At 74.6% G+C, this 44,808-nt stretch carries 40 protein-coding genes, 1 tRNA gene and 1 pseudogene; 25 read left to right on the forward strand and 17 right to left on the reverse strand.

Annotation, left to right across the window (positions count from 1 at the left end):
- Positions 1–1,437 (reverse strand): MFS transporter (locus ACJOT3_RS06365; protein WP_406969786.1); only part of this gene is annotated, 1,437 nt, incomplete at its 3' end.
- 141 nt (positions 1,438–1,578) lie between these two features.
- Positions 1,579–2,778, reverse strand: a complete 1,200-nt coding sequence (locus ACJOT3_RS06370) for a M20 metallopeptidase family protein (protein WP_406969788.1) — start codon at positions 2,776–2,778, stop codon at positions 1,579–1,581.
- 104 nt (positions 2,779–2,882) lie between these two features.
- Here ACJOT3_RS06370 and ACJOT3_RS06375 point away from each other — a divergent pair, with 104 nt between their 5' ends.
- Positions 2,883–3,908, forward strand: a complete 1,026-nt coding sequence (locus tag ACJOT3_RS06375; protein WP_406969790.1) for an Lrp/AsnC family transcriptional regulator — start codon at positions 2,883–2,885, stop codon at positions 3,906–3,908.
- A 171-nt stretch (positions 3,909–4,079) separates the two neighbouring features.
- On the opposite strand, the gene ACJOT3_RS06380 is transcribed toward ACJOT3_RS06375, so the two are convergent.
- The 4 genes from ACJOT3_RS06380 to ACJOT3_RS06395 form a co-directional block, all read right to left on the reverse strand.
- Positions 4,080–5,255, reverse strand: a complete 1,176-nt coding sequence (locus ACJOT3_RS06380; protein ID WP_406969862.1) for an ABC transporter permease — start codon at positions 5,253–5,255, stop codon at positions 4,080–4,082.
- Positions 5,256–5,476: 221 nt separating this feature from the next.
- Entirely contained in the window at positions 5,477–6,229 is a 753-nt protein-coding gene (locus tag ACJOT3_RS06385) for an ABC transporter ATP-binding protein (protein ID WP_406969792.1), read from the reverse strand.
- Positions 6,226–7,368 carry a peptidoglycan-binding protein gene (locus ACJOT3_RS06390; RefSeq protein ID WP_406969794.1) on the reverse strand — a complete coding sequence of 381 codons (1,143 nt, stop codon included), beginning with the start codon at positions 7,366–7,368 and terminating at the stop codon, positions 6,226–6,228. The genes ACJOT3_RS06385 and ACJOT3_RS06390 overlap by 4 nt, the downstream gene beginning before the upstream one ends.
- Positions 7,365–7,871, reverse strand: a complete 507-nt coding sequence (locus tag ACJOT3_RS06395) for a hypothetical protein (protein ID WP_406969796.1) — start codon at positions 7,869–7,871, stop codon at positions 7,365–7,367. Before ACJOT3_RS06395 ends, ACJOT3_RS06390 begins: the two co-directional genes overlap by 4 nt.
- Positions 7,872–8,061: 190 nt before the next feature.
- Between ACJOT3_RS06395 and ACJOT3_RS06400 the strand changes: the two genes are divergently transcribed.
- Together ACJOT3_RS06400 and ACJOT3_RS06405 are read left to right on the forward strand one after the other, a co-directional pair.
- Positions 8,062–8,742, forward strand: a complete 681-nt coding sequence (locus tag ACJOT3_RS06400; protein WP_406969798.1) for a response regulator transcription factor — start codon at positions 8,062–8,064, stop codon at positions 8,740–8,742.
- Positions 8,739–9,992 (forward strand): sensor histidine kinase, encoded by a 1,254-nt coding sequence (locus tag ACJOT3_RS06405; protein WP_406969800.1) that lies wholly within the window; start codon positions 8,739–8,741, stop codon positions 9,990–9,992. Before ACJOT3_RS06400 ends, ACJOT3_RS06405 begins: the two co-directional genes overlap by 4 nt.
- A gap of 159 nt (positions 9,993–10,151) precedes the next feature.
- Here ACJOT3_RS06405 and ACJOT3_RS06410 read toward each other — a convergent pair whose 3' ends face one another.
- From ACJOT3_RS06410 to ACJOT3_RS06425, 4 genes are all read right to left on the reverse strand, one after another.
- Positions 10,152–11,129, reverse strand: a complete 978-nt coding sequence (locus tag ACJOT3_RS06410) for an ABC transporter ATP-binding protein (RefSeq protein WP_406969802.1) — start codon at positions 11,127–11,129, stop codon at positions 10,152–10,154.
- Between the two features lie 2 nt (positions 11,130–11,131).
- A complete protein-coding gene (locus ACJOT3_RS06415; RefSeq protein WP_406969804.1) occupies positions 11,132–12,001 on the reverse strand; it encodes an ABC transporter permease in 870 nt (289 codons plus the stop codon).
- A complete protein-coding gene (locus ACJOT3_RS06420; protein WP_406969806.1) occupies positions 11,994–12,794 on the reverse strand; it encodes an ABC transporter permease in 801 nt (266 codons plus the stop codon). Before ACJOT3_RS06420 ends, ACJOT3_RS06415 begins: the two co-directional genes overlap by 8 nt.
- A 425-nt stretch (positions 12,795–13,219) precedes the next feature.
- Positions 13,220–13,525, reverse strand: coding sequence for a hypothetical protein (locus tag ACJOT3_RS06425; RefSeq protein ID WP_406969808.1), 306 nt, complete (start codon positions 13,523–13,525; stop codon positions 13,220–13,222).
- A gap of 519 nt (positions 13,526–14,044) precedes the next feature.
- On the opposite strand from ACJOT3_RS06425, the gene ACJOT3_RS06430 reads away from it, so the two are divergent.
- The 10 genes and pseudogenes from ACJOT3_RS06430 to ACJOT3_RS06475 all read left to right on the forward strand — a co-directional run bounded on the left by ACJOT3_RS06430 (position 14,045) and on the right by ACJOT3_RS06475 (position 26,219).
- Positions 14,045–14,893 carry an ACT domain-containing protein gene (locus ACJOT3_RS06430; protein WP_406969810.1) on the forward strand — a complete coding sequence of 283 codons (849 nt, stop codon included), beginning with the start codon at positions 14,045–14,047 and terminating at the stop codon, positions 14,891–14,893.
- Positions 14,894–14,976: 83 nt separating this feature from the next.
- Positions 14,977–16,275, forward strand: coding sequence for a hypothetical protein (locus ACJOT3_RS06435; protein ID WP_406969812.1), 1,299 nt, complete (start codon positions 14,977–14,979; stop codon positions 16,273–16,275).
- A 96-nt stretch (positions 16,276–16,371) separates the two neighbouring features.
- On the forward strand, positions 16,372–17,079 hold the full coding sequence (locus ACJOT3_RS06440; protein ID WP_406969814.1) for a L,D-transpeptidase family protein: 708 nt from the start codon (positions 16,372–16,374) through the stop codon (positions 17,077–17,079).
- 1,199 nt (positions 17,080–18,278) lie between these two features.
- Positions 18,279–18,689 (forward strand): annotated as a pseudogene (locus ACJOT3_RS06445) (hypothetical protein); the annotation flags it as partial.
- Between the two features lie 510 nt (positions 18,690–19,199).
- Positions 19,200–19,619 carry a hypothetical protein gene (locus ACJOT3_RS06450; protein ID WP_406969816.1) on the forward strand — a complete coding sequence of 140 codons (420 nt, stop codon included), beginning with the start codon at positions 19,200–19,202 and terminating at the stop codon, positions 19,617–19,619.
- Between the two features lie 57 nt (positions 19,620–19,676).
- Positions 19,677–22,442, forward strand: a complete 2,766-nt coding sequence (locus ACJOT3_RS06455; protein ID WP_406969818.1) for a DEAD/DEAH box helicase family protein — start codon at positions 19,677–19,679, stop codon at positions 22,440–22,442.
- A 180-nt stretch (positions 22,443–22,622) separates the two neighbouring features.
- On the forward strand, positions 22,623–24,281 hold the full coding sequence (locus tag ACJOT3_RS06460) for a choice-of-anchor I family protein (RefSeq protein WP_406969820.1): 1,659 nt from the start codon (positions 22,623–22,625) through the stop codon (positions 24,279–24,281).
- A 338-nt stretch (positions 24,282–24,619) separates the two neighbouring features.
- A complete protein-coding gene (locus tag ACJOT3_RS06465; RefSeq protein ID WP_406969822.1) occupies positions 24,620–25,030 on the forward strand; it encodes a VOC family protein in 411 nt (136 codons plus the stop codon).
- A gap of 65 nt (positions 25,031–25,095) precedes the next feature.
- Entirely contained in the window at positions 25,096–25,593 is a 498-nt protein-coding gene (locus ACJOT3_RS06470) for a helix-turn-helix transcriptional regulator (RefSeq protein WP_406969824.1), read from the forward strand.
- A 95-nt stretch (positions 25,594–25,688) separates the two neighbouring features.
- Entirely contained in the window at positions 25,689–26,219 is a 531-nt protein-coding gene (locus ACJOT3_RS06475; RefSeq protein WP_406969826.1) for a pyridoxamine 5'-phosphate oxidase family protein, read from the forward strand.
- On the opposite strand, the gene ACJOT3_RS06480 is transcribed toward ACJOT3_RS06475, so the two are convergent.
- Positions 26,206–27,444 (reverse strand): metal-dependent hydrolase family protein, encoded by a 1,239-nt coding sequence (locus tag ACJOT3_RS06480; RefSeq protein ID WP_406969828.1) that lies wholly within the window; start codon positions 27,442–27,444, stop codon positions 26,206–26,208. The two genes, ACJOT3_RS06475 and ACJOT3_RS06480, sit on opposite strands and share 14 nt — an antisense overlap.
- Before the next feature lie 227 nt (positions 27,445–27,671).
- Here ACJOT3_RS06480 and ACJOT3_RS06485 point away from each other — a divergent pair, with 227 nt between their 5' ends.
- The 4 genes from ACJOT3_RS06485 to ACJOT3_RS06500 all read left to right on the forward strand — a co-directional run bounded on the left by ACJOT3_RS06485 (position 27,672) and on the right by ACJOT3_RS06500 (position 30,340).
- Complete coding sequence (locus tag ACJOT3_RS06485) at positions 27,672–28,298, forward strand: VOC family protein (protein ID WP_406969830.1); 627 nt, start codon at positions 27,672–27,674, stop codon at positions 28,296–28,298.
- An 88-nt stretch (positions 28,299–28,386) separates the two neighbouring features.
- Positions 28,387–29,331: a DUF3592 domain-containing protein gene (locus tag ACJOT3_RS06490; protein ID WP_406969832.1), complete on the forward strand. Its 945-nt coding sequence runs from the start codon at positions 28,387–28,389 to the stop codon at positions 29,329–29,331.
- 137 nt (positions 29,332–29,468) lie between these two features.
- A tRNA-Arg gene (locus tag ACJOT3_RS06495) sits at positions 29,469–29,544 on the forward strand.
- Positions 29,545–29,680: 136 nt separating this feature from the next.
- Positions 29,681–30,340, forward strand: a complete 660-nt coding sequence (locus ACJOT3_RS06500) for a DUF6518 family protein (RefSeq protein WP_406969834.1) — start codon at positions 29,681–29,683, stop codon at positions 30,338–30,340.
- 25 nt (positions 30,341–30,365) lie between these two features.
- Here ACJOT3_RS06500 and ACJOT3_RS06505 read toward each other — a convergent pair whose 3' ends face one another.
- Positions 30,366–31,616 carry an aspartate aminotransferase family protein gene (locus tag ACJOT3_RS06505; RefSeq protein ID WP_406969836.1) on the reverse strand — a complete coding sequence of 417 codons (1,251 nt, stop codon included), beginning with the start codon at positions 31,614–31,616 and terminating at the stop codon, positions 30,366–30,368.
- A 195-nt stretch (positions 31,617–31,811) separates the two neighbouring features.
- Between ACJOT3_RS06505 and ACJOT3_RS06510 the strand changes: the two genes are divergently transcribed.
- The 3 genes from ACJOT3_RS06510 to ACJOT3_RS06520 are packed head-to-tail and all read left to right on the forward strand — an operon-like array spanning position 31,812 to position 33,883.
- Positions 31,812–33,275 carry an NAD-dependent succinate-semialdehyde dehydrogenase gene (locus ACJOT3_RS06510; protein ID WP_406969838.1) on the forward strand — a complete coding sequence of 488 codons (1,464 nt, stop codon included), beginning with the start codon at positions 31,812–31,814 and terminating at the stop codon, positions 33,273–33,275.
- A gap of 55 nt (positions 33,276–33,330) precedes the next feature.
- Positions 33,331–33,678 carry a hypothetical protein gene (locus tag ACJOT3_RS06515; protein WP_406969840.1) on the forward strand — a complete coding sequence of 116 codons (348 nt, stop codon included), beginning with the start codon at positions 33,331–33,333 and terminating at the stop codon, positions 33,676–33,678.
- Complete coding sequence (locus tag ACJOT3_RS06520) at positions 33,671–33,883, forward strand: hypothetical protein (protein WP_406969842.1); 213 nt, start codon at positions 33,671–33,673, stop codon at positions 33,881–33,883. The genes ACJOT3_RS06515 and ACJOT3_RS06520 overlap by 8 nt, the downstream gene beginning before the upstream one ends.
- On the opposite strand, the gene ACJOT3_RS06525 is transcribed toward ACJOT3_RS06520, so the two are convergent.
- Genes ACJOT3_RS06525 through ACJOT3_RS06540 form a run of 4 tightly spaced genes read right to left on the reverse strand, consistent with a single transcriptional unit; the run spans position 33,880 to position 36,711 of the window.
- The gene (locus ACJOT3_RS06525; RefSeq protein WP_406969844.1) at positions 33,880–34,560 is read right to left on the reverse strand and encodes a GntR family transcriptional regulator; all 681 of its coding nucleotides are present in this window, start codon (positions 34,558–34,560) and stop codon (positions 33,880–33,882) included. The two genes, ACJOT3_RS06520 and ACJOT3_RS06525, sit on opposite strands and share 4 nt — an antisense overlap.
- Before the next feature lie 58 nt (positions 34,561–34,618).
- Positions 34,619–35,371 (reverse strand): maleate cis-trans isomerase family protein, encoded by a 753-nt coding sequence (locus ACJOT3_RS06530; protein ID WP_406969846.1) that lies wholly within the window; start codon positions 35,369–35,371, stop codon positions 34,619–34,621.
- A gap of 34 nt (positions 35,372–35,405) precedes the next feature.
- Positions 35,406–36,176 (reverse strand): maleate cis-trans isomerase family protein, encoded by a 771-nt coding sequence (locus ACJOT3_RS06535; protein ID WP_406969848.1) that lies wholly within the window; start codon positions 36,174–36,176, stop codon positions 35,406–35,408.
- A gap of 52 nt (positions 36,177–36,228) precedes the next feature.
- Positions 36,229–36,711: a DUF3830 family protein gene (locus tag ACJOT3_RS06540; protein ID WP_406969850.1), complete on the reverse strand. Its 483-nt coding sequence runs from the start codon at positions 36,709–36,711 to the stop codon at positions 36,229–36,231.
- A gap of 314 nt (positions 36,712–37,025) precedes the next feature.
- On the opposite strand from ACJOT3_RS06540, the gene ACJOT3_RS06545 reads away from it, so the two are divergent.
- The 3 genes from ACJOT3_RS06545 (at position 37,026) to ACJOT3_RS06555 (ending at position 40,527) form a co-directional block, all read left to right on the forward strand.
- On the forward strand, positions 37,026–38,075 hold the full coding sequence (locus ACJOT3_RS06545; RefSeq protein ID WP_406969852.1) for a D-2-hydroxyacid dehydrogenase: 1,050 nt from the start codon (positions 37,026–37,028) through the stop codon (positions 38,073–38,075).
- Positions 38,072–39,550: an amidase gene (locus ACJOT3_RS06550; protein ID WP_406969854.1), complete on the forward strand. Its 1,479-nt coding sequence runs from the start codon at positions 38,072–38,074 to the stop codon at positions 39,548–39,550. The genes ACJOT3_RS06545 and ACJOT3_RS06550 overlap by 4 nt, the downstream gene beginning before the upstream one ends.
- A 305-nt stretch (positions 39,551–39,855) precedes the next feature.
- Positions 39,856–40,527 carry a response regulator gene (locus tag ACJOT3_RS06555; protein WP_406969855.1) on the forward strand — a complete coding sequence of 224 codons (672 nt, stop codon included), beginning with the start codon at positions 39,856–39,858 and terminating at the stop codon, positions 40,525–40,527.
- A 54-nt stretch (positions 40,528–40,581) separates the two neighbouring features.
- Here the strand turns inward: ACJOT3_RS06555 and ACJOT3_RS06560 are convergent, their stop codons facing one another.
- Entirely contained in the window at positions 40,582–42,327 is a 1,746-nt protein-coding gene (locus tag ACJOT3_RS06560; RefSeq protein WP_406969856.1) for a GAF domain-containing sensor histidine kinase, read from the reverse strand.
- 325 nt (positions 42,328–42,652) lie between these two features.
- Here ACJOT3_RS06560 and ACJOT3_RS06565 point away from each other — a divergent pair, with 325 nt between their 5' ends.
- Together ACJOT3_RS06565 and ACJOT3_RS06570 are read left to right on the forward strand one after the other, a co-directional pair.
- Positions 42,653–43,486, forward strand: coding sequence for a hypothetical protein (locus ACJOT3_RS06565; protein WP_406969858.1), 834 nt, complete (start codon positions 42,653–42,655; stop codon positions 43,484–43,486).
- Positions 43,487–43,753: 267 nt separating this feature from the next.
- Positions 43,754–44,808: hypothetical protein (locus ACJOT3_RS06570; protein ID WP_406969860.1), on the forward strand; the 1,055-nt coding region annotated here is incomplete at its 3' end.

Here is a 44,808-nt window from a genome sequence, read left to right on the forward strand (position 1 = left end):
GGCCGGACGCCGGGTCCGCCGCCCGGTCCGCCCGGCCAGGACGGCGGTGACCACCGCCAGCGCCGCGCTGATCCCCCACACCGCCCGGTAGGCGTCCAGGGCGGGCAGGTCGGTGCCCTGGATCAGCAGCATCCCCAGCAGCGACGCGGTCAGCGCCCCGCCGACGCTGCCGCCCAGCGTCTTGAGGTTGTTGTAGAACGCGGTCGCGCTGCCCGCCCGGTCCTCGGCGCTGTCCTCCACGATCACCGTGGGCAGGGCGCCCAGCGCCAGGCCGAACCCGAGCCCGGCCACCGCGAAGCAGGAGACGAACGCGGGCAGCGACGCCCACGCCGCGGCCAGCCCCACCGTTCCCGCCGCCATGAGCACGAACGACAGGCCCACCGTCCGCCGGTACCCCAGCCGGGTCGCGATCGGCGCGATACCGCTCGCCCCCACGAACGCCAGCACCGTCGGCACCGCGATGACCAGGCCGATGCTCATCACGTCCAGCCCGAACCCGTAGCCGGTCCCGGCGGGGTCGCTGGACAGGAAGGTCACGGCGATGCTCTGCCCGCCCAGCATGATCACGCCCAGCGTGAACCCGCCCAGGTACTGGGGCGCGATCCGCGGGTGCGCCACGGCCCGCACGTCCACCAGCGGGTTCTCGCTGCGCAGCTCCACCCGCACCCACAGCACCAGCAGTACCACCGAGAGCACCGCGCCGCCGAGCACCACCGGCGAGGTCCACCCCAGCTCGTTGCCCTGGGACACCCCGCCGAGCAGGCTGACCAGGGCCAGGCCCAGCAGGACGCCGCCCGCCCAGTCCATCCCGCCCGCGGCCCGGTTCCGCGACTCCGGGACCTTGAAGTACGACAGCACCAGGCAGCCCACCGCCAGCGCGGCCAGGATTCCCAGGGTGACGCGCACGTCGCCCAGCGCCGTCTGGAGCACGCCCACCAGCAGGACCCCCAGCAGCGAGCCCAGGGTCAGCGAGCCGACCAGCATGCCGATCGCCCGGCGCCCCTGTTCGGGGGAGAGCCGGTCGCGGACCAGCCCGATCTCCAGCGGCAGCAGGGCGGCCAGCGGGCCCAGCAGGGCCCGGCCCACCAGCAGCACGCCCAGGGTGGGCGCGAGCGCGACGACCACGCTGCCCACCGCGATGCAGGCCAGCGACACCCGGAGCATGCGCCGGTACCCGTACAGGTCGCCCAGGCGGCCGAACACGGGGACGCTCACCGCGGCCGACAGGTACTGCACGGCGTGGATCCAGTGCAGGTCGGCGCCGGAGATGCCGAGCTCCTCGCGCAGCGGCGGCAGCAGCGGGGTGATGGAGCCCTGGAGCAGGCCGCTGGTGAGCTCGAAGAACACCAGCAGGCCGACCACGGCCACCACACCGGTGGTGGCCGTCGTGGCCGCTCCGGGGTTCTCCGGTTCGGTCGACGAGGGGGGAACGCTCATGTCAGCCCTTCCGTACGGGTCGAGGGGATGAAGGGGGTGCCGCCGCTGCCGGGCGCCGTCGCGCCGGGCGTGACCGCGAGCCGGTCACCATGGCGCCGGGCACCGCCGTGGACCGCGGGCGCCGTCGCGCCGGGCGCCGGGTCAGGCGGCACCGCGCGCCAGGCGGCGCACCGCCAGCTCGGCCAGCAGCGCGGCCTGGACGGGCAGCACCGCGTCGTCGTAGCGGGCCTGCGGGGAGTGGTTGGCGGGCGCGGTGTCGGGCTCCGCGTCCGCGGGGGTGGCGCCGAGCATGAGCATCGCCCCGGGCACCCGCTGCAACACCAGCGAGAAGTCCTCCGACCCGGCGGCGGGGACCGGCGACACGAACCCGGCGGTCTCCCCGAACAGCTCGAACACGGTGTCCATGGCGAACGCCGCCTCGGCGGCGTCGTTGACCGTCACCGGGTACAGCACCCGGTACTCCACGTCGACCTCCAGCCCGTGGGCGGCGGCGATCCCGCGCACCAGGGCGGGCAGGGCCTCCTTGAGGCGCTCCTGGTTGGCGGGGGAGTAGCTGCGCACGGTCGCCTCGAACTCGGCCTCGTGCGCCAGCACGTTCTGCTGGGTCCCGGCGGCCAGGCGGCCCACGGTGACGACGACCGGGTCGAAGATGTCGTAGGTGCGGGTCACGTGGCTCTGGAGCGCCAGCACCATCTCGCAGGCGGCGGGCACCGGGTCCTTGCCCTTGTGCGGGGAGGAGCCGTGGCCGCCCTCGCCGCGCACGGTCACCCTGAGCACGTCGGAGGCGCTCATGACCACGTCCGGCTTGGTCACCCAGAACCCGGCGGGCAGCAGGTTGGCGGCCACGTGCACGGCGTAGGCGGCGTCCAGGGGCTTTCCCGCGGCGTCGAGCACACCCTCCTCGATCATCATCCGGGCGCCGTCGTGGCCCTCCTCCCCGGGCTGGAACATGAACACCACGTCGCCGGGCAGCTCGTCGCGCACCTCGCACAGCAGCTGGGCCGCCCCCACCAGTCCGGCGACGTGCAGGTCGTGGCCGCAGCCGTGCATCACCCCGGGGAACCGGGAGGCGTACTCCAGCCCGGTGTCCTCCTGGACCGGCAGCGCGTCCATATCCCCGCGCAGCAGGACCGCGCCGCCGGGCAGGCCGCCGCGCAGCACGGCGGTGACCGAGCCCAGCTCCCGGCCCACGGTGACCTCCAGGGGCAGGCCCTCCAGGGCGGCCAGGACCTTGGCCCGGGTCAGCGGCAGCGCCAGCCCGATCTCCGGTTCGCGGTGCAGGGCGCGGCGCAGCTCCACCAGGTCCTCGCGGTACTTCTCCGCCCGTTCCACCATCCGCATGCCGGGATCCCCCTGTCGTTCACGTTCGCCAACCGGGCCAGGATGGGGCGGAACGCCTGCGATCGCGCGGATATCATCGGAAAAACGCAGGTCAGGAGAGAACCATGCCGGAAAAACGCATCCTGGACGACGTGGACCAGCAGCTGGTCCACGCCCTCCAGATCGCCCCGCGCGCCTCCTGGACCGTGCTGGGCCGGGTCCTGGGGATCGACGCGGCGACGGCCGCCCGGCGCTGGCAGCGGCTGCACGACTCCGGGGCGGCGTGGATCACCTGCTATCCGGGGCCGAGCCTGGCGGGTGCGGGCGGCTGCCTGGCGTTCATCGAGGTGGACTGCGCGAGCGGCCACCTGCTGCCGGTGGCCCGCGCGTTCACCGAGCTGCCGCACGTGTCCACCGTCGAGCACGTCACCGGCGACCGGGACCTGCTGCTCACGGTGATGACCGAGGACGTGGGGGCGCTGTCGCGCTGGGTGGTGGGCTCCCTGGACACCATGGAGGGGGTGCGCTCCAGCCGCACCCACCTGGCGGGCTCGGTGTTCACCGAGGGCAGCCGGTGGCGGCTGCGCGCGCTCACCCCCGCCCAGGTGGAGCGGCTGTCCACCGAGGCGCTGCCGGTGGAGGCCGCCGACCTGCCCGACGAGCTGGACCGCCGGATCATGGTGGAGCTGTCCATGGACGGGCGCATGTCGTACACCGCCCTGGCCGAACGCTGTGACAGCAGCCCCGACACGGTCCGCCGCCGGGTGCGCCACCTGTTCGCCGCCCGCATGGTGCAGGCCCGCTGCGAGGTGGCCCGGCCGCTGTCGGACTGGCCGTCCGTCATCCTGCTGTGGGCGGGCGTCCCGGCCGACGCCATCGCCGACGCCGCCCAGCGCATCACCGCCATGCGCGAGGTGCGGCTGTGCGCGGGCGTGACCGGGCGGCACAACCTGCTGATCGCCGCGTGGAGCCGGTCGGTGGAGGACTCCCAGCGGTTCGAGGCCGACCTGCTGTGGGTGGTGCCCGACCTGGTCGTGGGCGACCGGGCGGTCGGCCTGTGGCAGGCGAAACTCCTGGGCCAGCGCCTGGACCAGCGCGGATACCGCACCGGCGGGGTCCCGGTGGACCCCTGGGCCGTCCCCGGGACCTGAACCCCGGGGACGGCCCCGGCGGTCACCGCGGGCCCACGCCGTGCGGTGGGCCGGACCTCCGGGCCGCCCCGGGGACCGGTGCGGCGGAGCCGGACCCCGGGACACTCTTTCCGGGGATTCCGGACGGCGGGCCGGGCCACGGCCCGCCGTCCACCGCGCTCAGTCCGCGGGTCAGTCCGCGCTCAACGCCTCCACCGGGTGCTGGGCCGCGGCCCGCAGAGCGGGCAGCAGCCCGGCCACCGCGCCGATCGACACCGTCGCGGCCACCGCGCCCGCCCCCGCCCACCAGGGCAGGGCGAACGGCCACCCGCGCAGCAGCGCGAACACCAGGGTCACCAGCGCGCCCAGCGCCGCACCGAACACCCCGCCCAGCAGCGACAGCGCCATCGCCTCCACCAGGAACTGGACCCGGATCGCCCCGCGGGTCGCCCCCAGGGCCCGGCGCAGGCCGATCTCGCCGCGCCGCTCCAGCACCGAGATGACCATGGTGTTGGCCACCCCGACCCCGCCGACCAGCAGGGCGACCCCGCCCAGGCCCAGCAGCAGGCCCTGGAGGGTCTGGTCGGCGGCCTGCCCGGCGGCCAGGGCGTCGGAGGGCCGCGACACCTCGACCTCGTTCGGGTTCTCCGGGTTGGCGTTGCGGCCGATGAGGTCCCGGGCCTGGGCGGTCCGCTCCGGGTCCGTGCGCACGTAGATCGTCGACGGGTCGCCGGTGGCCCCCAACAGCTCCTCGGCGGCCTGTTGACCGACCAGCGCCGCGTTGTCGAGCTCGGGCGCCAGCTCGACCGGGGCCAGCACGCCCACCACGGAGAAGTACTCGCCGCCGATGAGCACCAGCGTGTCCGGGGTGATCCGGGTGACGCCCAGGCGTTCGGCCGCCCCCGCGCCCAGCACCACGGCCGGGTGGTCCGTGGTCGCCCCGTTGAACCACTCGCCCAGCGCCATCCGCGCGCGCAGGGTGTCCAGCAGGTCCACGTCCACGCCGTGCACGCCGATCCCGCCGGACTCCCCGTCGGGGACGAGGTCGCTCCGGTAGACCTTGGCCCCGTTCACCTGTTCCACCTGCGAGGTGCGGTCCACCTCGGGCATGCGGTCGATCCGGCCGCGCGCCTCCTCCGGCAGGGTCGCGTCCCCGCCGAAGAAGGTGCTGCCGGGCGCCACCGTGATCAGGTCGGTGCCCAGCCGGGCCAGGGTCGCCTCCAGGTCGGCCCGGCCGGAGGCCGAGATGCCCACCACCGCGACCATCGCGGCGATGCCGATGGCGATCCCCAGGGCGGACAGCACCACCCGGGCGGGACGGGCGCGCAGCCCGCTCGCCCCGGTGCGCAGGTGGTCGAGCGGCGACAGCCGGGCGGGCCGGGGCCGGTTCCGCCGGGCCGCGCGGGCCTCCCGCCGTTCGCTCCGAGTGGCTCGGGCCGCGCGGCGTTCGCGCCGGGTCGGTCGGCCTCCGCGGCTCCCGTTCCGGGCCGTCCGGCCCCCACGGTGTTCACGCCGGGTCGCCCGGCCCTCCGGCGGGGACACCGGTTCCTCCTCGCGGCGGCGGGCCGTCGGCACCTCTCCCCGGCGGCTCACGAGACCCCCTCGGCGAGCGGGGCGGCGGAGTCCGCGACGACCCGGCCGTCCCGCACCTCCAGCCGCCGCGGCGCCCGCGCCGCCAGCTCCCGGTCGTGCGTGATCACGACGACGGTGACCCCGTCCTCGTGCAGCCCGCGCAGCAGCCCCATCACCTCCGTGCCCGAGGCCGTGTCCAGCGCCCCCGTCGGCTCGTCGGCCAGCAGCAGGTCGGGCGAGCCGACCACCGCGCGGGCGATCGCCACCCGCTGGCGCTGCCCGCCGGACAGCTCGTGCGGCCGGTGGCCGATCCGGTCGGCCAGCCCCACCCGCTCCAGCGCCGCCCGCGCCCGGGCCCGGCGAACCCGCAGCGGGACGCCCGTGTAGAGCAGGCCGTCGGCGACGTTGTCCAGCGCCCGCACGTTGGGCGCCAGGTGGAACCGCTGGAACACGAACCCCAGGGTGCGGGCGCGCAGCGCCGACAGCGCGCCGTCGTCCAGCGCCCCCACGTCGTGGCCGAACACGCGCACCGTCCCCTCGGTGGGCGCGTCCAGGGTGCCGATCATGTTGAGCACCGTCGACTTGCCCGACCCGGACGGGCCGACGATCGCGACCATCTCCCCGCGCTCCACCCGCAGGTCCACCCCGTCCAGGGCGCGCACCCCGCCGGGGTAGGAGCGGGTCACCCCGGTGAACTCGACGGCGGGGACGCCCCGCGCGCCCCAACCGCCCTCGCGGGCGCTCTTCTGGGTGCTCTCCTGGGCGCTCATCCCGGGACCACCACTTCCGTGCCCTCGTCGATGCCCTCGCCGGTGACCTCCACCAGGCCGTCCGAGAACCACCCGGTCTCCACCGGGACGTCGGTGACGGTGCCGCCGGCGTCCACCACCGACACCCCGTACCCGCCGCCGGCCAGGGCGATCAGCGCCCCCACCGGCACGGCCAGCACGTCCTCCCGGCTCTGGCCCCGCACCTCCACGGTGACGGGGGCCTGGTCGAGGAACCCCTCGGCGTCGTCGGGCAGGCGCACCAGCACCTCCACGGTGGCCTTGTCCTCCCCGCCGGGCGTCCCCTCCTGCCCGTCGTCGCCGGTCTCGGCGACGGTGCCCACCGAGGCGACCTCGCCGGTCACGGTGCCGCCACCGGGCATCTCCACGTCCACCTCGTCGCCCTCGGCCACCAGGTCGCGGTCGTCCACCTCCAGGTCGATCCGCACCACCCGCTCGGTGGCGGCGGTGTCGAGCAGGGCGGTGCCGGGGGCGACGTTCGACCCCACCGCGACCTCGTGCGAGACCACCCGCACCGGGCCGGACGTGTACCAGATCCGGGCCGGGTCGACCGTGCCGGTGACCTCCAGGCCCCGGGTGTCCCGCTGCCAGGTCCTGACGGCCTCGGCGGTCAGCGCCGTGTACTCGTCGTCGACGGTGAAGCCGCCGTACCCGAGCTCGGACAGCGCCTGCTCGAACCGGCGCACGTCCTCGCCCCTCACCCCCGGCTCCAGGGTCCGGTGGGCGGGGACGTCGCCGCGCAGCAGGATCGTGGGGCGGCCGTCGATCTCCCAGGCCCGGTCGCCCGCCGACAGCTCGGTGCCCACGTCGGGCAGCCGGGTCAGCACCCCGTCGGAGCGGGCGAAGAAGGACCCGGCCGCGGGGTGCCCGAGGGTCCCGTCCAGGGTCTCGCGGCGCTCCAGCGTGGTGAGCCGCACGTGTGCGGTGGCCTCCGGCCGCGGGGCCGCGTCACCCTCGGAGGACGGCGGCGGCCCCCACAGCATGAAGGCGGCCAGCGCGCCCAGCGCGGTGAGGGCGGCCAGGGCGGCGAGCAGCCAGCCCAGGCCGCGCCGCCGGCGGCGCGGGGGTTCGGTGACCCCGGGTTCCACCCCGGGCTCCTCGGGGAGTGTCGCGGTGCTCACGAGTCACCGTCCTCGCCGCCCCGGCCGCCCGCGCCGCCCCGGACCTCTTCCTGGGCCTGCTCCGAGCAGCGCATCATCGCCTCCATGCCCTCGTCGTCGCCGGGCTCGATCGGGATGGCGATGCCCTGGCCGCGTTCGGGGTCGGGCATGTCGAAGCCCTCCGCGCGCATGCACTCGGCCATCAGCAGGCCCTCCTGGAACAGCTCCTCCTCGGAGGGCGCGTTCTCGTCCACCGGGAGGATGTCCTCGCAGGCCTCCAGGGCCGCCAGGTACTCCTCGTCGTCGGGGTCCACCGCGGGCAGGGAGATCATGCCCTCGCCCTCCGGGTCGGGCATGTCGATGCCGTTCTCGCGCATGCAGGCGGCGAAGTCCACCATCGCCTCCTCCATGGTGGGCTCCCGCGTCCCGCCGGCCTCCTCGCCGCCGTCACCGCCCAGGACACCGCAGCCGGTGAGCAGCAGTCCCGCCGTGACCGCCCCCAGGGCGTAGGCCGATACGCGCATGTTGTTCGACTCCTCGATCGCGGGTGCCGGCCGGTCCGGCACCGCTGAGGAGCACATGTCATCGGGGCGGCGGTTAGCCGTTGGTTAGGGCGGGTGCGGTGGGTGCGCGGTCCCCGGCCATAACCGTGCTCTAACCCCGCGCGTGCATACTCGCCGGTCAGAGGGATGTCGGTGGTGAGAGGGGAGTGCCGTGCGGGTTCTGGTGGTGGAGGACGAGCCGTCGCTGGCCCGGACCGTGGCCGAGGGGCTGCGCGGCGAGGGCATGGCCGTGGACGTGTGCCACGACGGCGGCACCGGCTGGGAGACGGCCACCGTGCACGACTACGACGTGATCGTTCTGGACCGGGACCTGCCCGTCCTGCACGGCGACCACGTGTGCCGCCGCCTGGTGGCCGACCCCGACGTCCACGCCCGGGTGCTCATGCTCACCGCGGCCGGAGGGCTGGAGGACCGGGTGGCCGGGCTCGACCTGGGTGCCGACGACTACCTCGCCAAGCCCTTCGCGTACGCGGAGCTGGTGGCCCGGGTGCGGGCGCTGGGGCGGCGGGCCCGGCCCGCCGCCCCGCCGCTGCTGTCCGCGGCCGGGCTGGAGGTCGACACCGTGCGCCGGGCCGCGTTCCGCGACGGGCGGGAGCTGGCGCTGTCGCCCAAGGAGCTGGGGGTCCTGGAGGAGCTGCTGCGCGCGGACGGCGCCCCGCTGTCGGCGGTCCACCTGATCGAGAAGGTGTGGGACGCCCACCTCGACCCGTTCAGCGGGGTGCTCAAGGTGGTGGTGCACGGGCTGCGGCGCAAGCTGGGCGACCCGCCGGTGGTCGAGACCGTGCCGGGGCAGGGGTACCGGATCCGGGCCGGGGCGGGGGAGGCGGGATGAGCGGGCTGGCACTGCGCACACGGCTGGCGCTGGTCTACACGGCGGTGTTCGTGCTCGGCGGGGTGGTGCTGCTGGGCGTCAACTACGGGATCGTGTCGGCCAGCCTGGAGGACCGCGGTGTCGGCCTGGCCATGACCGTGGAGGGGGTCGCCGTCCAGGCCCTGGACCGCGCGGACACGATCTCGGTCCCGGCCATGCCCACCGTGCCGGTCGACGGGTACCAGGACGTCGAGTACTACGGGGAGGCCCAGGAGGCGGTGGAGGCGGTGCTGGAGTCCTACCGCTCCGAGGTCCTCATGGACATGGTGCTCAACTCCGTGCTGGTGCTGGCCGGGGTGACGGCGCTGGCCGCCCTGGCCGGGTGGCTGATCGCGGGCCGCCCGATGCGGCGGCTGCACCGGGTCACCGAGACCGCCCGCACCCTGTCCGAGGACGACCTGCACAGCCGCCTGGCGCTGACCGGCCCCGACGACGAGTTCCGCGAGCTGGGCGACACCTTCGACGGCATGCTCGCCCGCCTGGAGCAGGCGTTCGACAGCCAGCGCCGGTTCGTCGCCAACGCCTCGCACGAGCTGCGCACCCCGCTGGCCGTCCAGCGCACCGCCCTGGAGGTGCCGCTGTCCCAGGGGCGGGTGCCCGAGGACCTGAAGCCGACGTTCGCGCAGGTCCTGGGGTCGGTGGAACGCAGTGAGGAGCTCATCGCCGGGCTGCTCCTGCTCGCCCGGTCCGACCGCGGCCTGACCGGCACCGGCACCGAGACGGTGGGGCTGGCCGAGATCGCGGGCGACGCCGTCGCCCTGCACACGGGGACGGCCGCGGCCCGGGGCGTGGCGGTGGAGCTGGAGGTCGAGCCCGCCGACGTGGCCGGGGACCGGGTGCTGCTGGCCCACCTGGCCCGGAACCTGGTGGACAACGCCCTGCGCTACAACGTCGACGTCGAGGACGGGGAGGGCGGGGACGGGGTCGGCGGGCCCGGCGGCGGCCGGGTGCGGGTGGAGGTCCGCACGATCGCCGGTCGTTCCGTGCTGCGGGTCGCCAACACCGGACCGCGGGTGCGCGACGCCGACGCGCTGTTCGAGCCCTTCCACCGCGGCGACGCCGCCCGCCTGCACCGCGACCGCCCCGGCAGCGGCCTGGGGCTGTCCATTGTCCGGTCGATCACCGAGGCGCACGGCGGCACCGTGTCGGCCCTGCCCCGGCCCGGGGGCGGCCTCACCGTCACGGTCGGGTTCCCCGCCGCGGACGGGTGACGCATCAGGGCGGTGACGCAACTACGCAACGAAAGCGTGTTCGCCCCAAGGCGCGGGTTTCGTCACCGCCGGCGACGGCCGACACGCCCGGGGGCGCCGCCAACGAAAGCCGTTGGCGGCGTCCCCGGACCCGGGCGGCCCCGGTCCGGGCCGGGCGGCTCAGACCGGGCGCGGCTCGGCCCCCCGGTACAGGGCCGCCACCACACCCTCGATGTCGGGCTCCTGGAGGGTGAGGTCGGCGATCTCGTGCGCCGCCGCCACCCGGCCGATCACCACCGACGGGTTGTCCGACAGCTCCAGCCACTGGCGGGGGCCCTCGGTCCGCACGCACCGAGCGCCCGCCACCTCCAGTGGCGGGGCGGGCTCGGCCAGGTCCACCACCAGCACCCGGGGCGTGGGCACGGCCGCGCGCAGCCCGTCCAGGTCGCCGTCGTAGGCCAGCGAACCGTGGTCGATCACCACCACCCGCTCGCACAGCCGCTCCACGTCGCCCAGGTCGTGGGTGGTGAGCAGGATGGTGGTGCCCTCCTCGGCGTTCAGGCGCAGCAGGAACTCGCGGATGGTCGACTTGCTCACCACGTCCAGGCCGATGGTGGGCTCGTCCAGGACCAGCAGGCGGGGGCCGTGCAGGAGCGCGGCCGTGAGGTCGCCGCGCATCCGCTGGCCCAGGCTGAGCTGGCGCACCGGGGTGGTCAGGAAGGAGCCCAGTTCGAGGAGTTCGGTGAGCTCGGCCAGCCGCCGGGCGTGGTCGGCGGCCGGGATCCGGTACATGTGCCGGGCCAGCTCCAGGCTGTCCTTGAGCGGCAGGTCCCACCACAGGGTGGTCCGCTGGCCGAACACCACCCCGATCCGGGCCGCCAGGCGGGTCCGCTCCCGGGACGGCTCCATGCCCAGCACCCGCAGGCGCCCGGCGGTGGGGGTGAGGATGCCGGTCAGCATCTTCATGGTGCTGCTCTTGCCCGCGCCGTTGGGGCCCAGGTACCCGACGATCTCCCCGGCCCGGACGGTCAGGTCGATGTCGCGCACCGCGGACACGGTGCGCCGGGTACGGCGGAACAGCGGGCCCTCGGACAGCACGAAGTCGCGGCCCAGGCCGGCCGCCTCGATGACGGTCTCGTCGGAGTGTGCACGGGTCATCTTCAGCTCCCGGTGGATCGGTAGTGGCGCAGGCCCAGCCGCCACAGCAGGGCGGCGGCCGCGCACGACAGGGCGGCGACGAACGGCGGGGCGTAGCGGAGGAGGTCGGGCAGCCCGGTCGGGTCCGGGCGGTCGAGCAGGTACAGCACCGGCTGCCAGCCGATGAACGCCAGCGGGACCGCGAAGGTGACGGCGAGGACGACCCCCTTGCCGTAGATGGACAGCGGGTACTCGGTGAGCGCCTGCCCGCCGTAGGTGAGCGAGTTGGCGGCCTCGCGGGCGTCGGCGACGAAGAACTGCAGGCACCCGCTCGCGGTCCAGACGGCGGCGGCGATCGCCACCCCCGACACCAGCAGGACCGGCAGCATCACGACCTTGCCCGGGGTCCAGGCGATATCGCAGAGGTACAGCGCCACCCCCGCGACCACGGCCGCCGGGACCACCCGGCCCAGGCGGCGCAGCGCGAACCGGTCGGTGGCGATCTGGATGAGCGGGGACACCGGCCGCACCAGCATGACGTCGAGGGACCCGCCGCGGATGTGCTGGCCCAGGCCCTCCACCATGCCCATGAGCATGTCCGCGGTGGCGAACACCAGGTTGGCCAGGGACGCGATGAGCAGGCCCTCCACGAGGGAGAAGCCGTCCAGGGCCCCGGCGTGCCGGAACACGACGAACACGGCGAAGATCTCGGCGACCGCGCCCAGCGACGTGCCCAGGGTCATCAGCGCAAGGGAGGCCGGGTACTGGGCGAGCGCGCGGCTCCAGGTCCAGGCCAGCAGGGCGTAGACGCGGAACGGGCGGGTGAGGCGTTCGATGGGCCGGTCGGGGGTGCGTTCGGGGGAATCGGAGGAACGCGGGAGGAGGTCAGCCACCCTGGACCACCACCTTGCGGGTGGCGACGGAGGTGAGCCACGCGCCCAGGAGCAGCAGGGCGGCCGCCCACCCGGCCTGGAGGGCCAGGCCGCCCGCGATGCCCCCGCCCGGCAGGCTCTCCTTGCCCAGCACGATCTCGGCCGGGATCTGGATGGTCGCCGCCCACGGCAGGACGCGCAGCACGTCGCCGAGGGCGGGCGGGAAGAGGGTGAGCGGCAGCAGCACCCCGGCCGCCACCGGGCCGACCAGGCCGACGACCGCCCAGACGCCCCGGGTGTCCAGGATCCAGAACCCGGCCAGCTCGTACAGGTAGCGCAGGGCGAACCCGACGACCGCGGCCAGGGCGAAGGAGACGAGGGCCAGCGCCCAGTGCCCGGGCCCGTCGGGCAGGACGAGGTCGAACAGGACCACCCCGACCAGGAAGGTCGGGGCGCCGCGGAAGACCAGGCTGAACGTCGCCCGTCCCATGTCCTCGGACAGCCACCAGCCGAGCAGCGGGACCGGGCGCAGCAGGTCGTTGGCGACGGCACCGGTGCGGATGCGTTCGCCCAGGTCGAGCGGGGGTCCGACCAGCGCCACCGTGGCGAACAGCCCCTGGCAGACGAACACCTGGGTGACGGCGTCGCCCGCGTCGTAGCCGTTGATCTCGGGGCGCACCGAGAAGAGGGCGAGCAGGACGGCGGCGTTGATGCAGCCGAAGACGGAGTTGGTGAAGATGCCGGCGAGCGTGGCCGCGCGGTAGGTGGAGTACCGGCGCAGCCCTCTGATGTACACGGCCGGATAGACGCGCACGAAAAAAGACCCCCTTGGGGACGTGCTGGATGGGAACTTCGTACCTCGAAGGCACGGTGTGTCCGGCACGTCCCTGACGCGCGAGGGGCTCAGGTCCGGGTCGCCGCGAAGGGTGAAGATAACACGTTCACGCGAGGGGCGGGGGCCGCGCGGGCTCCGGGGGCGGGGGCCGTGCGAGGTCCGGGACGGGTGTGCGGTTCGGGGATCCCGCAGGGCCGGGGTCCGCGCACGGGCCGGGACGCTCGCGGGGGTCGTGGTCGGCGCACGGGCCATGGTCGGTGCGCGGGTCACGGTCGGCGCGCGGGCCGGTGGAGTCCGGGCCGGTCGGGGGAGTGCCGGTCGGGGGAGTGCCGGGTCCCGTCCCGGCCCCCGATGGCGGGACGGGACCCGGCGCAGCCGATGTCGGCGCGGCGGCGGAGGGAGGGTCAGGGCATGGTGCGGATGCGGTCCGGCTCGTGGAGGGAGCCGGGATCCTGCTCCCGGCAGGCCCGTCGGAAGGCCTCCTCCGCACGCCGGTCCGCGAGGAAGGCGGCGATCAGGAAGGTCAGCCCCAGGGCGGAGGCCACGGCCGTGGCGGGCATCGCCCAGGTCGACTCGGGTCCGAAACCGGTGAGGAGGGTGGGCGGGTCGGGGCGGGCCAGCAGGACCACGGCCACCACGGCGATGAATCCGGCCACGACGCCGACGATGATGAACACGCCCATCGCGGCGGTGGATCGGGTCGGTCGCATCAACACGGTGGCGGGTGGTTCCTCGGTCCTTCGCATCCCCTGTCGGAGGTCCTCGGCCTTCAGTCTCGTGGTGGTCGCGCTCGTGGTGGTCGCGGTGCTGGTCGTCGTCATGCCCGTCGAGGTGAGCCCGGCAGGGATTCTCATGTGATCTCCCGTGGTCCGTCACTCTGTTTTTGCCGCTCGTTCGCTGGAACGAGGTCGGGCTTGATCAACTCACGCCCTGATCTATGTGATCTAGTTCACCTTCCCGCTTTGGGGAAAATAATCTACTGCGGACGGTGATTTTACGTTCACTATTAGCGGGTCGAACGTTGCGCGGGGGTTGCACCACCTGCGGTTACGCGGATCCCGATCCGGAAGCCCGGCGGCGTCCGACGGAATTCGGCGGGGTTTCGGACGGGCCGACGGGAGGTTGCGGCGGCGTTCTGAGACCGACCGTGAGCGGGCTCACGCCACCCCGTTACCGTTCCGTCATCGACCGGAGCACGGGCGCAACGTCGGCTTGGCACCGTCGGACCCATGGACGCTTTCGAAGGCCACCACACGACCGACGATCGGCGCACCGGCTTCCTCGGCAGGGAGGTGCTCGACTTCGGGGTCCTGCTGATCGCCGCCGGGGCGGCGCACCTGGTCGTGCTCTCCCTGGGACACAGCGACGGCGGGGCCCGCGCCCTGCTCGCGGTCGGGGCATTGCTCGTCCTGTCCGCCGGCCTGCACCGCTGGTACCGGCACCGGCGGCCCGCGGCCCCCGTGGCGGTGCCCGGGATCGAGGGGCGCCGACCGCGCCACGGCGTTCACGGCCCGGCCGTCCACGACCCGCTCGGCGACCGGCTGTGGAGCGTGCGGGTCACCGTCGCGGACGTCCCCGGCGGGCTCGCCGCGCTCACCGCCGGGTTCGCCGCCCTGGGCATCGACATCCGGCTCATGCACGTCCACCCCGCCGGGGCCGAGGCCGTCGACGAGTTCTTCGTCAGCGCGCCCGCCCGCGTGGGGGCGCACGCCCTGCACGCCGCCGTCCGCGAGGCGGGCGGCCGCGACGCCATCGTGCGCACCGCCGACCCGCACGAGCTCAGCGACACCACCAGCCGGACCCTGGCCCTGGTCGGCGCGCTCGCGTCGGGGGACGCCACCCTGGAGGACTCGCTGCTGTCGCTGGCCGCCGCCCAGCGGGTCGAGACCGCGGACGGGCCGCCCGCGGGGCTGGGGCGCGAGGACCTGTCCGGCAGCGTGATGACCCTGCCCGCGCCCGACGGCCGGGTGCTCGTCGTCCGGCGCTCCGGGGCGCCGTTCACCTCGGTGGAGTTCGCCCGCTGCCGGGCGCTCGCCCAGGTCGCCGCCACCCTGCGCAGCCGTACCGGCAGCGCCTGACGGGACGGGTGTGAACCAGGGGGTTCGAGGGCGCGTCGCACCGGGAGCGGGCCGCCCGGGCCCGCCCCGCCCCCTGGAGGAACATGAGCGACACCGATCCGCTGGCCGCCGCGCGGGAGATCCTGGAGCAGGGCGAACCCTCGCGCGCCGTCCTCTCCCTGCGTTCGTACGCCGACGACCTGCCGCTGCCCGACCTGGTCGCGCTGGTGCGCGACGCCTCCCGCGCCCTGGGCGCGGACGACCTGGCCGCGGCCGCCGCCGACCTGCTCGGCGACATCGACGGCCCCAAGGCCCTCTACGACTTCGGGTACGCCGCCACCGGGTCGGGGATCCCGTTCGCGGGGGTCCCCGCGCTGCGCCGGGCCCGCGAACTCGCCCCCGACGTCCTGCCGATCCTGTGGGAACTGGCCTCCGCGCTGGAGGACGCCCACCGCCACAGGGACGCCGCCGACGCCCTGCGCGGGTGGGCCGGCGAGCTGCCCGCCTGGCCCGGCCGGTACCTGGTCGCCTACAACTCCTTCGCCGCGGGGGACCTCGACGGCGCCCGGGCGGCGCTGGCGGGCCTGCCCGCCCCGCAGGACCCCGACTGGGCGCCCGCCCGCGACCGGGTCGCCGCCATGGCGGAGCGGGCCGCGGTGGCCGCCGCGGCCGGTCCGCTGGACGGCTTCGACCTGCGCGGATGGCATTTCGCGCTGCACGGGGGAGTGGTCGCGCACCTGTCCCCGTACGGGTTCGAGGAGTCGATGCGGGGGCGCTACGCGTTCGTCTCCGACGACTACTCGTACTGCCGGACCGGACTGGAGCGGCTGCGGCTGGTGCTGGAGACCGCCGGGCGCGCGGTGGACGGCGTCATGGCGCCGCCCGACCGGGACAGCACGGTGCTGGGCCTGGCCGCGGCCCGCCTGCTCGACCTGCCGCTGCTGCCGGTGGACCCGGCCCGGCCCGGGGTACTCGTGGTGGCCTACGACCTCGACGACGCCGACCCGCAGCTGCGCGGGGCGCTGTTCGAGCGGCCCGAGGGGCAGATCCTCTTCGAGCACGCCGCGAGCTGGGTGCGGCCCTCCGGCCCGGCGGCCGACGTGGTGACCCTGCTCCACCAGAACGTGCACCGCCCCTGGGGCGAGCGGATGCGGATGGCGGACGTGGAGGACCCCTCCCGCGGGGTGGAGACGGTCCCGGCGGACGAGCGCCCCGAGGCCGAACTCGCCGAGGAGGTCCTCGCGGCCGAGGCCCTGACCGGCGAGAACGGCGAGGGTGAGCCGCCGGACACGGTGGACGTGCTCACCGGGTTCGTCGGCGCCGTGGCCGGGCATTGGGCGCGGTCCGCCCGGCGCTGGCGCGCGGACACGCCGGGTCCGGTGCGCAGCTCGTTCTTCGGCTGAACCCCGCGCGCCCCGGGGCCGCCGGTCCCGGGGCGCCTTTGTCCACAGGCTGTGGAAAATCACCCATGATCCGCCCCAGGCGGGTAAAAGAGACGTATGGCAACCCCCCGAACACCCTCCGTCCCGTTCCCGATCCGGCTCCTGGCGGTGCTGCTCACCGCACTGCTGGGCGCCCTCCTGCTCGCTCCACCCCCTGCCCACGCCGCCGGCCGCGAGCTGCGCAACGGCGACTCTGGCCGGGCCGTCACCGCCCTCCAGGAGGACCTGCTCGACCTCGGCTACTGGCTCGACGGCGCCGACGGCGAGTTCGGGCCCAACACCGCCCAGGCCGTGCTCGCCCTCCAGAAGGCCGCCGGCATCGACCGCGACGGCGTGGTCGGCCCCGACACCCGGGCCGCCCTCGCCGACGGGGTCCGACCATCGGCGACCACCACCGGCGACGGCCTGGAGATCGACCTCCGGCGCCAGCTGCTCCTGGTGGTCTCCTCCGGCGAGGTGGAGTACACGCTCAACACCTCCACCGGCTCCGGCAAGCCCTACCTCGGGTCCGACGGCTCCGAGCGGATCGCGGTCACCCCGACCGGCTCCTACACGGTGTTCCGCCAGGTGTCCGGCTGGGACCCGGGCCCCTACGGGGCGCTGTACGCGCCGATGTACTTCAACGGCGGCATCGCCGTCCACGGCTACCCGAGCGTCCCGGCCTACCCGGCCTCCCACGGCTGCGCCCGGGTGAGCCTGCCCGCCATGGACTGGCTCAGAGAGGAGGGCCACATCGCGGTGGGCACCCCCGTCCTCGTCCGCTGACCCGGCCCGCCGCCGCTGATCGTCTCGGCGGCAGGCCGTCCCCCGCCGTTCACCCACCGGTGGGGTGACCGCCGACGTCCCCGGGAAGGAGAGGACACGGCCGGGCGGAAAGACCGCCCGGGCCCGCGAAGGGGACCCGCATGCCTTTCCTGATCGCCACCGCCCCCGGCCGTGCCGACCACCCCAACGAGGACTTCGCCGCGGTGACAGAGCACTGCGCGGTGCTGCTCGACGGCGTGAGCGGCCCGCCGGACGGCGACGACGGCTGCTCCCACGGGGTGGCCCGGCACGTCCGGCGGCTGGGCGGCCTGCTGCTGGCGGGCATGGACGCGGGCCTGCCGCTGCGCACCGCGCTGTCCGAGGCGATCGCCGCGACCGCCGCCCTGCACACCGACACCTGCGACCTCACCCACCGGGACACCCCGTCCGCCACCGTCGTCGCCGTCCGCCTCCACCCCGCCCACATCCCCGCCACCCGGGGCGCCGTCGCCCCCACTGCGGACGGTGGTGGCCCGCCTCGTCCCGATGGTGCCTCCGCCATTGGGGACGTGCCCGGCCCCGCCGCGGCGAGGGAGGCCGAGGCGTCCGATGGTGCACCCGCCACCCGGGGCGCCGTCGCCCCCACTGCGGACGGCGGCGGCCTGCCTCGGCCCGATGGTGCCTCCGCCATTGGGGACGTGCCCGGCCCCGCCGCGGCGAGGGAGGCCGAGGCGTCCGGCGGTGCGCCCGCCACTCAGAACCCCTCCGGCTCTGCCGCGGACGGTGTCGCTCTCGGTGGCGGCCCGCCTCGGCCCGATGGTGCCTCTGCCAACCGGGATGTCCTTGGCCCCGCCGCGGACGGTGGTGCTCTCGGCGGCGAGCTGTCTCGCCCCGATGGTGCATCCGACATCTGGGACGTGCCCGGCCCTGCCGTGGACGGCGGCGGGTCACCCCGACCCGGCGGCGCACCCGCCACCCGGGGTGCTCCCGGCCCGGCTGCGGCGAGGGCGGGCGCGGCACCTGGTGGCGGTGTGCCCTCGGCGGTGGGCGGGGCGGGGTGGCTGGAGTACCTGGTGCTGTCCGACTCGGTGCTGCTGGTCGCCGACCCGCGCCCCCTGGCGGACGCGGCGGCGGACCCGCACACTTCGTCGGGCGCGGCGGCGTCGGCCCGCCGGGCGGCGCCCGACTCGGCGGCGCCCGGCCACCGGGGCGGGGCGCTCCGGGAGACGGACGGGGTCGGGCTGGTGGCCGACACCCGGCTGGACGTGCTGCGGGCCGACCTGCGGCGGCGCGGGGCGGCGGCGGGGCAGATCCGGACGCTGCGCGGCGTCCCCGGCGGGTTCTGGACGGCGGGCGCCGACCCGCGGGCGGCGGACGAGGCGCTCACCGGGACGGCCCGCCTGGACCGGTTCGCGCTCATGACCGACGGCGCGACCCGGGCGGTGGAGGTCTTCGGCGACCTGGATTGGGGACAGGCCTTCTCCCTGGTTTCGGACAAGGGTCCGGCGGCGCTGATCGAGCGGGTGCGCGCCCTGGAGGACGCCGACCCGCAGGGGCGCGCCCACCCCCGCGGCAAGGTCCGCGACGACGCGACCGTCGTGTCCTGGGTGCCGGAGGACCTTGCGCCCTAGGCGATGGCCCGCGGACCGGGCGGCCGCGGCGGCGCGCGGGCCGCGCCGGTCCCCCGGCGGCGGGGCGCGGCCCCGCGCTCCGCGATCGCTGTTTTCGGACTGGCCTAATTCGGGTATTCGGATATCTCTCCCGGTGGCACCTGGGGGCGGAGAGTGCTGTCACCAGGCGGGAACTGCGGCGTCGACATTGATCATTGCCGACGTTTTTCTCGGCGATTCAGATGACATTCGGTGGATTTGTCGAGAAAAATTCCCGGAACCTCCGCGAGACCCCCGCGCGTCACACCACCGTGTGGCGGAGAACGCCGGGATACCCACACCACAGGCGCTTTCGCCTGTCGTGTTCATCCGGTAGATTTCCCGGTAACCGAACAGTCGGGGTTACTCCACAACGTCCCCGCGAGGCTTCGGTGTTCTCCCCGCACCCCCTGTTCACTTGTGCACCCTCAGGTGCCCCGTGCCCGGAAGCAGCGATTGACGATCCTCCTCAGAACAAGAAAAGGAGACGGCGTGACCCCCACGGGCGTCCTTGAACCGACCGGCCCGAACCGCGCCCTCAACGGCACCGGATGGCTGGACCGCCTGCTCTCCACCCCGGTGGCCGCCACCGTCGAACGCTCGCGCCCCCTGCGCGACATCGACGGCTACGAGCACCGCCCCAACCCCCTGCACGCCCGCACCGCCGCCGAGTTCCTGCTCACCATGCGCCGCTACGTGGTGTGGGCCGGCGACTGGTCCTACCGGGAGCTGGAGTACCTGTGCGGCGGAGCCGTCAAGCACTCCACCTTCTCCCAGGTCCTGGAGGGCGACCGGCTGCCCCGCTACGTCTTCCTGATGGCCTTCGTCACCGCCTGCGCCGGGGAGGACGAGGCCGAACGCCGCCGCTGGGTCACCGCCTGGAACCGCGTCCGCGCCGCCGCCCCCCGCTGACCCCGGCGCCCGGCCCCGGCCCCGGGCAACGGCGCAGGCTGCCGCTACCGTGGACGGGTGCCCGTCACCGCGGATCCCCCCGACCTCCGGCCCTACCAGCGCGAGGCGCTGGAGGCCGTCGCCGCGCGCTGGGACGCCGGGCAGCGCCGAACGTGGATCGTCCTCCCGCCCGGAGCGGGCAAGACCCTCGTCGGCCTGGCGGCCGCCCGCCGACTCGACCGCCGGACCGTCGTCCTCGTGCCCAACACCGCCATCCAGGGCCAGTGGATCCGCACCTGGGACTCCCTGCGCCCCGCCGGCGACGACCGCACCGCCGGGACCGGCCGCGACCTCTCCCACCACGTCACCGTCCTCACCTACCAGTCCCTGGCGGTGTTCGACCCCGACGCCGAGACCGATGAGGAGGGCGGCGGCCGCACCTCCGTCCGCGACCGGCTGCACCCCAACGGCCGCGCCCTCGTCGACGCCCTGCACGACGCCGGCCCCCTCACCGTCCTGCTCGACGAGTGCCACCACCTGCTCCAGGTGTGGGGCCGCCTGCTCTCGGAGGTCCTCGACGACCTCCCCGACGCCCACGTCATCGGGCTCACCGGCACTCCCGCCACGAACCTCACCGCCGCCGAGCGGTCCCTGGTGGACCGCCTCTTCGGTGAGCCCGTCACCGGCGCCTCCATCCCCGCCCTGGTCCGCGACGGCTACCTCGCCCCGTTCGCGGAGCTCGCCTACCTCACCACCCCCACGCCCACCGAGCTCGCCTACCTCCGGGAGCAGGGCGAGCGCTTCTCCCGGATGTGCGACGACCTGCTCACCCCCGGCTTCGCCACCACCGACCTGCTGCCCTGGATCGACGCCCGGTTCGTGCACCGGGACGCGGCCGAGGGCGGCCGTGTCCCCTGGTCGCGGGTCGCCGCCGCCGAACCCGCCCTGGCCGACGCCGTCCTGCGCCTGCACCACGCCGGCCTGTGCGACCTCCCCGAGGGGGCCCGCCCGTTCGAGGAGCACCGCCGCCCGCCCACCGCGGCCGACTGGATCGCCCTCATCGACGACTACGCCAAGCGCTGCCTGCCCCCGGACTCGGCCTCCGAACGCGACCGCGAGGCCCGCGAACGCCTGCGCGCCTCCCTGCCGGCGATCGGCCACCACCTCACCCGCAACGGCGTCCGGCGCGGCGTCTCACCGGTGGACCGGGTGCTGGCCCGCAGCGACTCCAAGGCCCACGCCACAGCCGAGATCCTCGCCGCCGAGGCCGCGGTGCTGGGGGAGCGGCTGCGCGGCCTGGTCCTGTGCGACCACGAGCACGCCTCCTCCCGGCCGCCCGCCGCCCTGCGCGGCATCCTCGACGCCGACGCCGGGTCGGCGCGCCTGCAACTGACCACCCTGGCCGCCGACCCGCGCACCGACCTGCTGGACCCGGTGCTGCTCACCGGCCGCACGGTGGCGATGGCCCCGGGCACGGCCATGGTCTTCCTGGAGTACGTCCGCACCGAACTGCCCGGCACCGAGCTCACCGCCGTCGACCGCCCGGACGGCCTGTGCGACATCGAGGGCCCCTGGTCGCCGCGGGTCCGGGTGGGCGTGGTCACCCGGTTCTTCGAATCCGGCGGCTCGCGCGTCCTCGTGGGCACCCGCGCCCTGCTCGGAGAGGGCTGGGACGCCCGCGGCGTGAACACCGTCGTCGACCTGACCACCGCCACCACGCCCACCGCCGTCGTGCAGAGCCGCGGCCGGGCCCTGCGCCTGGACCCGTCCTGGCCCGACAAGACCGCGCACACCTGGACGGTCGTGTGCGTCTCCCGCGACCACCCGCGCGGGGACGCCGACTGGGACCGGTTCGTCCGCAAGCACCGCGGATACCTGGGTGTGGACGCCGACGGCGAGGTCATGAGCGGTGTCGCCCACATCGACCCGTCCCTCTCCCCGTACGCGCCGCCCGCCGACCCCGACGGGCTCAACCGGCGCATGCTGGACCGGGTCGACCGCCGCGACCTCACCCGCGAACGCTGGCGCGTCGGCGAGCCCTACGAGGACTCCCTGCTGCCCACCCTGCGGGTCCGCCGCACCCGCCCGCCGACCGCCGAACGCGGCACGGACCTCGCCCTGCCCGACCCGCCCCGCGTCCTGCCCGCCGACCGGGGCGTGTCCGGCCCCGAGGCACCGCACAGGGTCCCGGCCGCCGCCGTCCTGCTGGGAGTACTGGCCGCCCTGCTCGCCGTCGCCGCGTTCCTCTCCCCGTGGACCCTGGTGGGCGCCGCGACCGCCGCCGCCCTGGTCCCGGTCGCGCTCCGCCTGCGCGCCGCCGCCCGGCTGCGCCACGCCCGCGCCCTGCTCTCCGAGGCGTCCGCACCGGAGGACACCCTCCGCCACGCCTGCGCGGTCGCCGACACCCTCCGCGCGATCGGCCGCTCCGCGACCGGCGCCGCCGGGGTGCGGGTCCACGTCGACACCGACGGCGTCTACCGGTTCACCCTCCCCGACGCCGCCGAGGACTTCGCCACCGCCCTGGAGGAGCTGGTCGGGCCCGTCGTCGGCGACCCCTCCCACCTGATCCCCCGGCCGCTGCCGCCCGCCGCCACGGACGAGAACGCCCGCGCCCTCCTCGACGGGGCCCTGCCGGAGAACCCGGTCGCCTACCACGTCGTCCCGGCGCTGTTCGGCCGCAAAGGCGACCACCGGTCGGCGTTCGAGACCGCCTGGGGGCGCTGGATCGCCCCGGCCACCGCCGTCCCCACCGCCACCGACCCGGGCGCCGCCCTGCTGGCCGCCCACTACGGCGCCTTCCCGCTGGAGGACACCGCCACCGCCCGCCGCCTCACCTGGTCCTGACCTCCCCCTCACCCCACCGGTCCCCCTCACCCCCGGTCTCCGTCACCCCACCGGCCCCCGCCCGGCCCGCCCCACCAGGCCCCGACCCCCGGCGCTTCACCCGGGCGACACCGGCCGTTCGGGCGCACCTGGTTGGCTTCCGCGGGGCGCGTCCGCGCCCGTCCCCCGGAAGGAACCACCATGCGCAAGACCACGGCGGTGGCGGCGGCCCTGTCCGTCGCCCTCACCGGCGCGGCGGCGGCCCACGCCGACGAACGCGCCGACGGCGTCCCCCTCGCCCCGCTCGGCACCTACTCCACCGGCGCCTTCGACCAGGCGTCCGCCGAGATCGTCGCCCACGACCCGCGCTCCCAGCGCCTGTACGTGGTCAACGCCCTGGCAGCGACCGTCGAAGTCCTCGACATCTCCGACCCCACCGCCCCGGCCAAGCTCTTCGACCTGGTCACCCCGGGCATCCCGGCCGCCGACGGCTCCGTGGTGGAGGAGGGCGCCGTCGCCAACTCCGTCGCGGTCCACGGCGACATCGTGGCCGTCGCCGTGGAGGCCGCCGACCGCACCGACCCGGGCTGGGTGGTCTTCTACGACACCCGCGGCAACGCCCTCAACGCCGTGCGCGTGGGCGCCCTGCCCGACATGGCGGCCTTCACCCCGGACGGGCGCCTGCTCCTGGTCGCCAACGAGGGAGAGCCGAACGACGACTTCACGGTCGACCCCGAGGGCTCCGTCAGCGTCATCAAGGTGAACCGCCGCCCGGCCGCGCTCACCCAGCACGACGTGCGCACCGCCGACTTCCGCGCCTGGGACGGCGACCGCGAACTCCCCGACGGCGTCCGGGTGTTCGGCCCCGACCTGTCCACCGGCGAGCCGGGCACCCCGGGCCGGGTCGCCCGCAACCTGGAGCCCGAGTACATCGTCGCGGACTCCGCCTACAGCGCCCACGTGGTCCTCCAGGAGGCCAACGCGTTCGCGGTCGTCGACCTGCGCACCGCCGAGGTCACCGACATCGTCCCGTTCGGGTTCAAGGACCACCTGGAGCCCGGCAACGAGCTGGACCCCTCCGACCGCGACGGCGCCATCGACCTGCGCGGCGTCCCGGTGTACGGCATGTACCAGCCCGACGCCGTCGACTCCTACCGCCACCGCGGCCGTACCCTGCTGGTCACCGCCAACGAGGGCGACGTCCGCGACTGGGACGGCTACTCGGAGAGCGCCCGCGTCAAGGACCTCGAACTCTGCGCGGACTCCCCGCGCTTGCGGCCCTACCTCGACGCCAACGGCCTCACCGCCGCCGACCTCCAGCGCGACCAGGACCTGGGACGCCTGACGGTCTCCGCCGCCACCGGACTGCGCGAGGGGGCGGACTGCCACGACGAGCTGTACGCCTTCGGCGGCCGCTCCTTCTCGATCTTCTCCACCGACGGCGACCTGGTCTTCGACTCCGGCTCCGAGTTCGAGCGCATCCTCGCCGAGGAGAACCCGGAGTTCTTCAACTCCAACCACACCGAGAACAGCTTCGACACGCGCAGCGACGACAAGGGTCCCGAGCCCGAGGGCATCACCCTCGGCGAGGTCGGCGGCCGCGTCTACGCCTTCATCGGCCTGGAGCGGGTCGGCGGCATCATGATCTACGACGTCACCGACCCGGCCGGCGCCGCCTTCGTCGACTACGTGAACCACCGCGACTTCTCCGCGGAGGTCGGCACCCCCGGCGCCCTGGACCTGGGCCCGGAGGGCCTCAAGTTCATCCCGGCCGGGGACTCCCCGATCCCGGGCACACCGCTCCTGGCCGTCGCCAACGAGGTCTCCGGCACCACCACCCTCTTCCGCGTCGACCTCTGACCCCCGACCCCTGACCCCCGGCCCCGCCGGGTGCGGGCCGCCCCGGCCCCCACCCGGCGGGGTTCTGTGCCCCGGCCGCAATCGGCTCGCACCCGGCGGGGTTTCGCACCCTGGCCCGCGACCGGCTCGCACTCGGCGGCCTCCGTGTCCTGGCCCGCGACCGGCGGGGTTCCGCGTTCTGGCCCGCAATCGGCCCCCACCCGGCGGGGTTCTGCGCCCCGACCGCAATCGGCTCGCGACCGGCGGGTTCTGCGCCCCGGCCCGGCCTTCGCGGCCTGGCCCGCAACCGGTCAGGAATCGAGAAGCGCCACCCGGGGCCGCAGGCCTAGCCTGACGTCATGGACCTGACGATTCACACCACGGTGCTCCCGCACGACGACCCGGACGCCTCCCTGGCCTTCTACCGCGACGTCCTCGACTTCGAGGTCCGCAGCGATGTCGGCCAGGGCCGGATGCGCTGGATCACGGTCGGCCCGGCCGGTCAGCCCGGGACCTCGATCCTGCTGGCGCCCCCGGCCGCCGACCCCGGCATCAGCGACGACGAGCGCCGCACCATCGCCGAGATGATGGCCAAGGGCACCTACGGCTGGATCCTGCTGGCCACCCGCGACCTCGACGGCGTCTTCGACAAGGTGCAGGCCCGGAACGCCGAGGTCGTCCAGGAGCCCACCGAGCAGCCGTACGGCGTGCGCGACTGCGCCTTCCGCGACCCCGCCGGCAACCTGGTCCGCATCCAGGAGCTCCACTGAACCGGATCCGTTAATCCGTTTCCCGTTTCCCGTTGTCCTGGGGCCCTGATGAGAGGAGAGGCACCATGTGCCACCCCGAGTGGGCGCGCGCCCGCGCCCGGGCGCACCACCTGGACGACCTGGCCCGGCTGCGCCGCGTCCGGGACCGCATCGACCGCGAGTACGCCCGGCCGCTGAACGTCGAGGAGCTCGCCCGCGGCGCGCACATGTCGGCCGGCCACCTCGGCCGCCGGTTCCGGCAGGCCTACGGCGAGTCCCCGTACTCGTACCTGATGACCCGCCGCATCGAGCGCGCGGCGGCGCTGCTGCGCCACGGCGACCTGAGCGTCACCGAGGTCTGCTTCACGGTCGGCTGCTCCTCGCTGGGCACCTTCAGCACCCGCTTCACCGAGCTGTTCGGCATGTCCCCCAGCGCCTACCGGGCCGCCGCCCGGGAGTCCGTGCGGGGCCTGCCGCAGTGCGTGGCCAAGCAGGTCACCCGCCCGGTCCGCCGCCCCACGGCGGCTTCAGCGGCCGCGGCGGCCGTGGCACCGTCCCCGGCCACGACGCCGTCCCCGGCCTGACACCGGCCCCGGCCTGACACCGGCCGACACAGGCACGGAACGACACGACGGGCCCCTCCCGACGGAGGGGCCCACGACACGAGCGGAGGAGAACCATGGCGGACGCGCCGCCGCGCGGATTCGAGGACCGGCTGCGGGACACCCGCGCCAGGCTGGACGGCGACATCGACCTCTGGCTGGCCACGGCGGGGCAGGACGGCCCCCACCTCGTCCCGCTCTCCTACCTGTGGGACGGGGCCACGCTGCTGATCGCCACCTCCCGCACCTCGGCCACCGGCCGCAACCTGCTGGCCGACGGCCGGGTGCGGATCGCCCTGGGCGCCACCCGCGACGTCGTCATGGTCGACGGCACCGCCGTCCCGGTCGACCTCGCCGACCTGACGCCGGGTACGGGCGACGCGTTCGCGGAGCGGACCGGGTTCGACCCGCGCGAGCTCGACGGGTTCCAGTACTTCTCGGTCCGCCCGCGCCGCGTCCAGGCCTGGCGCGAGGTCGACGAGATGCCGGGGCGCACCCTCGTGCGCGACGGCGTCTGGCCGGACCGGGCCGAGACGGGGGACATCCAGACGGGGGACACCCAGGCCGGGAACGTCGAGGCCGGGGACCCCGCGCTCAGGAGCGGGTGAACGCCTCCGCCCCGTCCTTCCACACCTGCCGCACCAGCGACGGCAGCAGCGCCAGCTGCTCGGCGTCGGTGAGCTCCCCGTCGAGCACGACCGCGTCGGCGGCGTGCCCCGGTACCAGCCTGCCGACCCTCGCCCCCTGGATGAGCTCCCCGGCCACCGACGTGCTCGCCCGCAGCACGTCCACCAGGCCCATGCCCAGGTCGGCCAGCAGCGCCAGCTCCTGGAGGTTGGCCCCGTGCGGGCCCACCCCCGAGTCGGTGCCCATGGCCACCTTCACCCCGGCGGCGATCGCCTTGGCCACCGACTCCCGGTGCGTGTCCACCACCCGGTGGGCCTTGTCGATGACGGCCTGGGACAGCCCCGAACCCGGCAGCTGCGCCCGCTCGATCACCGCCAGCGGGGCGGCCAGCGTCGGCACGAGGTAGGCGTCCCTGTCGAGGAACAGCCCGATCGCCTCCTCGTCGAGGTAGATCCCGTGCTCGATCGAGCGCACCCCGGCCCGCAGGGCGCTCTTGATGCCCTCGCTGCCCTGCGCGTGCGCCATCACGTAGGTGCCCTGCGCCGCGGCCTCCTCCACGATCACGCGGATCTCGTCCTCGGTGAACTGGGAGTGCCGCGGGTCGTCGGCGGGCGAGAGCACCCCGCCCGTGGAGCAGATCTTGATCTGGTCGGCGCCCGCCCGCAGGATCGTGCGCACGGCCTTGCGCACCTCCTCGACGCCGTCGGCGACCCCGGAGGGGCGCCCGGGGTGCGGGGTCAGCATCGGGCTGTCGGCCCCGGACGGCAGCCGCGTGTCGCCGTGCCCGCCGGTCTGGCTCATGATCGTGACCGCGATCCGCAGCCGCGGCCCGGGGATCACCCCGGACTCGACGGCTACCTTGGCGCCCAGGTCGGTGCCGCCCGCGTCGCGCACCGTCGTCACCCCGGCCTCCAGCGTGCGCTTCAGATACGCGGCCGAGTTGTAGAACTGCAGCGAGAACGGCTCGGCGAACGCGTTGAGCGAACCCGCGTGCTGCGTCGTCATGTGCACGTGGAGGTCGATGATGCCGGGCACGACGGTCTTCCCGGTCGCGTCGACCAGGCGCGCGTCCGGGTGCTTCGCGGCCAGGTCCCGGCCGACTTCGAGCACGGTGTCCCCGGCGAACGCGACGTCCGCCCGCGGCAGGAAGCCCTCGCCGTCGAACACGCGGGCTCCGGAGATGATCACGGTGGCTGGTGTGGACATGTCTCTCCTTGCGCTCCCGCCGCATGCCAGGGGTCGCGCGCCCGGGTGCGACGGGGGTCACACGGACGGCGTGGACCCACGTTCTCGCACCGCCCCGCCCGGCCTGCACACAGGGGTGTCGAAAGCGGCCCCGGGAACCCCGGGAACCCCAGAGCCCCGGGAGCCCCGGCGCAACCGATCAGGAATCGAGAAGCGCCGGCGGGGGTCCGACTTCTAGCGTTGTGGTCATGACGAACATCGCTTCCATCACCCTCGACGCGACCGACACCGAGGCCGCCGACCGCTTCTACGCCACCGCCTTCGACCTGGGCGGCCCGGTCCGCACGCGCGCCACCGCCGAGCCCGCCACGGGCTTCCGCGGGTTCACCCTGTCGCTGATCACGTCCCAGCCCGCCGACGTCGACGTCCTCTTCGAGTCCGCGGTCGCCGCGGGCGCCACGGTCCTCAAGCCCGCCGCCAAGTCGATGTGGGGCTACGGCGGCATCGTCCAGGCCCCGGACGGGGCGATCTGGCAGCTGGCCACCTCCACCAAGAAGAACACCGGCCCGGCCACCGGGAAGGTGGACGAGGTCGTGCTCCTGCTGGGGGTCGAGGACGTGGCCGCCACCAAGAAGTTCTACGCCGGCCGCGGCCTGACCGTGTCCAAGAGCTTCGGCCGCTCCTACGCCGAGTTCGCCACCGAGCCGGGCTCGGTCAAGCTGTCGCTGTACCGGCGCCGCGCCCTCGCCAAGACCATCGGCGTCGACCCGCGGGGCGACGGCCCGCACGGGCTGCTGATCGGCGGCGGCATCGGGGCCTGCACCGACCCGGACGGCTTCGCCTGGGAGCCCGCCGCCGCAGCCCGCGCCTCCTGAACCGCGATGGGCCCGGTCCCAGACCGGGCCCGCGGCGGCCCCCGCCCCGGCTCTGGGCACCCGGGAGCCGTCCTGGTACAACACCAGAATGGACGACCGAATCGCCGTCAACCTGCTCCTCTTCGCCGTCATCGCGGTCCTGCTCCTCATCCTGGGCGCCCGCCGGACCGCGGCGGCGCTCGCGCGGCGCCGCCGGGAGCTGGAACTGGCCGAGAGCGGTGTCCTCGACCACGGGACCGTCACCGCCGTCCACCCGATGGACCGCGCCACGGGCCGGCACCGGCTGACGATCTCCCTCCGCGACCCCCAGGCGCGCACCTGGGAGGCCCGCGACGACTCGGGCACCGGCGGCTACCTGCTGGCGGAGGGCACCCCGGTCACGGTGGTGTACTCCCCGCGGGACCCCTGGAACATCCGGGTGGAGCGCGCGGCCTTCCCGGACCGCTCCCTGGGCGACTACCCCCTCCACCCGGGCGGCGGCCCCCGGCCGACCTCCCTGGCGGCGGCGCTGTCCCCCTTCCTGCTGAGCCTGGCCGCCCTCGCCGTCGCGGCCCCGGCCGTCGTGTTCGGGACCGACTCCGCGCTGGACCTGGTCCCGCTGCTCTTCCTGTTCCTGGGCCTGGCCCTGCTGGCCTGGTCCGCCTACTCCCTGATCACCGGCCGGAACTCCCGCCCCGCGTACAGCGCGTCCACCACCGGCGTGATCACCGACAGCTGGACCGAGACCAGACAGGTCCGCCGGGACGGCCGCACCAGGACCATCCGGTCCCACCCGTTCACGGTCCGTTTCCGAACCCACGACGGGCGCGAGGTCCACGTGCGCCACCCCTCCTCCAGCAGCTCCTTCACCCCGGCCCCGGGACAGCCGGTGCGCGTGGACTACGACCCCGCCCACCCGCCCCACTACTCCCTCCCCGACGGCCCGGCCCTCTCGGGCGCGTTGGTGTACCTGGTGCCGCTCATCGTGGGCGCGGTCTTCACCGTCGTGGGGGCGGTCCTGACGGCGGTGTTCCGGGCCGTCGACCCCTTCTGAGCCGGGGCCGCGGTGTTACACCCGGATGACGGGGGTCACACGCATAAATGGCGCGAAGCCACTCCGGCACCGTGATAGAGTCGGAGACGTCGCCAGGGAGGACACGGTCCGCCAGGGCGACGACAACTGAACAACCTGCACTCGTAGCTCAATGGATAGAGCATCTGACTACGGATCAGAAGGTTGGGGGTTCGAATCCTCCCGAGTGCGCCACCATGAGACAGTGGCATTACGGCCCTGAACAGCGGAAACGCGGTTCGGGGCCGTTCTGTTGCGTCCCGCGTTCCCGGCCGGCGCCCCTCGTCCGGGGCCGGGAACCGGGGGTCGGGCGAGACGCGATAGGTCGTGTATGAGCACCGAAACAGCGCCCGTGCAGGACACCGCCCCCGAACAGGCGTTTCCCCTGTGGGCCCTGCTCGTGCTGTCCGGGATCGGCGGCCTCATCGTCGGCATCGCCACCATGATCGCCCAGGGCCTGCTGCCCGACGCCGCGGCCTGGCTCGCCAACTCCGGGGCGGTCTGGGCGGCGGCGGCGTTCGCCGCCGGGGCGGCCGGGGCCGCCGCCCGCCCGTGGGCGTGCGCCGTGGCCGGGCTGCTCACCCAGTGGGGCGCGGTGCTCGGCTACTACGGCTTCACCTCGCTGCTGTGGCTGGGCGCCCAGGATCTGTGGGCCCCGCTGGTGTGGGCGGCCTTCGGCGCGCTGGCCGGGCCGCTGTTCGGGCTGGCCGGGGCCGTGTGGCGAAGCCGGGACGGCTGGTGGCGGGCGGGTGCGGTGGCCCTGCTCGGCGCGGTCCTGGCCGCCGAGGGCGTCTTCAAGCTCGTGAACTGGGAGCACTTCACGCACATGCTCGGGACGGCCTGGACCCAGGCGCTGCTGGGCCTGGCCGTCCCCCTGCTGCTGGGCGGGCGCGGGTGGGCGGACCGGGCGCGGGCGCTGGCGGTGTTCGCCGCGCTGGTCCCGCTCGGGCTCGGGGTGTTCGTGCTGGCCGACCTCGCGGTCGCCGCCTGACACCCGCCCCGGGTCGCCCGGCCCGCTACGCCGAGGCCTCGGCCACCGACGCCTCCCAGGCGGTCAGAGCCGCGTCGATCTGCTCCCCGTCGACGATGAGCGGCGGGATCATCCGCACCACGTTCCCCGCCGGGCCGCAGGTCAGCAGCAGCAGCCCGTGCCCGACCGCCGCCTGCTGGGCGCGCAGCGCCGCGGCGGCGTCCGGGCGGCCGTCGGTGGTGAACTCGCTGGCCAGCATCAGCCCCCGGCCGCGCACGTCCCCGATCAGAGGCGAGGTCTCCGCCACCTTCTCCAGCCCCTGGCGCAGCCGCTCGCCCATGCGCGCGGAGTTCTCCACCAGCCCCTCCTCCCGGATGACGTCGAGGGTGGCCAGCGCGGCGGCGCACGAGACCGCGTTGCCACCGTAGGTCCCGCCCTGGGAGCCGGGCCAGGCCTTGGCCATGACCGCCTCCGGCGCGGCGATCGCCGACAGCGGGAACCCGCTGGCCAGGCCCTTGGCGGTGATGACGATGTCGGGGACGACCCCGGACGGCTCGTGCCCCCAGAACGTTCCGGTGCGCCCGAACCCGGTCTGCACCTCGTCGGCGACCAGCAGGAACCCGTGCGTGTCCGCGCGCTCGCGCAGCCCCTGAAGGAAGGCGTCGGGCGCCGGCACGTACCCGCCCTCGCCCAGGACGGGCTCGATGAACACCGCCGCCGTGTCCCGCGGCGAGGTCACCGTGATGAGCAGCTCGTCGAACTCGCGCAGCGCGTACGCGACCGCCTCCTCCTCCGACAACCCCAGCCGGTAGGCGTACGGGAACGGGGCGACGACCACCCCGGGCACCAGCGGCCCGATGCCCGCCCGGATCTTGGTCCCGGACGTGGTGAGCGAGGCGGCGCCCATGGTCCGGCCGTGGAACGACCCCTGGAACACGATCGCGTTCTGCCGCCCGGTGGCCTGCCGGGCCAGCCGCAGCGCCGCCTCCACGGCCTCGCTGCCGGAGTTGACGTAGAACAGCCGGTCGATCCCGGCGGGCAGCACCTCGCCCAGGCGTTCGGTGAGCCGCAGCAGCGGGCGGTGCATCACGGTGGTGTACTGGCCGTGGATGAGCGTGGCCACCTGCTCCTGCGCCGCGGCCACCACCCGGGGGTGGCAGTGGCCGGTGCTCGTGACGCCGATGCCGGCGGTGAAGTCGAGATAGCGGCGGCCGTCCTCGTCGTAGATGTGGGCGCCCTCGCCTCGCGCCGCGACCACGGGGGTGGCCTGCTTGAGGACAGGGGAGAGCTCCGCCATGCGATGCCTCGATTCGTTGTCGCGCGTTTCCGTAGGATTGTTGACAATCGACACGGCTATGGAAACATCCGGTCCGTGGCGGTGTCCAGGGGACGCACGCCGGGCAGGTCTGACCCCAACGGTGCCGGCCCGCGCACGGCCGCGGGGCCGCACCATGTACGACCGGGACACGATGTACGACCGGGAGCGGTGAACATGTCGGATCGGGAAGCACGCGTCGTCGCACAGGTGGAGAAGCGCCTGTTCATCGGCGGGCAGTGGCGCGACGCGGCGTCGGGAGCGGACTTCGAGGTGGAGGACCCCTCCACCCGCGAGGTGCTCTGCAACGTCGCGGACGCGGGCAAGGAGGACGCGCTGGCCGCGCTGGATGCCGCGCACCGGGCCCAGCCGTCGTGGGCGCGCACGGCGCCGCGCGAACGCGGGGAGATCCTGCGCCGCGGCTACGAGCTGCTCATGGAGCGCCAGGAGGACCTGGCCGTCCTCATGACCCTGGAGATGGGCAAGCCGCTGGCCGAGGCGCGCGGCGAGATCGCCTACGCCGCCGAGTTCCTGCGCTGGTTCTCCGAGGAGGCGGTGCGCGTCGAGGGCGGGTTCGCCACCTCGCCCGACGGTAAATCGCGGTTCCTGATCATGCGCCAGGCCGTGGGGCCGTGCATGCTCATCACCCCGTGGAACTTCCCCATGGCGATGGGCACCCGCAAGATCGGCCCGGCCATCGCCGCGGGCTGCACCATGGTCCTCAAGCCCGCCCACCAGACACCGCTGTCGGCACTGGCCCTGGCGGGCATCCTCGCCGAGGCGGGCCTGCCCGAGGGGGTGCTGAGCGTCATCCCCACCACCGACCCGGGTGCGGTCACCGAGCCGCTGCTCAGCGACGGCCGCATCCGCAAGCTGTCCTTCACCGGCTCCACCGGCGTGGGCCGCCGCCTGCTGGAGCAGAGCGCGGGCCAGGTGCTGCGCACCTCCATGGAACTGGGCGGCAACGCGCCCTTCCTGGTGTTCGACGACGCCGACCTGGACGCGGCCGTGGACGGCGCCATGCTCGCCAAGATGCGCAACATCGGCGAGGCCTGTACGGCGGCCAACCGCATCTACGCCCAGTCGGGCATCGCCGAGGAGTTCTCCCGGCGCCTCAGCGAACGCATGGGCGCCCTGCGCCTGGGCCGCGGCCTGGACGACGGCGTGGACGTGGGCCCGCTCATCGACGACAAGGCCCGCCAGAAGGTGCAGCACCTGGTGGACGACGCCGTCGAACGCGGCGCCACCGTCCTGGTCGGCGGCGGCCCGGGCGACGGCCCCGGCCACTTCTACCGGCCGACGGTGCTGGCGAACGTTCCGTTCGCCAGCGAACTGTCCTCCACGGAGATCTTCGGCCCGGTCGCCCCGGTGCTCACCTTCGAGACCGAGGAGGAGGTGCTGCACGCCGCCAACGACACCGAGTTCGGCCTGGTCAGCTACCTCTACACCCGGGACCTCAACCGCGCCCTGCGGGTGAGCGAGGCCCTGGAGACCGGCATGGTCGGCCTCAACCAGGGCGTGGTCTCCAACCCGGCCGCCCCGTTCGGCGGCGTCAAGCACTCCGGCCTGGGCCGCGAGGGCGGCCGCGTCGGCATCGACGAGTTCCTCGAAACCAAGTACGTCGGCATCGGCGGCCTCTGACCCCGGGGGATCTTCGCGCCCGTGAAAGTTGTACAACTTCTCGTGCATTTGGATCATGAGCGCGAAGATCCCCACCGTCCTGGGCGTCGCCGAGACGCGCAACCGCCTGCCCGAACTCCTCGCCGAACTGGTCGAGGACCCCGAGCACGCCCCGATCGTGGTCGGTGCCTACCGCAGGCCGCAGGGGGTGCTCATCTCCCCGGCCGAGTACGAGCGCCTCATGGCCCTCGACGCCGCCGACCGGCTGCGCCGGGCGGAGGCGGCCGCGCCCGCCGGTGCGCGTGCGGAGGGCGGCGAACCGAGTGCCGAGGCCCGCCGCGACATGCGGGCCGTCGTCGACGGTGGGATGGACTTCGACGAGGCCCCGCGCCGCACCCTGGCGAGGTACCGCCGGGATGACTGACCCCTACCTCGACCCCGCCTCCGGCGCCCTGCGCAACCACCTGGGCATCGCCGACCCCGGCCGGCCCGCCCGCGAGGCGGGGTACCGCATCGCGTGGGAGCGGCCCGACGGCGCGCGCAACGACGAGGCGTCGGCGGCCAGCACGGCGCACGGGGACCGGGGGCCGCTGCGCGCCATGCCGGACGGCCTCGTCGAGCCCGCCTAGGGGGCGGGGGCGGGCGGGGCGGCGTCGTTGATGCGGGCGACGGTGTCGGTCATGTGGGTCCCGATGAGGTGGAGCAGCCGCTCCTCGGCGCCGTCGGCGATGGCGTCGAGGATGCGGCGGTGCTCCTCCAGCAGCTCGGCGGGCTCGGGGTAGACCTCCTGCATCACGGTGAGGCACATGCGGGTCTCCACCAGCAGGGTCTGCGCCATCCGCTCCAGGCGGCCGTTGCCGGAGCAGCTCACCAGGGTCCGGTGGAACTCCTGGTCGGCGTCGCTCATGGCCCTCCGGTCGCCGGTGGCGGCGGCCTCGGCCAGGCGCTGCACCGCCGGGGTGAGCCGGGCGACGGCCTCGCCCCGGTTGCCGCGCATGATCAGCTCGCAGGCGGTGCGCTCCACGGCCAGCCGGGCCACGTAGATGTCGCGCACGTCGTCCGGGGTGAGCTCGCGCACGAACAGCCCGCGGTGGCGTTCGCTGCGCAGCAGCCCCTCCTGGACCAGCCGCTGCATGGCCTCGCGCAGCGGGCCGCGGCTCACCCCCAGCCGCCCGGCCAGGTCGGCCTCGCCGAGCTGGTCCCCCGGAGCCAGCGAACCGTACATGATCGCCGAGCGCAGCTGCTCGGCGATCAGTTCGGCCGTGGACCTGCGGGGGACGGGGGTGAGTTGACCGTGGGCGGGCATCTTCCGCCTCCTTTTCGATGTTCTCGCCGACCTGCGGGCACGGGGACCGCCCGGAAGGTCAGACCTGCGGCAGCATACTCGCGACCTCGGCGGCCCCGGTACGGAACAGCGTCCCCGGGCCGTTCGCCCGCGGCCGGACGTCCCCGGCCAGCCGCAGCCCCTCCCAGATGCTCACCTGGTTGGCGGTCAGCACGGTCTTGCCGAGCAGCGCCTCCAGCGGCTCGATCAGGTGCGCGCTGTGCAGGGCGGTGTCCGGGACGAGCACGGCCCCCGCGCGCGGATGGTCGTTGGAGATGACGAAGTCGACGACCTCGTCCGGGTCGAGGTAGGCGACCTCCGCGGCGGTGGCGATGCCGTGGCTGGCCAGGGACACCACCTCGACCCCCGCCGCGGAGAGGAAGTCGACGAACCGGCCGGACACGTCCTCGGGGTAGGTCGCCGCGACCGCCACCCGCGGCACCCCCAGCCGGGTCAGGGCGTGCACGAACGCCCACGAGGTGCTCGACGCGGGAGTGCCCGCGATCCGCCGGATCCCCTCGACCTGGCGGCGCGCCCCCTCCCAGCCGAAGACGAAGCTCCCGCTGGTGCAGGCCCAGACGGTGGCGTCCACTCCCAGCGCCGCCGCCTCGCGCGCCCCCTCGGCGAGCACGTCCTCGCCGCCGATGTCGAGCAGCGCCTCCAGCCGGTGGGCGTCCTCGCGCATCAGCGTGTGGATCACGCGCAGTTCGACGTCGCCGCCGAGCAGGCCCTCGTAGGCCTTGTAGTCGCTCTCGGCGCTGTGCCCCGGGTAGAGGAATCCGACGCGGGTCATGGTGTCCTCCTCACTGTGGCTCCCCGCCACGGGTTCAGGCGGCGCTGCGCGCCGCGGTCTCCATCAGGCTCTGTCCGTGGGCCACCGGGTTCCGGCTGATGGCGCGCATCAGCGCCCACATGGTGACCTGGTTGGCGGTCACCACCGGTTTGCCCAGCTCCCGTTCGAGGGGGGCGATGATGTCGTAGGTGAGCATGTTGGTGCAGCTCACGAAGATCGCCTGGGCCTCGGGGCGGTCGGCCTCGTGGACGGCGCGGGCGATCACGTCGTAGGCGACGCGCCAGATGTGCTCCAGCAGTCCCAGCCCCACGCTGGAGGTCACCCCGATCCGGTGCTCGTCCAGGTAGCCCAGGAGGCGGTCGGTCACCTCGTCGACGTAGGGGGTGACGACCGCGACGCGTTGGGCGCCCAGGGCGGCCAGCGCGTCGATCAGCGCCCCGGAGGTGGTGACCGCGGCGGGCGCGCCGGCCGCGGTCATGGTCCGGCGCAGTTCCCGCTCGCCCGCGGCGCCGTGGACGAAGCTCCCCGAGGCGCACATGTAGCCGACCGCCGAGGGTTCGGGGGTGAGCAGGGTGCGGACCGCCGGGGTGATGCCCTCCGGCCGGCACAGGGCCGCCGCCTGGTCGACCGTCACCGGGACGTGGACGTAGGGCAGGCGCGTCATGTGCAGGGACACGTCGTCGGGCGTCCACCGCCACAGTTCGCGGTCGAGTGCGAAGTCGTAGGGCGCCACGATCCCCACCCCGGTCTGTAGCGGGGTCGGGCGGTCGGCCGCCGGACCTTCAAAGGGTTCCTGAACGAGCACGGGTCGCTCACCTCCTCGGTTCTCCTGTCGTGGTCCCGCCGCGCGGGAGCCGTCAGCGGTCCAGTCGTTCGTAGAGCAGGCGTTCGCCGACGCTGCCGGAGCGCCAGACGTCGTCGCACGCCTCGGCCATGGCGGGGAGGTTCTCCACGACGGTGGCGAACACGTTGCCGGGCACCCACCCGACGTCCCCGTTGAGCAGCAGGTTGTTGCGGCCGTAGAAGAGGGCGAGGTCGATGACCCCGGGCAGGTGGGAGATCCCCTTGTCCTCCTTGAAGGCGCGGTCGAGCATGCCCCCGTCGAAGGAGAAGTAGACGACGTCGCCGGGGATGGGCGTGACGGTGGGGTTCTCCTGGCCGGGTTCGACGGGCGCGAACCTCGGCACCATCGTGTAGACCTCGTTGCGCGCGTACTTGGCGTGCTGGACGGCGTCGCCCTGGGGCAGCGCGTCCCACACCGCAGCGCAGGTGCGCGGCGCGTCCTTTTCGAGGAGTTCTGCGACGCAGGAGACCCCGCGGCGGGGCAGGGTGATGCTCATGTACCTGGGCACTGGGGCGTGGGTCCCTTCGGTGACGGCCGGGCGACGGGGTCGGGACCGGCGGGACGGTGTCCGGGCGTCCGGGGCATCCCCGGTTGTTGATTGTCGACAATCTTACGATCAAGGGTTCCCCGTCACAAGAAGGGGCAGGGGAGGGGTGGGAGAACGTTCGCGGGCGCCCCGGAAAGCCCGGAGAACCCTGGTTTGTCGATTGTTGACAATCCCACGTCCGCTTTCTAGCGTGGCCGGTGCGGGGCCCGCCACATATCCCCGCCAGCGTGCTTCCCTGCCGCCGACCGGAGAGCGCAAGGCCCGTGAACAGTGCCGCCCCGTCCCCGCCCGACCGCCCCCGGCTGCTGATCCTGCACGGCGACGACCTGCCGCCGGGCCGGGAGCGCATCGACGGCCACCCGGGCCTGGGCGGGGTCGTCTACGCCACCGCCGACGACCTCTCCGCCAAGCTCCCGGGCACCCAGATCCTGCTCGTGTGGGACCTGTTCTCCGAGGCCCTGGCCGCCGCCTGGCCCAAGGCCGACGCCCTGACCTGGGTCCACGCGGCCACCGCCGGGGTCGACAACCTCATGTTCCCCGCCCTGGTCGAGTCCGACGTCGTGGTCACCAACTCGCGCGGGATCTTCGAGCAGCCCATCGCCGAATACGTCCTGGGCCTGGTCATCGCCTACGCCAAGGACTTCCACCGCACCTGGGAGTTCCAGCGCGAACGCCGCTGGGAGCACCGCGAGACCGCGCGGGTGGCCGGCTCGCGCGCGCTCATCGTCGGCACCGGTCCCATCGCCCGCGCCATCGCCCGCCTGCTCACCGCCGTGGGAGTGGAGGTGCGGGCCTCGGGCAGCCGCGCCCGCACCGGCGACCCCGACTTCGGCGACGTGGTGCTCTCCAGCACCGCCGAGCGCGGGCCGCAGGGGGAGCCGACCCTGTTCGGCGAGCTCCCGGCGGCCGACCACGTGATCATCGCCGCCCCGCTCACCGACGCCACCCGCGGCCTGGTCGACCGCACCTTCCTGGACCTGATGAAGCCGACCGCCCGGCTCGTCAACGTGGCCCGCGGCCCCATCGTCGACCAGCAGGACCTGGTCGTCGCCCTGGACTCCGGAGCCATCGCCGGGGCCGCGCTGGACGTGTTCGAGCGCGAACCCCTCAAGGCCATCAACCCGCTGTGGGGGCTGCCGGGCTCGGTGGTCTCCCCGCACATGGCGGGGGACGTGGTCGGCTGGCGGGAGGAGCTGGTCGACCTGTTCCTGGACGAGCTCTCCCGTCATCTCGACGGGCGCGAACCGCGCAACGTCGTCGACAAACGCCGGGGCTACGTGCCCGGCCGACCCCCTTCCGGGAGGCCGAAGTGACGATCCGTTCCGACTCGACCGCCGCGGACGCCCCGGCGCCCGCCGACCCCGCCGCGCCCACCGCCCCGGTGGCCGACCCCTCCGCCGCGTCGGCCGAGGAGCTCCTGGCCGCCTACGCCGCCGGGGACTCCTCCCCGGTCGAGGCGGTCGAGGAGGCCCTGGCCCGCATCGAGCGGACCGACCACGTCCTCAACGCCTTCTGCCTGGTCCTGGCCGAGGAGGCCCGCGCCGCCGCCCGGGAGTCCGCCGCCCGCTGGGAACGCGGAGAACCCCTGGGCCCGCTCGACGGGGTGCCCGTCGCCGTCAAGGACGTCCACCTGCTGCGCGGCCACCCCACCCTCAAGGGCTCCCTGACCTCCCCGCGCACCGGCGCCTGGGCCGAGGACTCCCCGGCGGTCGCCCGGCTGCGGGAGGCGGGCGCGGTCTTCGTCGGCAAGACCACCACCCCCGAGCTGGCCTGGAAGGCCGTCACCGACTCCCCGCTCACCGGCGTCACCCGCAACCCGTGGGACCCGGCGACCACCCCGGGCGGGTCCAGCGGCGGTTCGGCCGCCGCGGTCGCCGCCGGGGCGGTCCCGATGGCCACCGGCACCGACGGCGGCGGCTCCATCCGCATCCCGGCCTCGTTCAGCGGGATCGTCGGCATCAAGCCCACCTGGGGCCTGGTCCCGCACTTCCCGGCCAGCCCCTTCGGCTCGCTGGCGCACACCGGGCCGATGACCCGCACCGTCGGCGACACCGCGCTCATGCTGGAGGCCATGACCGGTCCCGACCCCCGGGACTGGGCGGCGCTGGCCCCGCCGCAGCCGGGCCTGGCCGACGTGCGCCTGCGCACCGACCCCGAGGACCTGGTGCGCGGGCTGCGCATCGCGTTCTCCCCGACCCTGGGCGGGCTCGCGGTGGACCCGGAGGTGGCCGCGGCCGTCGCCGCGGCCGCCGACATCCTGGCCGACCTGGGCGCGCACGTGACGGAGGCCGACCCCGGGCTGCCCGACGCCCGGCCGGAGTTCCACGTGCTGTGGTACTCGGGCGCGGCCAAGGCCACCGAACGCGTCACCGGCGCCGACCGCGACCTGTTCGACCCCGGGCTGGCGGAGATCGTCGCGGAGGGGCTGACCTACTCGGCGCAGGACTACCTGACGGCGATGGCGCTGCGCATGGAGATGGGCGCCCGGATGGGCCGCTTCCACACCGAGTACGACCTGCTGCTCACCCCGGCGGCGCCGTTCGGCGCGTTCGAGGCGGGACGGGAGTGCCCGCCGGGGCTGGAGGGGGAGCGGTGGACGGTGTGGGCGGGGTTCAGCCACCCGTTCAACATGACCCAGCAGCCGGCGGCGAGCGTGCCGTGCGGGTTCACGTCCGAGGGGCTGCCGGTGGGGCTCCAGGTGGTGGGGCCGCGCCACGCGGACGCCCGGGTGCTGGCGGCCTGCCGGGCGCTGGAGCTGGCGCGCCCGTGGGCGGGGGTCCGTCCCTGAAGCCGGTCCGGGCCCGCCCTCGACCTGGTGCGAGCCCGTCCCCGGCCACGGTTCGGGGCCGCCCATGAGCCCGGTTCGGGCCCGTCCCCGAACCCGGATATCGGACCCTGGGCCCGGGCCCCCGAGCCGACCGATCTCAGAGTTTTCGCCCGGATCTTGGGTGATATGTCGTATGCAGGACCTTTGTCTGACGAGTTCTGTGTCATATGGCCCCCGCGCGCCCCCTCGCACGTACTACCGTCTATGCCGGAGACGTGTCCGAGGCGCGGCGACGCAGGGATGGCACAGGGATGAGGATGAGCGGCATGTCGGGCGGTGGAACCGGGGGCGTTCACAAGCCCATCAGGGTGTTCCTGGTGGACGACCACGAGGTGGTCCGGCGCGGGGTCGCCGCACTCCTGGAGACCGAGGACGACATGACCGTCGTCGGCGAGGCGGGCACGGCCGAACAGGCGCTGGCCCGCATCCCGGTCGTGGTCCCCGACGTCGCGGTCCTGGACGTGCGCCTGCCCGGCGGTTCCGGTGTCCAGGTGTGCCGGGAGATCCGCTCCGACCACCCCGAGATCGCCTGCCTCATGCTCACCTCGTTCGCCGACGAGGACGCCCTGTACGACGCCGTCATGGCCGGCGCCGCCGGGTACGTGCTCAAGCAGATCCACGGCGCCGACCTCGTGGGGGCCGTGCGCACCGTCGCCTCCGGCGGATCCCTGCTCGACTCCGGCAGCACCGGCGCCATGATGGAGCGCCTGCGCGGCGCCCAGGCCGAGCCCGACCCGCTGGCCGAGCTCACCCCGCAGGAGCGCCAGATCCTCGACCTCATCGGCGAGGGCATGACCAACCGCCAGATCGGCGAGCGCCTCTACCTGGCGGAGAAGACCGTCAAGAACTACGTGTCGGCGCTGCTGTCCAAGCTCGACCTCAAGCGCCGCACCCAGGCCGCGGTCCTGGTCGCCGAGCTCCGCGGCCGCCGCTACTAGCCGCGCCCCCGCGCCCCCGGGCGCCCCTCCACGGCCCCGTGCCCGCCGACGTCTCTAGTAGGTGTCGAACGGCGGCGTCCCGTCGTCGGGTACCGGCACCTTCCAGGTGAGCACCGTCCCACCGGTCTCCCCCCGCCGCGCGGAGAACCCGCCGCCCAGCGCCCGCGCCCGCTCGTCCATGTTGCGCAGCCCGCTGCGCCGCCCCTCCTCGGGCAGCCCCACCCCGTTGTCGGTGACGGTCAGCGCCAGCGTGGTGTGCCGTCCGGTCGTCGCCGTCTCCTCCACCGCCACCGACACGTGCACCTCCGAGGCGCGGGCGTGCCGGGCCACGTTGCTCAGCGCCTCCCCGAGCACCGCCAGCAGCTGCTCGCCGACCTCGTCGGGGACCGAGGCGTCGATCGGCCCGTCCAGGCTCACCCCCGGGTGGCAGCCCAGGCTGTGCGCGGTGTTCTCGGCCAGCTTGAGGATGCGCCCGCGCAGCGAGGTGTCCTGGCGGCTGGGCGGGTTCTGGAGCGCGAAGATCGTCGAGCGGATCTCCCGGATGGTGGCGTCCAGCTCGTCTATGGTGCGCTGCACCCGCTCGGCCGCCTCCTGCGAGGAGATCAGCCGCATCGTGCTCATCAGCGTCATCGCCGACGCGAACAGCCGCTGGATGACCACGTCGTGCAGGTCCTTGGCGATCCGGTCGCGCTCCTCCAGCACCACCAGGCGCTCGGTGTCGTGCCGGGCCTCGGCCAGCTCCAGCGCGATGCCCGCCTGCACGGAGAACGAGTGCAGCATGCGCCGTATCGCCGACGGGAACGGCGCCCGCTCCGACACCTTGCCCAGCAGCAGCACGCCACGCGTGTTGCCCGGGGTGCCCAGCGGCACCAGCAGTCCCGGGCCGTAACCGCGGTGGGTGAGCATCGGGCATTCGGCCTGGCGCAGGTCGGCGATGCTTATCGGCTCGCCCGACTCGTACACCTGCCCGCAGGCCGAACCGTGCATCTCCACCGGGGTGCCCAGGATCTCCTGCGCGATGGGGCCGTCCGCTATCTCGGCGAACAGGTGCCCCCGGGCACGCGGGTCCGGCAGCAGCACCACCGCGGTGTCGGCCCCGCCGATCTCACGGGCCTGCGCGGCCAGGTAGGCCAGCACCTCGTCGGTGGCGGCGCCCGACAGCAGGCGCGTGGTGATCTCGGTGGAGGCGGCCAGCCAGCGTTCGCGCAGCCGCGCCTCCTCGTACAGGCGCGCGTTCTCGATGGCGACCCCGGCGGCGGTGGCCAGGGCGGTGACCACGGCCTCGTCCTCCTCGTCGAACACCCCGCCGTCGGTCTTCTCGGTGAGGTAGAGGTTGCCGAACACCTCGTCCCGGACCTGGATCGGCACCCCGAGGAAGGTGGACATCTGCGGGTGGCCCTCGGGGAACCCGCCGAAGTCGGGGTGGTCGCGCAGGTCCGACAGCCGCAGCGGGGCGCGGCCGAACAGCGGGGCCGCCAGGACCCCCTTGCCGTGCGGGAACCGGGCGATGTGCTCGGCCTGCTCGCGGGTGATGCCCACGGGGATGAACTCGCTGAAGCCGCCGTCCTCGTCGACGACCCCCAGTCCCGCGTACCGGGCGCCGACCAGCTGGGCGGCCATCTCGGTGAGCCTGCGCAGCACGGTCGCCAGGTCGAGGTCGCCGCCGATGGTCAGCACGGCCTGGAGCAGGGAGCGCATCCGGGCCTGGTCGGACATGCCGTGGTGCAGGCCCTGCACATCGGTGAGGAGGTCTTCGAGGGAGTCGGGGGACAGCCGGGGGCTCTGGGGGAGCTCGGTCATGTGTCGGTCAACCTCCGCAGAGCCGGTCGGGCGGTCTCGCAATGCGCGCTTTTCCTCGGGCGTATATAGGTGAATTGTCGTTGTTTTTTTCCTGATTTGCCACATCTGCCGGGGGAGAGGGGATCCCACCTGGAAGGGAATTCCCAGGGAAACGCTCCGTGGTCCCTCCATTGCATGCTAACGTCGCTCTCGTTCGGCGCAGGAGGGATCCGAGATCCCCGCGTTCGATACCTCCGACCGGCCCCGCTGCACGCGGCGCCCCGCACCGGTGGCCCCCGCCCCGGTCGCGACCAAGACCTCCCGATCCACGGCGGAAGGACCCCCGGTGTTCACAGCCCACGGTAGTGCGAGCGCCAGCGGCGCCCGTACCGCCGTGTGCCCCGCACCGGTCCGCCGGGCGCTGCTGCTCCTGGGCCTCATGGCCGGTGCGCTGTGCGCCCTGTGGCTGGCCGGGGCCGCCCCGGCCGGGGCGGCCGAGGGACCGGGCGCCGATCTCGCGGTGCCCGCCCGGGCCCTGGACCACAACGCGGTCGCCGACCTGGGCACCCCGCTGGCCGACACCGTCGCCACCGTGGGCACCGGGGTCGACCGGGCGCGCCAGGCGCTGGAGGAGCCCGCCGCCGCGCAGGCCCCCGCCGCGCCCGAGGACGTGGCCCGCCACCTCGACGAGGCCGTGCGCCAGGTCGTCACCGCGCCCGTCGCGGAGACGGCCCCGCTGCCCGGGTTCTCCGGGCTGCCCGAGATCACTCTGCCCGAGCCCGTTCCGGGCGTCGAGCGGCCCGGGGAGGACGCCCCGCGTCCGCAGGACCCGGCCGTCGCGGACGTGCCGGCCGAGGCCGCCGCGTTCGACGCCTTCGACGTGGCCGCGGCGGACACCGTGACGGCCGCCCCGGCCGCCGAGCGGCGTTCCGCCGCCGACACCGGGACCGCCGCCGTCACCGACACCGCGGTCGCCCCGGCCCCGTCGGCCCCGGGCACCACCGCCACCGCCCCGGCGGCCCCCGCAGGGTCCGCCGCCCAGGGCGGCGGGCTCATCGCGGGCTACCTGCCCGCCCCCGGGGCACCGACCCCGGCCCCCGGCCTGCTCCAGGCCGCCTGGCACGTCCTGCGCTCGGTCCCGGCCGAGCCCAGCGACGAGCCCACCTTCTCGCCCGACTAGCGCGGCGTTCCCCGGTCGTCCACCGACCGGTCTCCTGGCACACCTTCCCAGCCGCGGAACGCCCGAGTCCTCTACTCCGAGTGATCGCTTCCGCACCCTCTGGGGGTTGATGTGAGCCGCGCACCCGAACGCGGGGTTCACATCAGTCGACGGCCCGCCAGGTCGCCCGCTGAGAAACCGAGCACCTCCCTCCTGGCCAGGGGAGTGGCTCCCCGAACAGAGACAGACTCACGAGCCGCCCAGCGCGGCCACCCCGGAAGGACACTCATGAACACCACCGCCCGCACTTCAGCCAAGACCCTGCTGCTGGCAGCCGGCGCGGCGGGATTCATCGCCTTCGGCTCCGGGTTCTCCTGGGCCGACACCCTCGGCGGTGTGACCGACGGCCTTCCCCTGAACGACCTGGGCGGCCAGGTGCCCGCGGTCCTGACCGACGGCATCGGCTCCCCGGTCGGCGACCTGGCCAGCGTCCAGCCGGGCACGATCTCCGCGGCCCCCGACGTGCAGCACAACTCCGCCCCGACCGGCGGGCTCACCGACGGGCTGCCCGTCGAGGCCCCAGTGGCCCTGGACGGCAACAGCACCGACGTCGGCCTGGACACGGTCACCGGCGCCCTGCCGGTGGGTGCCCTGCCGGTGGACGCCCCGACCGTCCCGCAGAGCGGCGCGCTCGACCCGGTGAGCGGTCTGGTCGGCGGGCTCGGCCTGCTGGACTCGGTCGGCCTGAGCACCGGCGGCGGCACCCTGCCGCTGAGCCACCCCGCGCAGACCCCGCTGCCCGTGGAGAACACGGTCGCGCAGGTCGAGGGCGCCGTGACCGAGCTGGGCGCCCACGAGGCCGCCGCCGGCCTGACCGAGCTGGACGCGGCCTCCCTCGGCGAGGTCGTCCCCATGAACGACGCGGTGCTGCCGGTCACCGGACAGAACACCGACATCAGCGGCGGCGCCGCGGGCATCGCCTACGACCTGCTCCTGGGCGAGACCGCCGGAACCCTGCCGCAGACCGCCCCGGCCGACGCGCTGCCCGAGCTGCCGGTGGCCCTGCCCACCGAGGTGCTGCCGCAGGCCGACGCCGTGGACACGCTGCCGGAGCTGCCGGTGGTCCTGCCCGGCGAGCAGCTGCCCAGCGACGCGCTGTCGGCGGAGGTCCTGCCGCAGGCGGCGCCGGTGGACTCCCTGGTGGAGATCCCCGTCGCGCTGCCCGTCGACTCCCTGCCCACCGGGCAGCTGCCCACCGAGGTGCTGCCGCAGGCCGCGGCCACCGACACCCTGCCCGAGCTGCCCGTCGCCGTGCCCGCCCTCGGCGACGTGACCTCGACCCT

It is taken from the genome of Nocardiopsis protaetiae (assembly GCF_045446735.1).
GTDB lineage: Bacteria > Actinomycetota > Actinomycetes > Streptosporangiales > Streptosporangiaceae > Nocardiopsis > Nocardiopsis protaetiae.

Coding starts and splice junctions, on each gene's coding strand:
- ACJOT3_RS06410 (WP_406969802.1), bottom strand. CDS start 11,129: ATGACCCGTGCACACTCCGACGAGACCGTCATCGAGGCGGCCGGCCTG.
- ACJOT3_RS06375 (WP_406969790.1), top strand. CDS start 2,883: ATGCCGGAAAAACGCATCCTGGACGACGTGGACCAGCAGCTGGTCCAC.
- ACJOT3_RS06405 (WP_406969800.1), top strand. CDS start 8,739: ATGAGCGGGCTGGCACTGCGCACACGGCTGGCGCTGGTCTACACGGCG.
- ACJOT3_RS06520 (WP_406969842.1), top strand. CDS start 33,671: ATGACTGACCCCTACCTCGACCCCGCCTCCGGCGCCCTGCGCAACCAC.
- ACJOT3_RS06525 (WP_406969844.1), bottom strand. CDS start 34,560: ATGCCCGCCCACGGTCAACTCACCCCCGTCCCCCGCAGGTCCACGGCC.
- ACJOT3_RS06385 (WP_406969792.1), bottom strand. CDS start 6,229: ATGAGCGCCCAGGAGAGCACCCAGAAGAGCGCCCGCGAGGGCGGTTGG.
- ACJOT3_RS06560 (WP_406969856.1), bottom strand. CDS start 42,327: ATGACCGAGCTCCCCCAGAGCCCCCGGCTGTCCCCCGACTCCCTCGAA.
- ACJOT3_RS06370 (WP_406969788.1), bottom strand. CDS start 2,778: ATGCGGATGGTGGAACGGGCGGAGAAGTACCGCGAGGACCTGGTGGAG.
- ACJOT3_RS06485 (WP_406969830.1), top strand. CDS start 27,672: ATGACGAACATCGCTTCCATCACCCTCGACGCGACCGACACCGAGGCC.
- ACJOT3_RS06555 (WP_406969855.1), top strand. CDS start 39,856: ATGTCGGGCGGTGGAACCGGGGGCGTTCACAAGCCCATCAGGGTGTTC.
- ACJOT3_RS06540 (WP_406969850.1), bottom strand. CDS start 36,711: ATGAGCATCACCCTGCCCCGCCGCGGGGTCTCCTGCGTCGCAGAACTC.
- ACJOT3_RS06425 (WP_406969808.1), bottom strand. CDS start 13,525: ATGCGACCGACCCGATCCACCGCCGCGATGGGCGTGTTCATCATCGTC.
- ACJOT3_RS06515 (WP_406969840.1), top strand. CDS start 33,331: ATGAGCGCGAAGATCCCCACCGTCCTGGGCGTCGCCGAGACGCGCAAC.
- ACJOT3_RS06500 (WP_406969834.1), top strand. CDS start 29,681: ATGAGCACCGAAACAGCGCCCGTGCAGGACACCGCCCCCGAACAGGCG.
- ACJOT3_RS06460 (WP_406969820.1), top strand. CDS start 22,623: ATGCGCAAGACCACGGCGGTGGCGGCGGCCCTGTCCGTCGCCCTCACC.
- ACJOT3_RS06505 (WP_406969836.1), bottom strand. CDS start 31,616: ATGGCGGAGCTCTCCCCTGTCCTCAAGCAGGCCACCCCCGTGGTCGCG.
- ACJOT3_RS06430 (WP_406969810.1), top strand. CDS start 14,045: ATGGACGCTTTCGAAGGCCACCACACGACCGACGATCGGCGCACCGGC.
- ACJOT3_RS06475 (WP_406969826.1), top strand. CDS start 25,689: ATGGCGGACGCGCCGCCGCGCGGATTCGAGGACCGGCTGCGGGACACC.
- ACJOT3_RS06510 (WP_406969838.1), top strand. CDS start 31,812: ATGTCGGATCGGGAAGCACGCGTCGTCGCACAGGTGGAGAAGCGCCTG.
- ACJOT3_RS06440 (WP_406969814.1), top strand. CDS start 16,372: ATGGCAACCCCCCGAACACCCTCCGTCCCGTTCCCGATCCGGCTCCTG.
- ACJOT3_RS06465 (WP_406969822.1), top strand. CDS start 24,620: ATGGACCTGACGATTCACACCACGGTGCTCCCGCACGACGACCCGGAC.
- ACJOT3_RS06435 (WP_406969812.1), top strand. CDS start 14,977: ATGAGCGACACCGATCCGCTGGCCGCCGCGCGGGAGATCCTGGAGCAG.
- ACJOT3_RS06480 (WP_406969828.1), bottom strand. CDS start 27,444: ATGTCCACACCAGCCACCGTGATCATCTCCGGAGCCCGCGTGTTCGAC.
- ACJOT3_RS06530 (WP_406969846.1), bottom strand. CDS start 35,371: ATGACCCGCGTCGGATTCCTCTACCCGGGGCACAGCGCCGAGAGCGAC.
- ACJOT3_RS06470 (WP_406969824.1), top strand. CDS start 25,096: ATGTGCCACCCCGAGTGGGCGCGCGCCCGCGCCCGGGCGCACCACCTG.
- ACJOT3_RS06395 (WP_406969796.1), bottom strand. CDS start 7,871: ATGCGCGTATCGGCCTACGCCCTGGGGGCGGTCACGGCGGGACTGCTG.
- ACJOT3_RS06490 (WP_406969832.1), top strand. CDS start 28,387: ATGGACGACCGAATCGCCGTCAACCTGCTCCTCTTCGCCGTCATCGCG.